Source organism: Pantoea rwandensis (assembly GCF_002095475.1).
Taxonomy (GTDB): Bacteria; Pseudomonadota; Gammaproteobacteria; order Enterobacterales; family Enterobacteriaceae; genus Pantoea; species Pantoea rwandensis.
In genome coordinates this window covers 114,086-161,408 of record NZ_MLFR01000008.1, presented here as the reverse complement: position 1 = coordinate 161,408, position 47,323 = coordinate 114,086, and the positions used below count along the sequence as shown (strand labels likewise).

The window sequence follows — 47,323 nt, the reverse complement described above, 5'->3', positions numbered from 1 at the left end:
CTCCCGCCACCATCTGAATTAACACCTCGCCTGAATCTTCAAGAGCTTTATATCCCTGGCGGGATTCCCGAGCGGCCAAAGGGAGCAGACTGTAAATCTGCCGTCATCGACTTCGAAGGTTCGAATCCTTCTCCCGCCACCATCCTCTATTTCTCTCAGTTTTCATCGATTTAACTCATTCCCTGTATTTCGCTTTCAGCTTTCCCTTTTGATTCAATCGCTCATTACACCGATTCAAACCATGACTTTTTCTATAAAACTCGTTACCATCCCGCCATACTTTTGCGGATATAAATGGCAGCGAAATGAAATTTGTCTCTTTCAACATCAATGGCTTACGCGCGCGTCCTCATCAACTCGAAGCGCTGGTTGAACAGCATCAGCCAGATGTCATCGGCTTGCAGGAAACCAAAGTTCATGACGACATGTTCCCGCTCGAAGACGTCAGTAAATTGGGCTATCACGTCTTTTATCATGGTCAGAAAGGCCATTACGGTGTCGCGCTGCTGACCAAAGCACAACCTGTTTCAGTACACCGCGGTTTTCCCGGTGATGATGAGGATTCTCAGCGTCGCTTGATCATGGCTGAAATCCCCAGCCCAATTGGCGATATCACCGTGATTAACGGCTATTTCCCACAAGGTGAAAGCCGCGACCATCCCACCAAGTTCCCAGCAAAAGAGAAGTTCTATCGTGATCTTCAGGATTATCTGGAGCAGCAATTAGCGGTGGATAAGCCCGTGTTAATCATGGGCGACATGAACATCAGCAGCACCGATCTCGATATTGGCATTGGTGAAGACAACCGTAAGCGTTGGTTGAGGACCGGTAAATGTTCATTCTTACCTGAAGAGCGTGAGTGGATGGACCGCTTGATGCACTGGGGCCTGGTTGATACCTGGCGTGCAAAGTACCCAGAGACAGCCGATCGCTTCTCCTGGTTTGACTATCGTTCTAAAGGTTTTGATGATAATCGCGGTCTGCGTATCGACTTGCTGCTCGCCAGCCAACCGCTGGCATCTCGCTGCATTGAGAGCGGTATCGATTATGACATCCGCAGTATGGAGAAACCGTCAGATCATGCGCCAGTCTGGTCGACGTTCTCGCTGGATAAGTAAGCGTTGATGCAGCGTATGGCGTCGAAACGCCATACGCTGTTACTTGATGATTTTCCAGATGAGTGGATTGGTTCCCATCACCTTCTCATCGCGTCCGCACTGCAGCAGCACGCCCTCCGCTTTGACTACCGCACCCTCTGAATAGCTGCGATTTTCGTAGGTACAGCACTGTAGGCAGTTATTTTGCTGATTATTCTGCCCTTGCGTCCACACCTCTCGCGGCATATCCACCACGACATCGGTATTACCCAAGTGGCTGGTTTCCGGCTGGCGATTAGCCTGTGCGCTGTTACTGCACACCAACACTATGCCAAGCGCGATTAGGACATAACGCATCACTCTGTCTCCTTGGTTTTACGCCGGGTCGATTTCGATTTCGGCTTCGCTTTACGTTGTGTAGCCGGTGCGGCGATACCTCTGAATGACTGTAATGAGGGCCGCTGGCGCGCTTCGCCAATCAACCCTATCAATGTGCTTACCAGTGGCTGCATAAACTCATCGTAGCGACAGGATTTTTCACTGATGCGCGTTAACGTTGATTCCCACTGCGCCGTCATATCAGGCCGTGCCGCCATTTCAGGAAGCGCGTGAATGAGCGCCCTTCCCGCATCTGTAGAATGAATATAGCGGCCTTTTTTCACCAGGAAGGTCCGGCGGAACAATAATTCGATAATGCCCGCACGCGTCGCTTCCGTTCCTAAACCATCGGTCGCACGCAGCACTTTCTTTAATTCTTTATCCTGAACAAAACGCGCAATACCCGTCATCGCAGAGAGTAATGTGGCATCCGTAAACGGTCGCGGCGGTTGGGTCTGCTTGGCTAACACTTCACCCCGCTCGCAAAACAGTTCATCACCTTTTTTCACCACCGGCAGTGGCGTACCATCATTTTCTTCATCGCGCTCTTTGCTACCGAGTAAGGCGCGCCACCCGGCTTCAGCCAGAAAACGCGCTTTGGCAATGAACTTGCCGCCACCGATCTCGAGATCGATCACACACTTACGGAACACCGCATCCGGACAAAACTGCATCAGATACTGACGCGCAACCAGGCCATAAATATTGGCCTCGTTTTCCGTCAGATTGACTTTGCTGGCACGTGCAGTGGGAATGATTGCATGGTGTGCATCGACTTTCTTGTCGTCCCAGCAGCGGTTTTTCTGATCGGGATTAAAGTCTACTGGCGGCGTCAGTTGGGGTTGATGTGCCTGAATCGCATTCAGCACCGCATGGCGCCCGGCAAAATGTTCATCCGGTAAATAGCGACTGTCAGAACGCGGATAAGTGATCAGCTTGTGGGTTTCATACAATCGCTGACAGCAATCCAGCACATTTTGCGCGCTCAGGCCAAAACGCTTCGCCGCTTCAATTTGCAAACTAGAGAGCGAAAATGGCAGCGGTGCAGTATCGGATTCACGCTTATCGTTGTAGCCGGTCACCAGAGCGGGTTTGCCGTTGATGCGCTCTAATACGTGGTCGGCCAACGGGCGATGCAGTAAACGCCCTTCGTCATCTTGCCAAGGCTCACAGGCATCACTGGGTACCCAAGAGGCAATAAAGCGCTCTTCCTGCGGCGTCACGATGTGCGCCTTCACTTCATAGTAATCTTTCGAAATGAAATTCTCGATCTCTTCATCCCGTCGCACCACCAGCCCCAGCACCGGGGTCTGCACACGCCCTACGGACAACACACCATCGTAACCGGCATTGCGCCCAAGCAGCGTCCAGGCACGTGTCATATTGATGCCGTAAAGCCAGTCAGCACGGGCACGCGCCAGAGCTGACACGCACAGCGGGATAAACTCGCGGTTTTCGCGCAAACGCCCGACAGCGCGTTCCACTGCGGCGGGGTTGAGATCGTTAATCAGACAGCGTTGAACCTTGTGCCGCTTCTCCGGCGCCAATTGTAGATAATCCAAGACTTCGTCGACCAGCAGCTGCCCTTCACGATCCGGGTCTCCAGCATGCACCACCTCGTGTGCCTGCTGCAGCAAGCCTTCAATCACCTTTAATTGTTTGGCGACCGAGGGCCTTGGCTGAAGGCGCCACTTTTCTGGAATGATCGGCAAGTCGGCAAGATTCCATCGCGCATAGCGGCTGTCATAACTATCAGGCTGAGCCTGTTCAAGCAGGTGCCCTACGCACCAGGTCACCATCTGGTCATTGCCACAGGCAATAAAGCCATCGCCGCGACGATGCGGCTTAGGTAAGACATCAGCAATGGCACGGGCCAGGCTGGGTTTTTCAGCAATAAACAAACGCATGTGTGGCGTCGTTCCTTTAACGTCAGTTCACGACAGTAATCAGCGGGCGTCCAGATTCGGCAACAAAGAGTTCGCCGATCGCTGTCGCCTGCACACCTGCCAACGCCGCACAGCGCTGAAACGCCTCTACAGCGCTGGGTTGCACAGCAACAAGCAGCCCGCCTGAAGTTTGTGGATCGCACAGCAATGCACGCGTTGCCTCATCCATTGCGGAGATGTTCGCGCCATAGCTGGCAAAGTTGCGCTGGGTTCCGCCCGGTACGGCACCCGCAGCGATATAGTCATCGACTCCCGGCAACCTAGGGACATCGGCTACCCTGATCTCTGCACGTAAGCCAGAACCCTGACAGATCTCACTTAAATGGCCCAGCAAACCAAAACCGGTTACATCCGTCATCGCACTGACACCATCCAGTTTGGCAAACTCCGCACCTGCTTTATTCAGCTGGCACATGATGTCAGCCGCCAATGATTGGTGTTCAGGGCGAAGCAAACCTTTCTTCTCGGCGGTAGTAAGGATGCCAATGCCAAGCGGTTTCGTCAGGAATAACTGACACCCTGCCTGTGCTGCGCTGTTCTTTTTCACGCGTGCAACATCGACGATACCGGTCACCGCGAGCCCGAAAATCGGTTCAGGTGCATCTATCGAGTGTCCACCCGCCAGCGCAATGCCCGCCGCCTGGCACGCCGCTCGGCCACCCTCAATCACCTGCTGTGCCACATCGGGGCTGAGTACGTTTACAGGCCAGCCAAGAATCGCGATCGCCATAATGGGTTTGCCGCCCATGGCATAAATATCACTAATGGCATTGGTGGCGGCGATACGGCCAAAGGTATGAGGGTCATCGACGATGGGCATAAAGAAGTCCGTGGTGCTGACCACCGCAGTGCCGTTGCCCAAATCGTATACCGCGGCATCATCGCGCGTTTCATTGCCCACCAGTAGCTTTGGATCGTGGAATGGCGTTAGTTCGCTGCGAAGAATGGTTTCCAGTACCTGTGGAGAAATTTTGCAGCCGCAGCCAGCTCCATGGCTGTATTGCGTCAGGCGAAGCGGTTCACTCATGGCGGGTTCCTTATGCGCTGTACAGAAGGCGATATGTTAGCCTGGCTGCCAGCCGCTGGTAAGTGTTGCGCGATCTAACCACGATCTTTCGCACACGTGGTGTGCAATATCTGCAACAGCGCTCACCTTGCCGCAGAAACCCGCCGCTGTCTGTCAGAAATAACTGACAAACTGTGCGGTATCCGGCGCCACCACGGTGGTGTTCGCTTTTAGCTGAGGCGTACCGAGATAGAGGAAGCCACAATTGCATCCTGGTCGCGGCAACCAAAGGCTTCACGCACTGCCGGATTATCGGTCCAGGGGCCGCTGCGCCAAATACCGTTGAAGCCCTGCGCCACTGCCGCCATTTGCATCGCCATCACGGCACAACCCGCTGAGACTAACTGCTCCCAATGCGGCACTTTGGCATTTTCTTCGCAGTGAGCAACGATCGTAATGATCATCGGTGCACGGAACGGTGCAGATGCGGCTTTCTCAATCGCCTTATCATCCTGATGACTGTCTCGCGCCGCTTGCTCTAACAATTTCGCGAAGCGCTCACGACCGTCATTTTCCACAATAATGAAGCGCCAAGGCTGCATCGTGCCATGATCCGGCGCGCGTAATCCCGCATGCAAAATGTTCTGCAATGCTCCCCCTGCTGGTGCTGGCTCTGCTAAACGTGATGCTGAACGGCGGTTAACTAATAAATCCAATGCATCCATCATTATTCTCCCGTGAATAAAAAGCGTCGGCTAATCCTGGCACAGCGAGATCTTTTGTAACAGTCTGGCGCGATTTCCTGCTGACATTTCGCACGCTGCTCATTAGGATGAACCCGACATCGGGGCAGACCGCGTGGCGACTGCCCTGTTACGTGAATATGGAGAGTTTATGCGCACATTGTGGCGAATTATTGCTGGCCTGTTCCGCTGGAGCTGGCGGGTATTAAATTTCATTCGAGAATTTATTCTTAATTTATTTCTCATCGTGCTGATTCTGGCGGGTGTTGGCATCTGGTTGCAGCTTTCCAGTGCCAGTAGCAGTGAACCGGTGCAGCAAGGTGCGCTGAAAGTGGATCTGAGCGGTGTCTTAGTTGATAAGCCATCTGTCAGTAACCGTCTGAGCCGCATCGGTCGGCAGCTTTTGGGTGCCAGCAACGACCGCTTGCAGGAAAACTCTCTGTTCGATGTCGTGGATGCCATTCGTCAGGCAAAAACTGATAAGAACATCACGGGTATCGTTTTGGATCTGCGCGACTTCGCCGGTGGCGATCAACCTTCGTTGCAATATGTCGGTAAAGCACTGCGTGAATTCCGCGATGCCGGCAAACCGATTTATGCGGTCGGTGATAGCTACAGCCAGGCGCAGTACTACATCGCCAGCTATGCGACCAAGATCTATTTGTCACCGCAAGGTACGGTAGACCTGCACGGTTTCGCGACCAATGGGCTTTACTACAAATCCCTGCTGGATAAGTTAAAAGTCAGCTCACATGTATTCCGTGTTGGCACCTACAAATCGGCGGTTGAACCTTTCCTGCGTGATGATATGTCGCCAGACGCGCGTGACGCCGATGGTCGCTGGATTGGTCAACTGTGGCAGAACTACCTCAACACCGTGTCCGCTAATCGTCAGATTACGCCGGATCAGCTGTTCCCTGGCGCAGCTGGCATCATTAGCGGCCTGCAAGCTGTAGACGGTGATACCGCGAAATATGCGCTGAATAACAAGCTGGTTGATGTTTTGGATAGCCGAGCAGCCGCAGACCAGGAGCTGGTAAAAACCTTCGGCTGGGATAAAGCGAATAACGATTATCGTAACGTCAGCATTTATGATTACAGCGTAAAACAGCCACCGCAGGGTGATGATGGCAATATTGCGGTGATCTTTGCCAGCGGTGCCATTATGGATGGAGAAGAGACAGCAGGAAATGTAGGTGGCGATACTACTGCCTCGCAGATTCGTGATGCCCGCCTTGATCCGAAAATCAAAGCCATTGTCCTGCGCGTTAACAGCCCTGGCGGCAGCGTCACTGCTTCAGAGGCGATCCGCGAAGAGTTAGCAGCAGCACACGACGCTGGCAAGCCTGTGGTGGTGTCGATGGGCGGTATGGCGGCATCCGGTGGTTATTGGATTTCAACACCGGCTGATTATATTGTCGCGGCGCCGAGTACGCTGACCGGCTCGATCGGTATTTTTGGCGTGATCAACACGGTTGAAAACAGCCTGAGCAGCATCGGCGTGCATACAGACGGTGTTGCCACTTCACCACTGGCAGACGTGGCGACCACCAAAGCGCTGCCAACAGAAGTTCAGCAGTTAATGCAGTTGACCATCGAGAATGGTTACCGCAACTTTGTTGGCCTGGTAGCGAAATCACGTCATAAAACGCCAGAGCAAATCAACGCCATTGCACAAGGCCATGTTTGGACCGGCAGCGATGCCAAAGCCAATGGCTTGGTGGACGCTCTGGGTGACTTCGACGACGCCGTGGCAAAAGCCGCTGAATTGGCGAAAGTGACCAAACCGCAATTGAGCTGGTATCAGGATGATCCGGGTATGCTTGACCTGTTGTTGAGTCAGATGAACGCATCAGCCCAAGCGATGCTGCCTGCAGCACTGAAAGTGTGGCTTCCCGCACCGATGCTGGATGTGATGAGTGCGGTGAAAAATCAGCCAGGCCTGATGAATAATCTTAACGATCCGCAAAATCGTTACGCATTCTGCCTTAACTGCGGCAACGTACGTTAATCTTTACAGCCCGGCCGCTGGTCGGGCTGCTTTTCGCTGTTAATCCCCTTATACTGCGCGTTTTACGGCAAGTCTGAGTTCTTCCATGCAAAAGAAAAATATCTATGTAGCCTACACGGGCGGTACCATCGGTATGCAGCGCTCTGCGCAGGGCTACATTCCGGTTTCCGGCCATCTACAGCAACAGCTGGCCAAGATGCCAGAATTCCATCGGCCAGAGATGCCAAGCTTTACCATCCACGAATATCAGCCGTTGATGGACTCATCAGACATGACGCCGCGTGACTGGCAATCGATTGCTGACGACATCAAGCAAAATTACGATCAGTACGATGGCTTTGTGATCCTGCACGGCACCGACACCATGGCGTTTACCGCTTCTGCGCTGTCATTCATGTTAGAGAACCTGGCTAAGCCGGTTATCGTTACCGGTTCGCAGATCCCACTGGCTGAGCTGCGCTCCGATGGTCAGCAAAATTTGTTGAACTCACTATATGTGGCAGCGAACTACCCTATTAGTGAAGTTGCCCTGTTCTTCAACAACACGCTGTTTCGCGGTAACCGCACCACCAAAGCTCACGCTGATGGTTTTAATGCCTTCGCTTCGCCTAACCTCGCGCCGCTGCTCGAAGCGGGTATACACATTCGTAAGCTAAATACGCCGCCTGCACCGCAGGGCAAAGGCGAGTTCATTGTGCATCCCATTACCCCGCAGCCGATCGGTGTGGTCACCATCTATCCTGGTATTTCTGCAGATGTGGTACGTAACTTCCTGCGTCAACCCGTGAAGGCACTGATTTTGCGCTCCTATGGCGTGGGAAATGCACCGCAAAATACCGAGTTCCTTGATGAGTTACATCAGGCCAGCGAACGCGGCATCGTGGTGGTCAATTTAACGCAGTGCATGTCTGGCAAAGTCAACATGGGCGGTTATGCCACGGGTAATGCTTTGGAACATGCCGGTGTGATCAGTGGCTTTGATCTCACTGTTGAGGCAACCTTAACAAAACTGCACTTTTTGTTGAGTCAAAACCTCACCACTGCGGAAATTCGTGCCAAAATGCAACAGAATTTACGCGGCGAACTGACAGACGACTGATACGGAGCGAGAAGTAATGAAGCGGGCATTGATAATCATCGATATTCAAAACGATTTTTGCCCCGGCGGCCCAATGGCGGTGAGAGAAGGTGACCAGATCGTACCTGTTGCTAACCGTTACGCACGCGAGTTCCGCGATCGGGGTGAATGTGTAGTGGCATTACAAGATTGGCACCCAGCCAACCACGGCAGTTTTGCTTCTGTTTCGGGTGAGCCGGTCTACACTCTGGGCGAATTGAACGGTCTGGCGCAGATCTGGTGGCCGGATCACGGTGTCGAGGACTCCGTCGGCGCAGATTTCCACCCAGGACTGGACCGCAGCTTAATTGACGCCGTTTTCCATAAAGGTGGCGACGCCGATGTGGACAGCTACAGCGCATTCTTCGACAACGGTCATCGCCGTAAGACGGAGTTGGACAGTTGGCTGCGCGAGCGTGGTATTAGTGATTTGGTGATGCTGGGTATCGCGACCGATTACTGTGTCAAATACAGTGTGCTGGATGCGCTTGAATTGGGCTATAACGTTGAAGTCGTCAAAGAGGGTTGCCGCGGGGTTAACCTGAATCCTGATGACAGCGAAATTGCCATCGCGCAGATGGAAGCGCAAGGTGCGGTAATAATCTGAAAATGAGGGCTGGTGAATACCAGCCCTTTTACCTGTTAATGCAGGTTAATGCGTGTCACTTCGGGCTCAATGCCAAACTCTTCTTTCAGCTGCTTTTTCGACTTCATCACCATTTCACCACCCTTCCCGATGGTCATATGTTGCGGGTCGTCGTTGTGGCGGGCCTGCCAGAGCATCACCAATTGCAGGCAGTTGTCGCGCTGTTCTTGCGTCAACGCCACGCCATCAGGCCATTTGCCGATTTCCACCGCGGTCGCCAGGCGCTCATACACTTCCGGCGTCATTGCCGCCAACATCGCTTCCAGTTCTTGTTTCATGCTCAGCCCTCTTGCTGATTACCCTGCTCATCGCTAAAGCTGAGCGATGCGGAGTTAACGCAGTAGCGTTCACCGCCGGGCTGTGGGCCGTCAGGGAAGACGTGGCCAAGGTGCGCATCACAGTTACCACAACGAATTTCAACGCGGTGCATACCGTGTGAATCATCTTCCAGATAACGGATAGCCTCATCACTGTATGGCTGGTAGAAGCTTGGCCAGCCGCAGCCTGAATCATATTTAGTGTCGGAGAGAAACAGGGGGGAGTTGCACACTAAGCAGTGATAAATGCCTTCTTGCTTGTTATGCAACAGCGCGCCACTGAAAGGAGGTTCCGTGCCGCGATGCTGTGTGACATAACGCTGCATCTCAGAGAGCTGCGCGATTTTTTCCTCGGGCGAGGTGTCTTTAGCCATTTTGAGTTCCGAAGTGTCATTCTGTAAAAATCGACTAGTATTCTAACAAACGAACAACATCTTCATGGTCTTTTTTCGTGCGAACCCGTTCGTCACGACTGCCACAGCGCAAAATTGTGACGTCGATCACCCTTTGCAAAAGTCATCCCTTTTCGGTCGGTATTCGGCGTAACATAGGCGCGCAGTAAGGGTGCTGCGTAAGCGATTGCGCAACCAATTATTCCTGGCGTTGGAATTGACCTGTCGCAACAATTGACACGATTCCGCTTGACGCCTGGTAAGGTTTTTGTAATTTTACAGCCAACCTTTTATTCACTAACAAATAGCTGGTGGAATATATGACTATCAAAGTAGGTATCAACGGTTTTGGCCGTATCGGTCGCATCGTTTTCCGTGCTGCACAGCAGCGTTCAGACATCGAAATCGTTGCAATCAACGACCTGCTCGACGCGGATTACATGGCTTATATGCTGAAGTATGACTCTACACACGGTCGTTTCGACGGCACTGTAGAAGTTAAAGACGGCGCGCTGATTGTTAACGGCAAAAAAATCCGTGTTACCGCTGAGAAAGACCCGGCTAACCTGAAATGGGATGAAGTGGGCGTTGACGTTGTTGCTGAAGCAACCGGTATCTTCCTGACCGACGAAACCGCGCGTAAACACATTCAGGCAGGTGCGAAGAAAGTTGTTCTGACCGGTCCATCTAAAGATGCCACCCCAATGTTTGTTCGTGGTGCAAACTTCGACAAATACGAAGGTCAGGATATCGTTTCTAACGCATCTTGCACCACCAACTGTCTGGCTCCACTGGCTAAAGTTATCAACGACAACTTCGGTATCGTTGAAGGCCTGATGACCACCGTTCACGCAACAACTGCAACCCAGAAAACCGTTGATGGCCCGTCTCACAAAGACTGGCGCGGCGGCCGTGGCGCAGCGCAGAACATCATTCCTTCTTCTACCGGTGCGGCAAAAGCAGTGGGCGTGGTTCTGCCAGAGCTGAACGGTAAACTGACTGGTATGGCGTTCCGCGTTCCTACCCCGAACGTTTCAGTTGTTGACCTGACTGTTCGTCTGGAAAAACCAGCAACTTACAAAGAAATTTGTGCTGTCATCAAAGCCGAATCTGAAGGCAAGATGAAAGGTGTTCTGGGTTACATCGAAGACGACGTAGTTTCTACCGACTTCAACGGCGAAACTCTGACTTCAGTATTCGATGCTAAAGCAGGTATCGCACTGAACGACAACTTCGTGAAACTGGTTTCATGGTACGACAACGAAACCGGTTACTCACACAAAGTTCTGGATCTGATTGCACTGGTTGCTTCTAAGTAAGTAACTGGCTAAACAGACAAGGGGTGACTTCGGTCGCCCCTTTTTTTCATTTGGAAGAAGAAGGTCTGACGATGCAAGATACGCTCTATAGTTTGCCGGTGATCAATCAGATCACCCCTTACCTTTCACAGCGCCAGATGGGCGATCTGCCAATTGTGGTGATCAGCCACCCTAAGGTGCGTGCGGCAATTGCTTTGCAAGGCGCGCATTTGCTGGCATGGCAACCTAGCGGCCAGCAGCCCGTGATATGGCTCAGTGAAAAGACGCCGTTTGCTGCCGGTAAAGCTATTCGTGGAGGCGTGCCCATTTGCTGGCCGTGGTTTGGTCCCGCCGGTGAGCCGGCTCATGGTTTTGCCCGCAATCAGCCATGGACACTCACCGCCCATGATGAAAACGAAGACGCTGTGATGCTCACCTTCACCCTTGAAAGCAATGCGCAGACAAAAAAACTGTGGCCACATGATTTCACCCTGCTCGCCCGTTTCCGCATTGCCGAACATTGTGAAATCGAGCTTGAAGCTTGGGGCGATTATGAGGCCACCGCGGCGTTACACACTTACTTCCACATTGCAGATATCGCACAGGTTGAAGTCAGCGGTTTAGGGAACAGCTTCATCGATAAGGTGAATGCGAATGCGACGGGCAGCTCATCTGATGGTAAGCAAACCTATCCTGACCGAGTGGACCGTATTCACACCGCAGCAGAAGATTGCAGTGTTATCCACGACAAAGGCGGCAAACGCCAGATTGAAGTTTATCATCACTATCAAAGTGACGTTGTCACTTGGAATCCCGGCCCGGAGCTGTCATGCAGCATGGCGGATATGCCGAATGAAGGCTATAAAACCATGGTTTGCGTAGAAACGGCACGTATCAATACACCGATGAAAAGCGCGGGTGAATCACCTGCCCGCTTGGGCACCACGTTGCGCGTACGCAATAAATAAGTTCATCGGCGCACCCGCGCCGCTGCAATAGTTTTCATATCGCCTCCAGTTGCGCCATGGCGGGGCGTAATAATGGTGCAATGTAAAAAAAAAAACGCCTCGTTGCGAGGCGTTTTTTCAAATCATTAGAAGCTATAGCTGACCCCGGTCCAGACAGTGAACTGGCCGCTTTTATCTACCATTGGGCTGTCTTTGATCTCAGTATCAAATCGAGTGTAGCGGCCTGACAGACTGGCGTTCCAGCTATCACTGATCTGATAGCTGGCATTCATTTCAACATAAGGAGACCAGCTGTCATCCGGCTGATACTGCGCGATGCCGGTTCTGGCACTCTCATGCGATGAAACACCGTAGTAATAGCGGTTCTGATTGGCGCTGTTCCACATCGCACCGATGCCCGGTGTCAGGCTGAATGCGCCAAAATCGAAACGATACAAATAGGTGAGATCCCAGATGATGCCGTTGCTGTTATTTAGCACATCCCCAAGTAGCGCGGTGCGGACAATGCCCCAATCTGCAACGTGACGATAGCTCGCACCTGCCATCAACGTCATACGTCGCTTATCCAGCGCCTTCATATCACCGAGATCGTTGTCCTTAGGATCGTACTGCTGCGGCGAACCCAGCACCGTCAACGACAGCTGATTTTGCGGATCTTTCCACAGATAGTAGCCGCCCTGCAGACTGCGGAACCAGAAATTCTCACCTTCATAGTTAATGACAGGAATCGGCAGATAGCGGTCCTGGCCACCGCGATACGGCGACTGGGCATAAATAACCGAAGCCCCAAGAGATAAGGGTTCTGCATGAGTGCTGAACGCCGCAAAATAACAAGGAACAATCAGAGCAACAGCTTTAAGTTTGAAATGGTTCACAATTTATTCAGTCCATAAATATAACAATCACACGCAGAGTCTAACTAAATTTTGCCTTTGCGTTAACGTTAAATCAGGGATGTTTATCAGCCCAACGGAATTGTCTCAGGTGTTTCCTCGCACAGCCAGCAATGGCGGATTGCCTTAGCGCTTATGAGACTTTGTTATTGATATATCGCTAAATAAGGAGAAATGTGGCTGCAGGTTTTCTGAATGCCTTCTACAGTTAAAAGTAAGACGAGACTTTTTGTACGAGCAGAGTAACCATAAGAATTGTGTATCCCGATAAAAAAACGTCAGGTTGGCATAAGGGTTGCTGTACTCAATAAAGAATATCTTCCGGGAGCTGCAAACGTATCTAATTTCGCTCCTTTACCTGTGCTAAAAACGAAAGGACGGGCATCGCTATGAATATATTCGATCACTATCGTCAGCGTTATGAAGCTGCCAAGGATGAAGAGTTCTCATTGCAGGAATTCCTCGCTATCTGTAAGCAGGATCGCAGTGCATACGCCAACGCTGCAGAGCGACTATTGATGGCTATCGGTGAGCCGGTGATGGTTGACACGGCGCAGGAGCCACGCCTTTCCAGAATCTTCTCGAATCGCGTCATGGGACGCTACCCCGCTTTCGAAGAGTTTTACGGTATGGAGGAAGCGATTGAACAGATCGTCTCTTACCTAAAACATGCTGCGCAAGGCTTGGAAGAGAAGAAACAAATTCTCTATTTATTGGGGCCGGTCGGTGGCGGTAAGTCTTCCCTTGCCGAACGTCTAAAAGCTCTGATGCAGCGCGTACCTATTTACGTGCTCAGTGCCGATGGCGAACGTAGCCCGGTGAACGACCATCCTCTTTGCCTGTTCAACCCACAGGAAGACGCCAATATTTTGGAAAAAGAGTATGGCGTACCGCGTCGTTACTTGGGCACCATCATGTCGCCGTGGGCCGCCAAACGCCTGCACGATTTTGGCGGCGATATTACTCGCTTCAAAGTGGTGAAGGTCTGGCCTTCCATCCTCGAACAGGTTGCAATTGCCAAGACTGAACCGGGTGATGAGAACAACCAGGATATCTCTGCGTTGGTGGGTAAAGTGGATATCCGTAAACTGGAAAACCATGCTCAGAACGATCCTGACGCTTACGGCTACTCTGGTGCACTGTGCCGCGCCAACCAAGGCATCATGGAATTCGTTGAGATGTTCAAAGCACCCATCAAGGTGCTGCATCCTCTGTTGACCGCTACGCAGGAAGGTAACTATAACGGGACTGAGGGGATTTCCGCCCTACCGTTTAACGGCATCATCCTTGCGCACTCGAATGAATCAGAGTGGGTGACATTCCGTAACAACAAGAACAACGAAGCCTTCCTTGACCGCGTTTACATTGTCAAAGTGCCTTACTGCTTGCGCGTGTCCGAGGAGATCAAGATTTACGACAAACTGTTGAATCACAGTGAGTTGACCACTGCACCATGCGCCCCAGGCACGCTGGAAACCTTGGCTCGCTTCTCGATCTTGTCACGTTTGAAAGATCCGGAAAACTCCAGCATTTACTCCAAAATGCGCGTGTATGACGGTGAAAGCCTGAAAGACACTGACCCTAAAGCCAAATCCTGGCAGGAGTATCACGATTACGCTGGGGTGGATGAGGGCATGAATGGCCTTTCAACCCGTTTTGCCTTTAAGATCCTGTCGCGCGTGTTCAACTTTGACCATGCCGAAGTGGCGGCCAACCCAGTGCACCTCTTCTACGTACTGGAGCAACAAATTGAACGCGAACAGTTCCCACAAGATCTGGCTGAAAAATATCTTGAGCATCTGAAGGGTTATCTGATTCCGAAGTATGCCGAGTTTATTGGCAAAGAGATTCAGACGGCTTATCTGGAATCCTACTCTGAATATGGTCAGAACATCTTTGACCGCTATGTGACCTATGCTGACTTCTGGATTCAGGATCAGGAGTATCGCGATCCCGACACCGGCCAGCTGTTTGACCGCGAATCACTGAACGCCGAGCTGGAAAAAATCGAGAAACCTGCCGGGATCAGTAACCCGAAAGATTTCCGTAACGAGATCGTCAACTTTGTGCTGCGTACCCGTGCACAGAATAGTGGGCGCAATCCGAACTGGACCAGCTACGAAAAACTGCGCACGGTTATCGAGAAGAAAATGTTCTCCAATACCGAAGAGTTGCTGCCGGTGATTTCGTTTAACACCAAGACCTCAACGGACGAACAGAAAAAACACGATGATTTTGTCGATCGCATGATGGAGAAAGGCTATACCCGCAAGCAGGTACGTCTGCTGTGCGAATGGTATTTGCGCGTGCGTAAATCGTCATAATCGTTACCTGTAAGCTACGCGGCGCTGCGGCGCCGCAACAGGAGGCCGGCATTTTCCGGCCTGGCTTGCACTGTAGTTTGGGGGAGTTTTATGGCCTATTTCATCGATCGGCGTCTGAACGGTAAAAACAAAAGTGCGGTCAACCGACAGCGCTTCTTGCGCCGTTACAAGTCGCAAATCAAGCAGTCGATCTCCGAGGCCATCAACAAGCGTTCGGTCACCGACGTGGAGAGCGGCGAATCGGTCTCGATTCCCATTGATGACATTAATGAACCGAGTTTCCATCAGGGACGCGGCGGCAGTCGACATCGTGTTCATCCTGGAAACGACCATTTTGTGCAGAACGATCGCATTGAACGCCCTCAAGGTGGCGGCGGCGGCGGTGGCAGCGGCCAAGGCAACGCTAGCCAGGATGGTGAGGGTCAGGACGAATTTTCATTCCAAATCTCGAAAGACGAATACCTTGATTTGTTGTTTGAAGATTTGGCATTGCCTAATTTGCGTAAAAATCAGCATCGGCAATTGAATGAATATAAAACGCACCGCGCGGGCTTCACCTCGAACGGGGTGCCGGCCAATATCAGTGTGGTGCGCTCGCTGCAAAACTCGCTGGCACGTCGTACTGCGATGACTGCAGGTAAGCGTCGTATGCTTCATGAGCTGGAAGCGACGCTGACTGAAGTCGAAAACAGCGAACCCGCGCAACTGCTGGAAGAGGAGCGCCTGCGTAAAGAGATCGCAGAATTGCGGGCACGTATTGAACGTGTGCCGTTTATCGATACTTTTGACCTGCGCTATAAAAACTTTGAGAAACGACCTGAGCCTTCTAGCCAGGCGGTCATGTTCTGCCTGATGGACGTATCCGGTTCAATGGACCAAGCCACCAAAGACATGGCTAAACGTTTTTATATTCTGCTCTATCTGTTCCTGAGCCGAACGTATAAAAATGTTGAGGTGGTTTACATTCGCCACCACACGCAAGCAAAAGAAGTTGATGAGCAGGAGTTCTTCTACTCGCAGGAAACCGGCGGCACCATTGTCTCCAGTGCCCTGAAGTTGATGGATGAGGTGGTAAAAGAGCGCTATGACCCGGCTCAATGGAATATTTACGCTGCACAAGCATCGGATGGCGACAACTGGGCTGACGATTCCCCACTGTGCCACGAGATCTTGGCGAAACATATTTTGCCGGTAGTACGTTACTACAGCTACATCGAAATCACGCGCCGGGCGCATCAGACGCTATGGCGTGAGTATGAGCATCTGCAGGCGATATTTGATAACTTCGCGATTCAGCACATCCGCGAGCCTGAAGACATCTACCCAGTATTTAGGGAACTTTTCCACAAACAGGTTGCTGATGCCTGACTATCAAGCCGGTCTATGACCGGCTTTTTCTTTTCCGCACCGCCTCTCATTTATCTAAATCACCCGCTGTTTTTTCACACTAATTTGGCCATCTATGGGATAGTGCTCCGTAGATTGAAAAAATGTGTAATTAACCGCTGACAAGCTATTGATAAGGCATTATCTTTTCATCTTGTCTGTGTGAATCCCCGCACTTCGTCAAATTCGTTCATTTCTGCAGGAGAACGCCGTTGAATGCCAGCATGATTTACAGTGTCTTTATAATTGGTTCCGTGCTGGTTGCAGCAAGTATTCTTTTGAGCTCCTTCTCGTCACGTCTGGGAATTCCTATCCTGGTCATCTTCCTGGCATTGGGCATGTTAGCGGGTGTTGATGGTATTGGTGGCATCGCCTTTGATAACTATCCCGTTGCCTATCTGGTTTCCAACCTTGCACTGGCCATCATTTTGCTGGATGGCGGGATGCGCACCAAAGCCAGCTCGTTCAAGGTTGCACTTGGGCCGGCTTTATCCTTAGCCACCGTAGGCGTAATGATCACGGCAGGTTTAACCGGTGTGGCCGCGGCTTGGCTGTTCAAGCTGGATTTAATGCAAGGTTTTCTGATTGGCGCGATCATTGGCTCTACCGATGCCGCAGCCGTGTTTTCACTCCTTGGCGATAAAGGCCTGAATGAACGTGTGAGCTCCACGCTGGAGATCGAATCCGGTAGCAACGACCCCATGGCAGTGTTTCTGACCATCACGTTGATCGACATGATTCAGCAGGGCCAGTCGGGCTTAAGCTGGATGTTTGTGGTGCACTTAGTTCAACAATTTGGCCTCGGCATCGTGTTAGGGCTGGGCGGCGGCTGGGCATTACAACAGCTGATTAACCGTATTAACCTGGCACAGGGTTTATATCCTCTGCTGGCGGTGAGCGGTGGCATCATTGTCTTTGCACTCACCACGGTGATGGAAGGCAGCGGTATTCTGGCGGTCTACCTGTGCGGCTTCTTGCTCGGCAACAGCCCGATTCGCAACCGTCACGGTATTTTGCAAACCTTCGACGGCATGGCATGGCTCAGCCAAATCGGCATGTTTATTGTGCTCGGCTTGCTGGTCACGCCTTCTGATTTGTGGCACATCGCGGTGCCTGCGATGATTTTGTCTCTGTGGCTGATTCTGGTGGCGCGGCCACTGTCTATTCTGGTCGGTCTGTTGCCGTTTAAAGGGTTTACCGGTCGCGAGCGCATTTTTATCAGCTGGGTAGGTTTACGCGGGGCGGTGCCGATTATCCTCGCCGTTTTCCCTATGATGGCCGGTCTGGAAAACTCCAAGCTCTATTTCAATATCGCGTTCTTCGTGGTGTTAGTCTCACTGATGTTGCAAGGCACGTCGCTGGGTTATGCCGCCAAACGTGCAAAAGTGGTGGTGCCACCCACCGCATCGCCGATCAGCCGCGTCGGCCTGGATATCCATCCGGAGAACCCATGGGAACAGTTCGTATATCAACTCGGTGCTGATAAATGGTGCGTGGGTGCTGCACTGCGAGACCTGCAAATGCCGCGCGAGACGCGTATCGCTGCCCTGTTCCGTGACAATGCGCTGATGCATCCGAATGGCAACACGCGGCTTAAAGAGGGCGATGTGCTGTGTGTGATTGGTCGCGAGCGTGATTTACCCGCACTTGGCAAAATGTTTAGCCAATCACCGCCCGTTGCACTCGACCAACGTTTCTTCGGCGACTTTATTCTTGATGCCGATGCGCGGTTGCGTGATGTCGCCCAAATTTACGGCCTGGAGCTGGATGAAGCGACTAACGATCAGCAGTCACTGGGCCAGCTGGTTATGGGTTTACTCGGCAGCACGCCAGTGGTGGGTGACCAGGTAGAGTGGAACCAACTGACCTGGACGGTAGCGGAAAAAGAAGACAACCAGATCGTCAAAATTGGGGTTCGTGTAATGGAAGACAAAGAGTAATCCGAGTCCTCAAACCACCAAAACTGCGTATCAACGACTATGATCACTATTACACCCAGCTCAAACGGGAGAGATGAATGGGACACGTAGTGAAGATTGGTCGTTACGAGATCATTGATGCAGAGTTGAATGCTGACAAACTCGAGACCGTCAGCATTCCCTGTAATACCAACCCCGGCCTGAGTTACCAACTCGACGGCTGGGATCATGAAACCAGTGTACCGGCGTGGATCGATGGAGAACCTGTGGATCTGCAAATCGGACATTATGATAAACAGCAAGACCGCTGGGTATTAAAAAAACCCGCCTGATATTTCCACACCGCCATCCGCTTCGTATGGCGGTAATTCCTAAAAGCAGGCTTAAAATGAAGCGCTATATCTCCTGATTTTTTACTTTTAACCTTAGAATTCAATTCGCTAGCTCATTATTTCTTTAAGCATTTATTTCCTTTTAGGACTATTTCCATATTAACTCCGTCAAATAACTCCTGCATACTCTTAAACGTTGCTGCAGCTTTTTGTGACGTTTATCACGTCTTAAACGGTCCTTCCCGTGCAGCGCTTATGGCAGCACTTATTTATATCTCACTGAATAATCATTTTTTTCTGCTTTTAGTGGATTACTCCTGAGCGCGTACTTGATTCTGGTCAGGCCATCTTTTACTTAAGAAAAGAGAGCAGGTTTTATGGCAAGTACATTGGTAATGAATGATGCAACCCGTTCATGGAGCGGATTGCGAAAAAATCTCATCGCAAAAGTCGCCCTTAGTTTCTCCGATCTCATTGCTCTTAATCTGGCGTTATTCTTATCTGCCGCAACCGTTCAGGGTATTTGGGGAGAACTGGACACTTTTATCCCGCCGCAGCAGATCGAATATCGTTTTATTGCGCAGCTTGGCCTTTCTGTACTTTGCACCGCTTGGTTTTGGGTGCGCATGCGTCATTACACTTACCGCAAGCCGTTTTGGTTTGAATTAAAAGAGATTGTTAAAACCTTGTTCGTGTTTTCCCTTTTGGATTTGGCGCTGATCGCGTTCTCCAAATGGGACTTCTCACGCATGGTCTGGGTATTTAGCTGGACTTACGCCCTGCTACTGCTGCCGCTGATGCGTGCCGTGGTGAAGCGTGCCATTAACCGTGCGGGTCAATGGCAGAAAGAGACCATTATCATTGGTTCTGGTAAGAACGCGATGGAAGCTTATGCTGCGCTCCAGAGTGAAGAAATTCTCGGATATAACGTGCAGGCGTTTATTTCACTGGATGACGAACATCAGCCGGAAAACGTGAATGGCGTCCCCGTGGTAACCTGGAAAGATATTAACTGGCAAACCATGGACCGCGACAATACGCAATTTATCGTGGCTACCGAATTTGAGCAGCAGGTTGTCCGTGACAAGTGGTTGAAGTTCCTGTCCAAGATGAAGTGTCGTTCGATTTCCGTGATCCCTACGCTGCGCGGTGTTCCCTTGTATGGCACAGATATGTCGTTCATCTTCAGCCATGAAGTGATGATTCTGCGGGTCAGTAACAATCTGGCAAAACGTTCTTCCCGCTTCCTCAAGCGTACCTTTGATATTGTTGTGGCATCCCTGCTGCTGCTGTTCCTTGCACCGGTGTTTGGCCTGCTGTGTGCCATGGTGAAACGCGACGGCGGCAATGCCATTTACGGCCACGAGCGCGTTGGACAGGATGGCGAGAAATTCAAGTGCCTGAAATTCCGCTCCATGGTAACTAACTCGCAGGAAGTGCTGCAAAAATTACTGGCTACCAGCGAAGAAGCTCGCGCCGAGTGGGACCGTGATTTCAAACTGAAGAACGATCCGCGCGTCACCAAAATTGGTAATTTCCTGCGTAAAACCAGCCTCGATGAACTACCTCAGTTATGGAACGTGATTCGCGGTGAGATGAGTCTGGTGGGACCACGACCGGTCATTGAAGCCGAGTTGGAGCGCTATGCGGGCGATGTGGATTATTACCTGATGGCGAAACCGGGTATGACCGGGCTGTGGCAAGTCAGCGGTCGTAATGATATCGACTACGATACGCGCGTTTACTTTGATTCCTGGTATGTGAAGAACTGGGCCTTATGGACCGACATCGCCATTCTGTTTAAGACCGCAGGTGTCGTTTTACGTCGCGACGGCGCTTACTAATACTCTCATGGCGATGCTGTGCTCGACCGGCAGACATCGCCTTTTTTATTCCTTTCCTTTTCCGCGCTAAGTCATTACCCTTCCCGCTTGTTTAACAGGACGTTTCTGGTTCGTAATGCAAAAATTTACCCTGCTGCTTTTAAGCTTGGTGCTGCTGGCACCTCTCGGCATCGATCTCTACCTCCCGACCCTCCCACAAATCGCTGAAGGCCTCAACAGCCCGGTGAGTGTGATCCAGACCACAATCCCACTGTTTTTACTGGTGATGGGCATCGGTCAACTGGTGACGGGTCCCTTGGTCGATAATTATGGTCGTAAGCCAATCGCGTTAATTGGCTTGGGGCTCTATATCATCGGCAGCGCCGTGGCGGCAACAGCCACCCTGTGGCCAGTGTTTTTCCTCGCACGCTTAATCCAAGGCTGCGCCGTATGTTGCACGGCGGTGGTTGCCTTCAGTGGCGTCCGCGACCGGCTTAGCGGTGACGAAGCTGCGCGTGCTTATGGCTTCCTGAACGGAGCCTTAAATATTGTGCCTGCATTAGCACCACTGCTTGGCGGTATTCTCGCTGAAGCCTACGGCTGGCGTGCCCCCTTCTGGTTCCTGTGTGGCTATGCCGCCGTGATTGGCGTCATTGTGGTGTTTTTCCTACCGGAAACACGCCCAGCGGACACGCTGCGTGTCAAAGGTTTACCTCTGGCACAGTATGCCGCCATCGCACGTGAACCTCGCTTTCTCGCCTTTGCATTCGCCAATGCGGGTGCACTGGGCATGGTATTGACCTACGTTTCACTCGCACCACATGTACTCATGACGGAAGGAGGCCTGACGCCGCTGCAGTTCTCCTTTGCCTTCGGGGCCAACGGATTCTGGATCATGTTGGTGAGTGCGTTTGTCAATAAGACCATCCGTAAAGCGGGGCGTCCTTTCTGTCTGTCGATGGGCTTTTTCGCGATGCTGATGGGAGCTCTGCTGCTAGTAGCGGGCATGTATCTGTTGCCTTCTGCGTGGCAAACTCATTGGGCGCTGTATATGTTCCCGGTTGCCATCTCCGTAGCAGGCCTGGCTTTTACCGTTGGTCCAGCCACCAGTTACGCGCTGGAGCCGTATCAACAGCAAGCCGGCGTTGCAGCGGCACTGCAGGGTTTTATTCAGATGGCGTGTGGCGCGGGCGGTAGCTTGGCGATTGTCGCGCTACCTGTAGCAGAAAAATCTGCGCTGGCATTAATGATGTTAGTGGGTGCAGCGCTGGCCCTGATCGCCTGGCGCTGCAGTAGGAAAATGCACGGCAGTGTGACCGCGCTTAAATAATCTCAACCGGCACGCGGGGCGCGAGCGCACACATCAGCTCGTAGCCCACCGTGCCGGCCGCTTTCGCGACCTCATCGATTTTCACCTGCTCCCCCCATAGCTCGACTTTCGAGCCAATACCGGCCTGCGGGCAGGGTTCAAGGTCAATCATCATCATATCCATCGAAATCGCGCCCAACGTTTGTGTACGGATGCCATCGACACTGACTGGCGTCCCCGTTGGAGCATGGCGCGGGTAACCATCGGCATAACCACAGGCAACGATGCCGATGCGTTGTGCCCCCGAGGCGTGATAGCGGTAGCCGTAGCCGACACCGTCGCCGTCATTGAGCTGTTGCACACCAATAATCTCACTGGTCAGTGTCATCACGGGTTGCAACCCGGTACTGGCAATATCCTGCCAGTCACCACTCGGCGATGCCCCATAAAGGATGATGCCGGGACGAACCCAGTCGAAATGGGCTTCTGGATGCCACAGCGTTGCCGCAGAATTTGAGAGCGAACGTGGGCAGTTAAGACCTTCCGCAGCCAGTTCCACGCGCTTCATGGGCTCGATCAGGCCTTCCGGGTTTTCCGCATCGGCAAAGTGCGCCATAAGTGTCATCTCGCCAACATTAGGCAGAGCACGCAATTTTTGCCAAGCAGCATGCGCCAACTCGGGACGAAAGCCCAGGCGGTTCATGCCGCTGTTGATCTTGAGATAGATATCAATCGGCGCAGACAGCGTGGCTTTGGCCAACGCCTGAATCTGCCAGTTGCTGTGTACGCTGGTTGTGAGACGGTAACGATCGATTAAGGCTAAATCTTCCGCATGAAAAAAACCTTCCAGCAGCAGAATAGGTTTCTTCCATCCTTGCTCACGTAACAGGATCGCCTCTTCCATATTCAACAGCGCAAAACCATCGGTCTGCGCCAGGCTTTGCCATACGCGAGCCACACCGTGCCCGTAAGCGTTGGCTTTTACCACAGACCACACACGTGACTGCGGTGCAGCCTGCCGCACGATCGCCAGATTATGTCGCAGCGCCTGTTGATTGATCGTGGCGCCAGTAGGACGTGACATGCTTGTGCTCTCCCTGAGGTCTCAACGTGCCGCGTTAGCATTCCGCAGCGGCGACGAATGGGGTTCGAAACCCGGCAGGTAGCGCAGCACCGATAAATCGTCTGCGGCAATCGCCGGTTTCTGACCGGAAATCAAATCGGCCAAAAGCTGACCGGAACCACAGGCCATGGTCCATCCCAGCGTGCCGTGACCGGTGTTGAGATAGAGATTGGAGAGCGGCGTGCGCCCGACAATCGGTGTACCGTCTGGCGTCATCGGACGCAATCCAGTCCAGAATGTGGCCTGTTCTACAAAACCACCTTCAGGATAAAGATCGCTGACGACCATCTCCAGCGTTTCACGTCGTGCGGGCGTCAGTTTGGTGTTAAAACCAACAATTTCCGCCATGCCGCCTACTCGAATGCGATCGTCAAAGCGCGTAACCGCAACTTTATAGGTTTCATCGAGGATAGTTGAAACCGGCGCAGCTTCAGGATTCTTAATAGGAATGGTGAGCGAGTAGCCTTTCAGGGGATAGACCGGGATAGATACGATATCTTTGAGCAAGGCCGTCGAATAGGAGCCAAAGGCGACTACGTATGCATCCGCTTTGATCACTTCGTCGCCACACTTCACGCCGTAAATGCGATTACCTTCACGCAGCAGCTGGTCAACCGAGGTGTTGTAGCGGAAAGTAACCCCTGCCGCAGCCGCCATCTCGGCCAGGCGTTGGGTGAAGAGTTGGCAGTCGCCCGTCTCATCATTAGGCAGACGCAAACCGCCCGTGAGTTTGTGTGCTGTGGTCGCCAGCGCGGGTTCCACACTGTGTAACTGATGCGCTTCCAGCAATTCATAAGGCACACCCGCTTCTTTCAGCACGGCAATATCTTTACTGGCACTTTCAAACTGCTGTTGAGTGCGAAACAATTGCAGCGTCCCCCCCTGCCGGCCTTCATAGGCGATACCGGTAGAAGCGCGCAGGGCTTTGAGGCAATCGCGGCTGTATTCTGCGATGCGCACCATACGGCCTTTATTTTCCTGATAATGACGCATGTCGCAGTTACGCAGCATATTCCACATCCATTCCAGCTGGAATTGACTGCCATCAAGACGAACGGCCAAAGGGGCATGGCGCTGGAACATCCATTTAACCGCCTTTAGCGGCACCCCCGGTGCTGCCCATGGCGCTGCATAGCCTGGTGAGATCTGTCCGGCGTTACCGGCACTGGTCTCCAGCGCAGCGGCAGGCTGGCGATCAATCACGGTAACCTCATGTCCAGCCTGCGCCAGATACCAGGCACTCGCCACCCCGACTACACCACTTCCAAGAATCACTACGCGCATAAGCCCCTCGTCGCGGCAAAAGCATAATCAACTATTAATAATGCCTGAGCTAGCATAACCAGACATTCGTTTTAATCTTACATTCAGCAGATACATTTCACATGTTTTTCACCTTTCTGCACACATAAATCATGAGGTAGCGCAAAGATCAGGATTTTTTATGCTAAAAAGCCATTAATCAGCAATTTATTATGCGCAACGCAGTGCTTTTATCTTTTTTCAGGAGAATGCGCCACAGTCATACAATGCGCTTATAAACAGAGTTTTATTCTGCAATGATCGCAATATCCCGCATTTGTCATGAGCAAACCCTTAAGCGAAGGTTTTTGAATGATTTTCTGCCAAAAGAATTCGTTTGAGTTCCGGTTTCGGATGGGCGACAGTGGACTATGATTGAAGTGTTCGCTCAGTTTTATTGGGCCGTCTTTCTCAGGATGAAGCCTTTAACGATCGTGACAGGTAGCAATCCGTTGCCTGCCGCTTGCAAAACAGAGGTGCGCTATGACGACAATCTTTGACGAGCCAACCCGGAGCAGTAAACGACTTAGTGATGGGCCGGACTGGACATTCGAATTACTCGATGTCTATCTGGCAGAAATTGACCGCGTGGCAAAAAGCTATGGGCTTGATACCTACCCGCATCAAATTGAAGTAATTACCTCCGAACAGATGATGGATGCCTACTCAAGCGTAGGTATGCCAATCAACTATGCGCACTGGTCATTCGGTAAAAAATTTATCGAGACTGAGCAACGCTACAAGCATGGCCAGCAAGGCCTGGCGTATGAAATCGTCATCAACTCCAACCCTTGTATCGCCTATTTAATGGAAGAGAACACCATGACCATGCAAGCGCTGGTGATGGCGCACGCCTGTTATGGCCACAACTCTTTCTTTAAAAATAACTACCTGTTCCGCAGTTGGACAGATGCCAGCTCAATCGTTGATTACCTGCTGTTTGCCCGCAACTATATCTCCGACTGTGAAGAGCGCTATGGTGTAGAGGAAGTGGAACGTCTACTCGACTCCTGCCATGCGCTGATGAACTATGGTGTGGACCGTTACAAACGACCACAAAAAATCTCGCTACAGGAAGAGAAAGCGCGGCAAAAGAGTCGGGAAGAGTATCTGCAAAGCCAGGTTAACACCCTGTGGCGTACCTTGCCGCGTAAAGAGAAGGAGTCGGTGCATGTGGAAGCATCGCGCTACCCTTCAGAGCCACAAGAGAACCTGCTCTACTTTATGGAAAAGAATGCCCCGCTGCTGGAATCCTGGCAGCGTGAGGTGCTACGCATCGTGCGTAAGGTCAGCCAGTATTTCTATCCGCAGAAACAGACCCAGGTGATGAATGAAGGTTGGGCAACTTTCTGGCATTACACCATCCTTAATCATCTGTATGACGAGGGAAAAGTGTCGGAACGCTTTATGATGGAGTTCCTGCACAGCCACACCAATGTGGTGTTCCAGCCGCCTTATAACAGCCAGTGGTATAACGGCATCAATCCTTATGCGTTGGGCTTTGCCATGTTCCAGGATATCAAGCGTATTTGTCAGTCACCGACTGAAGAAGATCGCTACTGGTTCCCGGACATTGCCGGTTCCGATTGGTTGAAAACACTGCACTTTGCTATGCGTGAGTTCAAGGATGAGAGTTTTATCAGCCAGTTCTTGTCACCGAAAGTGATGCGTGACTTCCGGTTATTCACGGTAATGGATGACGATCGTAATAACTTCCTGGAAATTGCCGCGATTCATGACGAAGCCGGATACCGGGCGATACGTCAGCAGCTTTCGGCGCAATATAACCTGAGTAATCTGGAGCCGAATATTCAGGTGTACAACGTTGACCTGCGTGGTGACCGTTCTTTAACCCTGCGCTATGTTCCGCAGCAACGGGCACCGCTCGATAAGAGCCGCCGCGAAGTGTTGAAGCACGTACATCGCTTATGGGGATTCGATGTCATTCTTGAGCAACAGAATGAGGATGGCAGTGTCGAGCTGCTTGACCGTTCGCCGTCGCGTGGCCCTGCGTTGTAGAGTGATAAAAAAACCGGACTGCTGAGGTCCGGTTTTCTTTTTATCGCTTGCTGGCTAAATCGTCCGGCATGCTCTTCTGCATACTGTGCCAAATCTCACCGCTACGACGTCCATATTCACGCACTGAATCTACGATCTGATCCTGCGTGGGTGTCGCACTACACAGATCCAATAACTGACGATAGAAACTGCGAGCCTGGTGACGTGCTTCTGGATTGGAGAAATAGTGGCGTCCCACCCGGGTATACAGACCTTTCAGGCCGTTCAGAATAAGACCATAAATCGGGTTACCGGACGCAAAGGCTAAGCCACGGAACACGCGGTAATCCAGTTCAGTGTAGGCATCAGCCTTGTCTTCTTCACTTAATGCGTTTTCCAGCACTTCACGCGCCTTATCGGGGTGATGGCGCAGCGCACGGCTGATAAAAATGGAGGCGATATTGGTACGCACAGAAAGCAGATTATCAATCAACTGCGGCACGCTATCGTGATCGAGACGGGCAAGTGTTTCGAGAATATTCAGCCCTGAGGTTTCCCAGAAATCGTTTACACGGGTGGGTTTACCATGCTGAATAGTCAGCCAGCCATCACGTGCCAGACGCTGTAAAACTTCACGCAACGTGGTGCGTGTCACGCCAATCAGTTCAGAAAGCTCACGTTCGGCAGGTAGAATCGACCCCGGCGGAAAGCGACTGTTCCAGATGCTTTCAATAATATACTCTTCAGCAAATCCTGCGGGGCTTTGCGCCTTAATCACCATAGCATTTATTTCTCATTGCTTTCTTTGTCGTAATGGCACTCATCATACCAGAGGGGCTATAGCGGAAATAGCCTGACAACGGATTAAAAGCGCGCGCTGGCGCAAAATTCAGCAGGGATTTTGTCAGAAAGTAATAGTAAAGCACTCGTTTGCGTTGCGGTTACCGCTCGGCTTCCTCCCGATACCGTAAAACTGCCCTTAACTTGGCCTGGATCAGGCTTAAGTTATTTTTATACATGATTTTTTCCCATTACCTGGCTGGCATGGGTGCGCTTTTGGTTTACACTGCCAAGCATTAACGGCTACAGGATAAGCAATATGTTGCGATATTTAAATCAATGCTCACGAGGTCGCGGAGCATGGTTATTGTTGGCTCTAACAGCACTGGCTTTTGAACTTGTTGCACTGTTCTTTCAACACGCCATGGGACTTAAACCCTGCGTCATGTGCATTTATGAACGTTGCGCGCTGTTTGGCGTAATGGGTGCCGGCATTGTGGGTGCGATTGCACCGAAATCCCTGCCGCTGCGTTGGGCAGCCATCGTCATTTGGTTGTACAGCGCTTACAAAGGTTTGGCGCTCTCCATCGAACACACGAACATTCAGCTGCATCCGAATCCGTTTGTCACCTGTGATTTTGCCGCCCGCTTCCCCACCTGGCTGCCTCTGGATAAGTGGTTGCCGTCAGTGTTTGTGGCAAGTGGAGATTGTGCCGAGCGTAGCTGGACATTCCTCACCTGGAGTATGCCGCAGTGGATGATCGTGATCTTTGCGGCTTACCTGCTGGTCGGTGTGCTGGTGCTGATTGCCCAACCTTTCAAGCCTAAACGTCGCGATCTGTTCGGCCGTTAAGTACAAATAAAACAGGCAGCCATCGCTGCCTGTTTTTGCTTCAACCGTTACGATCCGGTCGATCAATAATGTGATCTTCCCAGTCTCGCACTTCACTTTCCCGCACCGCAATGTATCGCACCGAAATACGCTGTGCATGCATCGCCTTTTTCGAGCCGGCCACCAATGGGTGCCATGCCGGTAACGTGCCCCCCTCGCCTAACAGTCGATACGCGCAGGTGCGCGGCAACCAGTTAAAGGTGGTGAGGTTTTCACGCGTGAGCTTGATGCAATCTTCTTCATACTCAAACCGGCGCTCATAGTTACGGCACTGGCAGGTTTTGATGTTGAGCTGATTACAGGCAACGTTAGTGAAGTAAATTTCGTCGGTGTCCGCATCCTGCAACTTGTTCAGGCAGCACTGACCACAGCCGTCGCACAGCGATTCCCACTCTGCATCGTCCATTTGGTCAAGGCGTTTAGTCTGCCAGAAAGGTTGTTCAGTCATGATGGCGGTCCGGGTTAAGCAACAAGACCGCACCTTATAAAGGTTCAGGTGCGGTGATGCAAGTTTTACAGCACGCGCGTGCTAATACCGTGACCGGCCAGTGAGATTTCAAGTTTGTCACCAGAACGCATCGGACCCACGCCTTCAGGCGTCCCGGTCAGGATGACATCCCCCGCGCGCAGAGTGAAATACTGGCTCATATAGGCGATCAGTGGCAGGATTTTATGGATCATGTCGGCAGTAGAGCCATGCTGGCGCACTTCACCATTCACGACCAACTTCAGCTCCGTATTTTGTGGATCACCACCGAACTCCGCAACCGGGATAAAACCCGACAATGGGCAAGAGTTATCAAATCCTTTGGATTTTTCCCAAGGCTGGCCGGCTTTTTTCAGTCCAGCCTGAACATCACGCAGTGTCAGATCCAGCGCAACGCCGTACCCGGCAATCGCCTTGGCAACATGCTCTTCGCTGGCTTGCTTCAATGTCGAACCGATCAAGACTGCCAGTTCGACTTCATGATGCACTTCACCAAAGGCGGAAGGAATAGAGAGCGGCTGGCGCAAATCACACACCGCCGTTTCGGGTTTGATGAACACCACTGGCTCTGTCGGCGTTGCGCTACCCATTTCCTTGATATGCTTCGCATAGTTGCTGCCTACGCAAACCACTTTGCTGACGGGATAATCCAACAAAGCGCCCTGCCAGTTACGATGCTGATACATGTGATTCCCCTGCTTGAGTTGTGTTTGACGCCAGGTATGCTGGCGGATGTGTCAGGCTCAGCGCCGGAACGCGACGATCTGAGGGGGATTATATTAGCGGGTTTATGGCTGCAGACGTGGCGGAAATTGTCAAAAGTCGTTAATCGTTCACAAGAAAGTGCAAAGCAGAGTTTGATTTAATGCCCGCAATAAAGCTTTTAAGCGGGCAATTAATTAATGCAAATAACACTGAGGATTTTTACAGGCTATATTTACAGATGAATCCGAATTAATCTTTTTTACCCTGCTCAAGGTGAATGTTGAGCAGACTTTCTACCGGTGGTGGGATCTGCAAATAATAGCCTTGATCGCTCAATCCTTGCTTAACTTTATTGATATCGGCATTAGCCAATTTGTCGCGTTTGTCCAGCGATATCACCATCGCCAGCTTAGGTTTACCAAAGCCGCGCAGCAGCTCTTCCGGTACGCGAGAGAAATCGTCTTTTTTTTCAACATAAAGATAAGTCTGGTCGCGTTGCGGGCTTCTGTAGATCACACAAAACATATTTTTTACTCGAATTAACCGATGGCGTCACTTGCCTGAATATAGCAGTAACTATAACATGCTTGCAGAACTTCGAATATTGACCGTTTGATGTTAATGATGATTTTATCGCTGTACATCTTAGGGTCGTAAAACAGGACTGAGTCAGGACAGATGTCGCAAACGCCAATCGAATTCAAGGGAAGCAGTTTTACCCTGTCAGTCGTTCATCTGCACCATTCGCAACCCGAGGTGATTCGTCAGGCACTGCAGGACAAAATCGACCAAGCGCCTGCGTTTTTGCAAAATGCCCCAGTGGTGCTCAATGTCTCGGCGCTCAACGGCGACATTAACTGGAAGCAGATGCAGCAAGCCGTCATCGCGACCGGTTTACGCATTGTTGGCGTTAGTGGTTGCAAAGATGAAGCTCTGAAAAAAATGATTGCCCGCGCCGGTTTGCCCGTGCTGTCAGAAGGCAAAGAGAATCGTAAACGCGTAGACGCTCCCGTGGTTGAAGCCCCGCTTCCTGTTGCCGCACCGGTGACTGAAACCGCCAGTAAAACTCGCATCATCAATACACCGGTGCGTTCAGGCCAGCAAATCTACGCGCGCAATGCCGATCTTATCGTCACCAACAGCGTCAGCGCCGGTGCCGAATTGGTGGCAGATGGCAACATTCATATTTACGGCATGATGCGCGGACGTGCACTGGCCGGCGTTGGCGGCCAGCGCGATAGTCAGATTTTTTGCACCAACCTCGCAGCCGAGTTGGTTTCTATTGCCGGTGAATATTGGATGATGGATCAAATCCCGGCGGAATTCTTTGGTAAAGCCGCGCGCCTGTGTCTCAAAGAAGGCGCGCTCACCATACAGACACTTAATTAGGCCCCTTTTCTTTCGTTAAGGAAATCAACATTTATGGCACGCATCATTGTAGTTACATCGGGTAAAGGGGGCGTTGGCAAGACCACGTCCAGCGCGGCCATCGCCACAGGGTTAGCGCAAAAGGGCAAAAAAACCGTCGTGATCGATTTTGATATCGGTCTGCGTAACCTCGACCTGATCATGGGCTGTGAACGCCGTGTGGTCTATGATTTCGTCAATGTGATTCAGGGTGATGCCACACTGAACCAGGCGCTGATTCGTGATAAGCGTACTGAGCAGCTCTATATTCTGCCCGCATCACAAACGCGCGATAAAGATGCACTGACCCGTGAAGGCGTGGAAAAAGTGCTGAACGATTTGGCCACCATGGAATTTGATTTCATCGTGTGTGATTCACCGGCAGGTATCGAAACCGGTGCCCTGATGGCGCTGTATTTCGCCGATGAAGCGATCATAACCACTAACCCGGAAGTCTCTTCTGTACGTGACTCCGACCGAATTCTTGGCATCATCTCGTCGAAATCACGCCGTGCGGAGAACAGCCAGGATCCAGTAAAAGAGCACCTGCTGCTGACGCGCTATAACCCGGGCCGTGTAACCCGTGGCGATATGCTCAGCATGGAAGACGTGCTGGAAATCCTGCGTATTCCATTAGTGGGTGTAATTCCAGAAGATCAGTCTGTGCTGCGCGCTTCTAACCAAGGTGAGCCAGTGATCCTCGACGCTAATTCTGACGCCGGTAAAGCTTACGCTGATACCGTAGATCGCCTGCTTGGCGAAGAACGCCCCTTCCGCTTTATTGAAGAAGAGAAGAAGGGTTTCCTGAAACGCCTGTTCGGGGGATAACCAATGGCATTACTTGATTTCTTTTTATCCCGTAAGAAGAACACAGCCAATATAGCCAAGGAAAGGCTGCAGATTATCGTGGCCGAACGCAGAAGGGGCGACAGTGAGCCCCACTATCTGCCGCAGTTAAAGCGCGATATTTTGGAAGTGATCTGTAAGTACGTGAAAATTGACCCGGATATGGTGACCGTTCAGCTGGATCAGAAAGGGGACGATATCTCCATCCTGGAACTTAACGTCACATTGCCGGAGACGGAGACGGAAGACGTTCCTAAATGATAGAAGCGGGTTCATGATTTTCCCCTGCGATGTTGCGCAGGGGAAAATGCCATGCTTACAGCGTTTGCACGATCTCATCGATGCGTGCCTGAAGTAACTCACCACGCCAGCCGGTTAACAGTTCCGGTGTCCTACAGCCGCTCTTTAGGCCCCAATAGACACTCAGCACTTGGTTGATCTGGCGACGCGAAGCCAGCAATTCCTGACTGAAGCCGGTCTCTTCACTGACCTGCAATACCAGTGCCTTAATTGCTTTAAACGCCTGCTTGTAGTGCGGGTGATCAATCAGGTTCGGCAGCGGTTGCGGCAGCGTTGCTTCATCCTGCGCCTGTGCTTCTGCCACCAGCGCCACCATCGCCTTACCATGGAAACGGATTTCGTGACCATTCAATCCCAAATGATCTAATTCGCCCAAGCTACCCGGCATAAAGCGCGCCACTTTCCACAGATTCTCTTCGCGCACCACAAAGTTCACGGCCATGTCTTTCTGACGGGCGAGGTTTAAACGCCAAGCTGCCAGACGCTGCAGTGCCGCCAATTGCCGTGGACGCAATTGCCATGCGTTGGTGATATCGCGCCACGCCTCATCAGGCTGCAACACATCAAGACGACGCTGGCACAGGTTATCGCATTCACTGAGCGCGGCCGCCATGTTGCCTGCCGCTTGGGTTTGTTCCACCAGCTGATGCGCGATGGGAAGCAAGTACGCCACATCTGCCGCGGCATAATCGCACTGACGTTCGGTCAGCGGGCGTGCTAACCAATCGGTGCGGGATTCACTCTTGTCCAGTTCGATCTGATTGAAGTGATTCACCATCGAGGCAAAGCCCCACGACAGCGGTTGCCCAGCAAAGGCTGCCAGAATCTGCGTATCGACCATCGGGTCAGGCAGGCATTTGAAACGATGCAGGAACACTTCCAGATCTTCGCCACCCGCGTGCAGGAATTTGGTGACTTTCTTGTCTTGTAACAGCGCCACAAACGGCGTCCAGTCGCTAATATTGAGCGGATCGATCAGAACCAGTTGTTTACCATCAAATAGCTGGATTAAGCCCAACTGCGGATAGTAAGTACGCGTGCGCACGAATTCTGTATCCAGTGCTACCGCATCATGCTGGCGTGCCAGTTCGCAAACGGCTGCCAGCTGACTATCTTGGTCGATCAAAGTGTAATTCACGTATTCATTCTCGCTGCGGCAAACTCCGCGCAGCGCTCCATGTTAAAAGCAATAAAAACGCCGGACTGAGCCGGCGTTAACCTGAGAGGAAGAGCGTGTTACTGCCCTTCTCGCTTCGCCTCATCGCGCAATTCGCGGCGCAAGATTTTGCCCACATTCGTCTTGGGCAGGTCGTCACGAAACTCGATAATCTTTGGCACTTTATAGCCCGTCAGCTGACGGCGGCAATGATCCAGCACTTCCTCTTTGGTGAGTGAAGCATCTTTCTTGACGATGCAAACTTTCACCGCCTCACCGGAGAGATCGCTTGGCACGCCGATCGCCGCAGCCTCACGCACCTTCGGATGCTGCATCAGCACATCTTCGATTTCGTTAGGATACACGTTAAAGCCCGACACCAGAATCATGTCTTTCTTACGATCGACGATGCGAATAAAGCCTTCACCATCAACGGTAACAACATCACCGGTGTGCAGCCAGCCATTTTTCAATACTTCTTCCGTCGCCTCCGGCCGTTGCCAGTAACCGACCATCACCTGCGGACCACGGATGCAGAGTTCACCTGGCTCGCCAGGCGGAACATCCTTATCTTCATCGTCCACAATGCGGACATCCGTTGAGGGTACAGGAAGACCGATGCTGCCGGTGTGACAAGTGATGTCATAGGGGTTAACCGAAACCAGCGGTGAACACTCCGTTAATCCATACCCTTCCAGCAGATAGTGGCCGGTCAATTTTTCCCAGCGCTCAGCCACCGCTTTCTGCACCGCCATACCACCGCCAGCGGATAAACGCAGCGTAGAGAAATCAAGCTTGTTGAAATTCGCATCATTCAGAAGCGCATTGAACAGGGTATTGACGCCAGTGATGGCCGTGAAGGGGAACTTGCTGAGCTCCTTCACGAAACCAGGAATATCGCGGGGGTTAGTGATCAACAGGTTGGTGCCGCCCAGATCAAGGAACAGCAGGCAGTTAACGGTCAGGGCAAAAATATGGTACAGCGGCAGTGCCGTAACAACTTGCTCTTTACCTGCACGCAGCAGTTTACCGTAAGTGGCTTTGGTCTGCTCCAGATTGGCTTGCATATTGCCGTGCGTCAGCATCGCGCCTTTGGCAACGCCCGTCGTTCCGCCGGTGTATTGCAAGAAAGCCAGGTCATCATTGGTGAGAGTTGGACGTTGATATGCCATTTGCGCGCCCTGCTGCAAGGCACTGCGGAAGGGCACGGCGCCCGGCAGATGATATTTCGGTACCAGCTTCTTGACGTACTTCACCACAAAGTTGACCAGCGTGGCCTTAATGGGCGCGAGTTGGTCTCCCATGCGCGTCAACATCACGTGTTTGATTGGCGTCTCTGCCACCACTTTTTCTAACGTATGAGCAAAGTTGGAGACGATCACAATGGCGCTGGCACCACTGTCGTTCAGCTGATGTTTCAGTTCTCGCGGGGTGTAGAGAGGGTTAACATTAACCACCACCATGCCAGCACGTAATACGCCAAAGAGCGCCACCGGATACTGGAGGAGGTTGGGCATCATCAGCGCCACGCGGTCGCCTTGTTTTAGCCCCAAGCCTTGCTGTAGCCAAGCGGCAAAATCCCGACTTTGCTTGTCCAGTTCACGATAGGTCATTGGCTGACCCATATTAACGAAGGCTGTTTGGTCGGCATATTGCAGCGCTGCGTGCTCGAAAAGCTCAACCAAAGAGGTATAGCGATCCGCATTAATCTCTGCTGGAACGTCTGCTGGATAGCGTTTAAGCCAAGCCTTGTTCAAAGAATCACCCCGATATTCTTGTTGTATAGCCATCGCTGCCTCTGCAATCAGTGCTGTTAACAATATTTTAACTGATTGTACCAGTTTGCTTATCTCAGCATTTTCAGGTTGCGAAGCACATCACTAAATTTCGCGCATCGGTTGCGCATCCAATAAAAAAGCCCGGTCGCGAGCGCCGCGGCCGGGCCGTAATAGAATAATAATGGGTTACTCAGTCAGGATAGTTTGTACCTGAGACGGACCGGTATTCATGTTCATCCCCCAATAAGGATTCGGTCCCCAATAACCGGGGTGACGGCGCGATGGACCGTACCAAATCCACGGGTCGATCGGTTGTGGCGGTGTCATTACCTGCTGCGTGAGATGCCAGCGTTGATAGCCACGCACATCCACTACCACGAAGTTGTAGCTGGCTTTACCAATTTCACCTTTTCGGTGCCTTTGATATTACCCAACACGGTGATGTATTGATTGTTCAGGTCGACTGGATCGACAAAACCACGAATGTCGGCGAATATGCGCCCCACTGATGCGGCACCCAAACGCGGCCGAGCGCTGTCATCTAATGGCTGAGTGGCAATCTCAAGGCGGGTTAACCCGTTGAGATTAGTCACCTTCACGACTTTACCGCCGAAACGCGACTCTTGGCCGACATACAGCTGCGGCGCATTCATCACGCGTAATAAATCTTGCTGTGGAAGTTGAGAGCTTCCTTTAATGGAATCTGGCACCGAAACGCAACCGCTGAGTAGCAACGCGCAGGCTAACAGAGCGCCAGACATCCCTTTACGACTTATTGGCATAGCACTTCTCCTGTTATTTCTCAGTTAGACTGGGCAGTTAGCGATTAGTTGCGTGGTGCTTAACGGCCAGGCAACTTTTTCCAGGCCACCTCATTTCGCAGGTAAACTGGCTCGGCATTTTCCACCGCAACGTATTCGCCGCGCTGCCAGGCACTCAGTGCCAGCGGCAACATATCTTCCGCTGCGGGAAGCGTCACGTTAGTAGTAATAAGCTTGGCGTTCGCGGAGCTGAGAAGATGGGGATACGCTTCCCAGCCCGTGCCCACCGTTGCCCATTCGCCGGCCAGTAGCGCAATTCGTGCCTCTGCCGCTTCCGGTTTCAACACGGCTTCGGTTTCCGCACCCTGCCATTCGCCGTTAGCATCGCGCTGATATTCAGCCCAGTAAACTTCACCCATGCGCGCATCAATCGCCGCCAGCACGCGAGTGGCACCGGTCAGACGCCAGGCACCTTGCGCCATGGTCGCCAGAGATGAAACGCCAATCATCGGCAGGTTCGCCCCGAGAGCCAGCCCTTGCGCGATACCAATGCCAATACGTACGCCTGTGAAACTTCCCGGACCACGCCCGAATGCCAGCGCATCCAGCGCGGTCAGTTCCAGCTGCTGCACCTGCAACAGATCCTGTACAAGTGGCAATATACGTTGGGTATGATCGCGTGGCGCAATTTCAAAGCGTGCATCGATCTGCTGCTGATTGAGCAGAGCGGCAGAACAGGCTTCTGTCGCCGTGTCCAAGGCTAAAATTCGGGCAGACATAACAACCTCTGAGAATCAAAATGGCGCGCATCTTAACACAGCCAGGCAAAATTAGTGATTCTCTACCTGGCGAACGAATGCAATCGCGCGGTTAAGGTCACGAGTACGTGGCGTGGGCGGTAAACTGTTGAGAAACAGCCCGCCATAGGGTCGTGACACCAAACGCTGGTCACAAATCACTAATACACCGCGGTCCTCTGTATCACGAATCAAGCGGCCAACACCCTGTTTCAGGGTAATCACCGCGTCAGGTAGTTGCACATCATTGAAGGGATCGCCACCACGTAAGCGGCAATCTTCCATGCGCGCTTTTAGCAGCGGATCTTCTGGCGAAGTGAATGGCAGCTTATCGATGATCACCAACGACAGCGCATCACCGCGTACATCGACACCTTCCCAGAAGCTACTGGTAGCAACCAACAACGCATTACCTGCATCGAGGAATTGCTTCAGCAGCTGTCCCTTACTGGTTTCGCCCTGCAACAACACGGGTAACGTCATGGAAGCACGGAATTCAGCCGCCAGCTCGCGCATCATCTTGTGTGAGGTACACAGGAAGAAACAGCGTCCTTTATTGGCATCAATCAGCGGTTTCATCATGCGCGCTAACTGACGTGCCCCGCCGGGTTGATTAGGTTCTGGCATATTGCGTGGCACACACAACAGCGCTTGCTGTGCATAATCGAACGGACTGTCGAGGATAAGCGTGGTGGCTTTATCAACACCGAGTCGACTGGAGAAGTGGCTCATCTGTTCATTGACGGCCAGCGTGGCGGAGGTAAATACCCAAGCCGCTTTACGGTTGTCCATCACTTCACGAAAACGTTCTGCGACAGACAGTGGCGTCAGCGCCAGCGTGAAATGGCGGCTGGTGCATTCATACCAATAGCTGAAGCCAGGCTCATCAATGGCACGCAGGCGTTTCAAGCGGGTGCGATACAGCGCTGCACGTTCAAATGCCGCATCTAACAGTGCCGAACGTCCGAGCGACAGCTTGATCACGTCATAACACAGCTCAAGCGCATCATCTAACAGCGTAAACATCCGCATGATGTTGTTATCACTCAGCAGGTCGCGCAGGTTGCCACGAAAACCCGGCTCGCCCAGTGTTAAACGGAAATCCTGCGCGCACTGAGCGAGACGGTCAGCGGATTTCTGCAACTGTTGAACGTCACGCACTTCGGTGCGATAGGCAATGATGATGTCTTTGGCGAGGTCTTGTAGTTGGCGACTTGAAAGCTGCTGACCAAAATATTGGCTGGCAATATCGGGTAACTGATGGGCTTCATCGAAGATCATTACATCCGCTTCCGGGATTAGCTCACCGAATCCGCCCTCTTTCACCACCAAATCGGCAAGAAACAGATGATGGTTGACCACCACCACATCCGCGTCCATCGCCTTTTTACGCGCTTTCACCACGAAACAATCTTTGTACAGTGGGCAATCACTGCCAAGGCAATTATCGTTGGTGCTGGTGACAAAAGGCCAAATCGGGCTGTCTTCAGCCACGCCGGAACAGCTACTGACGTCACCATCCACCGTTTGGGACGACCAACTACGCACATTGATTAAATCGCCCAACGCTTGCACGGTCAGATCGCCGCCGGTTTGGTTCTGCTGCTCAAGACGTTCGAGGCATAAATAGTTAGAACGTCCTTTAAGTAACGCGGTTTTGCCGCTGAATTTCAGCGCACGCGCAATGGTAGGTAGATCGCGGTTATAGAGCTGATCCTGCAACGCTTTAGAACCGGTGGAAACAATGACCTTCTTTTTTGCGCGCAAGGCTGGCGCCAAATAAGCATAGGTTTTTCCGGTGCCGGTTCCCGCTTCTACCACCAGCTCTCCGCCATTGTTGACCGCTTCCGTGACGGCTTGCGCCATCTCGCGCTGTGCTGCACGCGGTTTAAAACCTGGAATCGCCTGCGCCAACGCGCCTTCAGTTGCAAAATCGTCTGCCACACATCCTCACCGGTTGCTTAAATACACTGACATTATCTCAGGATTCCCATGAGGCGACCACAACAGATGACAGCCCCCCAGGGATATGGCAGGCTAGCGCAGCGAAATTAAAGGAGAACACCATGACCATTACACGTATCGATCCTGAACACCGTATGTCCGAAGCTGTTGTGCATGATCAAACCGTGTATTACACCAGCGTACCGGAAAATCTTGATGATGATGCGGAAGCGCAAACGGCTAACGCTCTAGCGGTAATTGACGCGATTCTAACCCGCGTCGGATCAGATAAAAGTAAGATCCTCGACGCCACTATTTTCCTGGTGGACAAAGCAGATTTCCCCGCGATGAACCGCGCATGGGACGCGTGGGTTTCACCCGGCAATGCGCCAGTGCGTTGCACCGTGCAAGCCGGATTGATGAATCCGAAGTACAAAGTCGAAATCAAAATCATCGCCGCGCTGTAAAACCGTTCGGGCGTTATTCGTCGGCGTCTTCTTCTTCATCGTCTTCGAACATCGCCCGAATAGCTTCGCCCTTGTAGGTTTGGCGGATTTCCTGCGCAACTTGCGCGATCGCCTGACCACTCGCCATGCCGCCTGCCATTAATTCCTGAATGCGCTCAACAGCCTGCTGCTGCTGCTCATGAGATAAAGCCGGAAGACCTGTAAACATTATTCGCTCCTGATGCTAAAGGGGGCGCATTATTCCACGCGGAACAAACAGGTGCCAGCGACAAAAAAATATGCCAGGCTACGCGCCTGCTTGCTGGATTAATAAGCCCGATGATCGTACAAACCCTTAACCTGAAGTATACGCCTGATACGTTACTGCAACGCTTTTCTGCTTTGGCACACCGTCCATGGGCGATGCTACTCACCTCTGGCGATGCCGATCATGCCGATAATCGCTTTGATATACTGACCGCCGACCCGCATGCCACCCTGACTACGCGCGGAGATATCACCGAGATCGACAGTGATGGTAAGGTGTTACTTTCTGCCGCAGACCCACTGACGCTGGTGCAACAGCAGTGCGACTTACTCGGCATAAAGCCGGCGTTTAATGCAGACTTACCTTTTCAGGGCGGCGCACTGGGCTTATTTGGTTACGACCTGGGTCGACGGTTTGAGACCGTGCCGCAACGTGCGCAGCAAGATCTCAAAACGCAGGATATGGCGGTGGGGATTTACGATTGGGCGCTGATTGCCGACCACCATCTGCAAAAACTTACGCTGATTTCACTCACTCATGCCGAACAACGCTGGCAATGGCTACAGGCACAAGCGGTACCGCAGCCTATAACTTTTGCGCTGACCAGCGATTGGCAATCTAATCTCAGCTTCGAGCAGTACGCCGAGCGTTTCCAGACAGTACAAAACTACATTCAGGCGGGCGACTGTTACCAGGTGAATCTGGCGCAGCGGTTTAAGGCCAGCTACCGCGGAGATGAATGGCAGGCGTTCTTGCGTTTGAATCGTGATAACCGTGCGCCGTTTAGTGCCTTTATTCGTTTGCCGGGAAGCGCAATACTGAGCCTGTCACCGGAACGTTTCCTTTCACTGCAACAGCACGAGATTGAAACCCGTCCAATCAAAGGCACCCTGCCGCGCCTCGCCGATGCTGAGGCCGACCGATTACAGGCGGAAAAGCTCGCCAACGCGGACAAAGATCGTGCTGAGAATCTGATGATCGTTGATTTGCTGCGCAATGACATTGGCCGCGTGGCAGAACCGGGCAGTGTTCACGTGCCAGAGCTTTTTGTTGTCGAGCCTTTCCCAGCTGTGCATCATTTGGTGAGCACCGTGCGCGCCCGTTTGCCACAACATCTGTCTGCGACTGACCTGCTACGCGCCTGCTTCCCTGGCGGGTCAATTACCGGGGCGCCTAAAATCCGTGCCATGGAAATCATTGAAGAGCTTGAGCCACAGCGCCGCAACGCATGGTGTGGCAGTATCGGCTACCTGAGTTTATGCGGCCGTATGGATACCAGCATCACCATCCGTACGCTGATTGCAGAAAACCAACAGCTTTATTGCGCCGCAGGTGGGGGGCTGGTTGCCGATAGCGAGCTTGAACTCGAATACCAAGAGACCTTTCATAAAGTTAATCGAATTTTGCCCAGCCTGAGCGGTGAGGTCTAAATGAGCCTGACACTGGATCAATTTCTCAGTCGTTTCATGATGCAGCCACCTGTGAGCACACCGAAAAGTGTCATCAGCGGGCGACGTGCGGCGGTGTTGGTACCCGTGATTGCCGTGGCAGAACCCGGTTTGCTGCTGACGCGTCGCGCTTCTCACCTGCGCAAACACGCCGGTCAGGTGGCCTTTCCCGGCGGCATGCAAGACACAACCGATGATTCCCTGGTGCACACCGCACTGCGTGAAGCAGAAGAGGAAGTGGGTATCCAGCCACAACAGGTTAACGTCGTTGGCGTGCTTCCGCCCGTCACCAGCAGTACCGGTTTCGCCGTGACCCCCGTGGTCGGTATCATTCCGGCTGGATTACCACTGAGTATCAACCTGACGAAGTGGAAAGCACCTTTGCGATGCCACTGGCAGAAGCGCTGCGCCTCAACCGTTACAGCGGTTTAACATTGCGTCGCGGTCACCGTCAGCATCAGGTGTGGCTCTCATGGTATGAGGATTACTTTATCTGGGGCATGACCGCAGGTATCATCCGCGCGCTGGGTCAACAAATCGCCCTCCCCTAAATTACCGCTCTGGTTTCCCATCCTCGATAAATTCGATCCACTTCACAACAGTGGAATGGGATAACTATTTCTGTGGTTTATAATTAGTTTATTTCATGCGAAAAGCTGCTCATTGCAGCGCGCGGGCGATTACTATTAGCCGCATAAACGGCTTCAGCCGTACAAAAAAAGAACTGTGAGGAGTGTCACCAGTGATTAGTGTTTTTGACATGTTCAAAGTGGGCATTGGCCCATCCAGCTCACATACCGTGGGTCCGATGAAAGCGGGCAAGCAGTTCGTTGATTTGCTGGTCGAACAGGGCAAACTGCAGGACGTCACTCGCGTCAGCGTGGATGTTTATGGCTCACTGTCGCTCACGGGTAAAGGTCACCATACTGACATTGCCATTATTATGGGCCTGGCGGGCTTCGAGCCGGCTACGGTGGATATCGATAGTATTCCTGCCTTTATTAAAGACGTTGAACAGCGTGAGCGGCTATTACTGGCTCAGGGTGCACGTGAAGTCGACTTCCCACGTGAGGGCGGCATGGTATTTCGCAGTGAGAATCTCTCATTGCATGAAAATGGCATGACGGTCTACGCCTTCGCGGGTGATTTGTTGATCCTGACAAAAACCTATTACTCAATTGGTGGCGGCTTCATTGTCGATGAAGAACACTTTGGCCAGTCGGTCTTAGATCAAGTGTCCGTCCCTTACCCGTTCAACTCTGCTAAAGAGTTGCTCAGCCACTGCCATGAAACCGGGCTGTCTCTGTCGGGTTTAGTGATGAAAAATGAACTGGCTCTGCACAGCCGCGAAGACATTCACCACTATTTTGGCAATGTCTGGCAGACCATGCAGGCCTGTATTGATCGCGGTCTTAACACGGAAGGCGTGTTACCGGGTCCACTGCGCGTTCCGCGTCGTGCCGCATCGCTGCGTCGTTTGCTGGTTTCGTCCACCAAGCACTCCAACGATCCTATGAATGTGATCGACTGGATCAACATGTTTGCCTTGGCGGTGAATGAAGAGAATGCTGCCGGGGGACGTGTTGTCACCGCTCCAACCAACGGGGCCTGCGGTATCGTACCGGCCGTACTGGCTTATTACGATCATTTCATCGAGACGGTGACGCCAGAGATCTTTATCCGCTACTTCCTCTCGTCGGGTGCGATTGGCGTGCTGTATAAAATGAATGCTTCGATTTCCGGTGCGGAAGTGGGTTGCCAGGGTGAGGTGGGTGTCGCCTGCTCAATGGCCGCTGCGGGTCTGGCCGAGCTGCTGGGTGCCAGTCCGGAGCAGGTTTGCGTTGCTGCTGAAATCGGTATGGAGCATAACCTTGGCCTCACCTGTGACCCCGTTGCCGGTCAGGTGCAAGTTCCCTGTATTGAACGTAATGCCATCGCCTCGGTGAAGGCCATCAATGCCGCGCGTATGGCATTGCGCCGTACCAGTGAACCTCGCGTATCGCTGGATAAAGTCATCGAGACCATGTACGAAACCGGCAAAGACATGAATGCCAAATACCGCGAGACTTCTCGTGGTGGGCTGGCAATAAAAGTTCAATGTGATTAATTTGTCACGCCTAAAAAATCACCATTTAAATTTATTTATGCATCCCGCTCTACCTCAGAGTAAGTAAACCAGATACATTAATTTGCGCGCGGCCCTTAGTGGCCGCGCTGTTTTTTAGTGCCGTTTTTTTTATTCCGGCACGCTAAACCTGGCCGCCTCTATGCCGATAACCTTCACGTTAATTTGGCTTCAATCTTTGTTTTGCAAGGTGGTTACTGATGCTCATTCCCCAGCAATTTGTCGGTCAATTTCGCCGTAAGCGCTTGCTTATTGCGTTGGTGATCGCTGCGCTGGTTCTGATTCTCACGCTAACTTTTCGCTATATCGAAGAGAAATCGCGTATTGAGCAACAGTCATTAAATTTTGCCAGTCGAGCCATTGAACGGTTCGACCGCATGTTCTCCCCGCTTGATGTTTCCGCCAATAACACTCTTGGCTTGGTCGGCGTGCCTTGCGCGCAAGTACGCTACCCGCTCATTGAGAAAATCGCTGCGTTGCAAACCGTTCGTACCGTGCTACTGGTACAGGATGACAGCATTTACTGTTCCAGTATTTATGGCCCACGCGATATCTCATTTAGTCAGACCTACCCTGAACTCGCGATCAATAACCAGCGCATGATGCTAACAACCGATGGTGATCTGTTGAAAGGATCGCCCGTACTGCTGCTGTGGACGCCGAAGTCACTGGATAACCGCGATGGATTATTACAGATCATTAACGTTGAGTTGATGACGAATTATTTGCTGGAACCTCAATTGCCATGGGTTGAGCGCGCCATTTTCAACGTGGGTGGTCAAAGTCTTGAATACGGCAATCCTCTGATTGAGCACACCGTACCATCGGAAGATGAAGTGGCTTACGATCAATCCTCGTTGCGATATCCGTTTAGCATTACTTTGTATGGACCTTCTCCAGCGCGTCTGGCGTTGAACACGCTACCTTCCCAGCTACCGCTTGCCGTGCTGTTGAGCCTACTGATGGGTTACATTGTCTGGCTGGCTACCGCGAACCGCATGAGCCTGAGCTGGCAAATCAGTTACGGCATTACGTCAAACGAATTCATGGTTTATTGCCAGCCGCTGATCAATGCGAAAAGCGGCGAATGTGATGGTATTGAACTGCTATTGCGTTGGCACAACCCTCGCCAAGGGTGGATAGCACCTGATGTATTTATTCCCTTGGCTGAGCGTCAAAACCTCATTGCTCCGCTGACCCGCTTTGTGCTCGCCAAAGTGGTAGATGAATTGCCTAACCTGCCGCAGTGCCCTTCTTTCCATATCGCCATTAATGTTGCGGCCAGCCATTTCCACGATCGGGCTATCGTAGAGGATTTGCAGGAAATCTGGTGGCCCGCTAATCCTTTGCCAAAACTGGTCGTCGAATTAACGGAGCGTGACGCGCTACCCGTGATTGATCAGTCTGTGGTGTCGCAGTTGCACGAGATTGGCGTCAGTTTGGCGATTGATGATTTTGGCACCGGCCACAGCTCTCTGGCCTACCTTAAAGATTTGAAGCCAGACGTGCTGAAAATCGACAAGATCTTCACCGCAGCCATCGGCACTGATGCCATTAACGCCACCGTGACCGATATGGTCATCTCTCTGGCGCAGCGTTTGAACATCGCACTGGTGGCTGAAGGGGTAGAGACTGCGGAACAAGCCAATTATCTGCGTGAACGGGGTGTCGATCATTTACAGGGCTATTATTATGCCCGTCCAATGCCGATTGAAGACTTCCCCGTGTGGCTGGAGCAGCACCAGTCGCATTTGAGTACCTGAGCGTTAAAATCAGACCTCTGATCGGCGCGTTTCAGCCAGTAAAGGGGGATGTTCCGTAAAGACGGCGTGAATACATCCCTGTAGCCTCGGCCGCCGCCTCCCTGCGGCGGACGCTTTACTCCTCATCCCCCTTTACCGGCTTTATGAAACATTGTGCGGTTGGCAAAATCCGGCCCGAGTTCGGTGCCCTGAAAAACAAAAAGGCCGTCTTTCGACGGCCTTTTGCGTAACGATATTTCTTAACGATTAAGCATCGTGCTCTTCGTCATCGTGTGGCTTGTCTTTGGTTATACGCACCAGGTCGATGCGGTAATCCGTTGCCTCGATGATTTGGAAATGCAGCGGTGGCAAATCAATCACATCGCCGGGCACTGGCAGTTGGCCCTTTTGCGCAATCAGCAAGCCAGCCAGAGACGCGTGGTCTTCTTCTCGATCAACCAATTCATGATGGTCCAGCAACTGCTGCAGTGAGTGAAGATCGGTCCCGCCTTTCACTAACCAGCCATCGCCATCGGCAATCACATCTGGCGTTTCATCTTCATCCGGGAATTCACCCGCGATCGCTTCCAGCACATCCAGTGGGGTAATCAAACCTTGCACCACACCGAATTCGTTAGTCACGATCACAAAACTGCCCTTCGCTCGACGTAATACGCCCAACAGGTTAATCGGATCCAACGTTTCCGGTACCACAATGGCTGGCGTATTAGCAGCAAACGTCGCGACATCCATACCGTGTTCCAGTGCCACCAGCAGTTCTTTTGCTCGCACCACACCGATAATTTCATCCAGCTCACCACGACACACCGGGAACAGGCTGTGCGGCGTATCCAGCAACTGAATACGAATTTCATCCACCGGACGTTCGGCATCCACCCATGAAATGTTTCCGCGTGGCGTCATGATGCTGCGGATTGAGCGCTGTGACAGCGTCAACACACCGTTAATCATATAACGCTCTTCGTCTTTAAACGCTTCCTGTGGCATCGCCTGCGTCAGTGCAGCGTCTTCTGTGGTCGCTGGCTGATGACGCTGGCGACCGCCCATCAGACGCAAGATCGCCTCGGCGGTACGTTCACGCATCGGGCGATGTTCCTGATGACGAATAAAGTTGCGGCGCGCTATCTGGTTGAACAGCTCAATGACAATCGAGAAGCCAATTGCGGCGTACAGATAGCCTTTAGGAATGTGGAAACCAAAGCCTTCCGCCACCAATGACAAACCGATCATCAGCAGGAAGCTTAAGCAAAGCACCACAACCGTCGGATGGGCGTTGACAAAATTGGTCAACGGCTTCGAAGCCAGCAACATCACACCCATGGCGATCACGACGGCCGTCATCATCACCGGCAGATGGTTCACCATCCCCACAGCGGTAATGACCGCATCAAGCGAGAACACCGCATCCAACACCACAATCTGGATCACTACCGCCCAGAAACTGGCATAGCCTTTATTGCCCTGCTGCTCCATGCCCCGACTTTCCAGACGCTCATGCAGTTCCATGGTTCCTTTGAATAACAGGAACAAACCACCGAACAACAGAATTAAATCTCGCCCGGAAAAACTGAAATCGCCTACGCTGAATAGGGGTCGCGTCAATGTCACGATCCAGGAAATCAGCGAAAGCAGGCCCAATCGCATGATCAATGCGAGTGACAAACCGATCAGACGCGCTTTATCACGCTGTTTCGGTGGCAACTTGTCCGCAAGGATGGCGATAAACACCAGGTTGTCGATGCCGAGAACGATCTCCAACACAATCAGCGTCAGTAAACCCGCCCAAATTGAGGGGTCGAAGAGAAATTCCATCAATGACTCCTTGCAATACAGAGGGGCGAACGAGATTGAGCCTGCGCCGTGAAGCGAGACGAAAGATCGTTAGCAAATGAGGTCACGCTGAAGAGCGTTGTAGTGTGCGCCAGAGAGCGCGGTGAACATGTTGAGCGACGTCGGTGACGGTCCATATAGGTGAGCTGAAGCCCGATACTCCTGAATATTAAACAGAACGCTAATGTATCAGTTACATCAACAACGTCAAAAAATTTTATTACATTTACAAACAACTGCACAAACGCAGGAATAACGAACATAAATGCAATTTTGCAGCGTTACGCTCGAAATAGCTGACAAACATCACATAAATTATTTTTTCGCGCACTAAAATAAATCGCGACCTTACTGCTGTGCAGCGGACAGTTTCGGAATATTTATTGATGCGACTCTTCATCTCAGACCCAAACGATCCACCTGAATCAACAACGGTAATTCTCAATGATTCCCCGGCAATGCCAGAGAATCTCTCATGCGAACGGAGGTAGCAAGTGACCATTGCTATTGTAATTGGTACACATGGCTGGGCGGCAGAACAGCTGCTCAAAACAGCAGAAATGTTGTTGGGTGAACAGGAAAATGTCGGATGGATTGATTTCGTACCCGGCGAAAATGCAGAAACGCTAATCGAAAAGTATCAGGCGCGACTGACAGAACTCGATACTTCAAAAGGCGTGTTGTTCTTAGTCGATACCTGGGGTGGCAGCCCATTCAATGCGGCCAGCCGCATTGTCGTGGATAAGCCGAATTATGATGTCATCGCCGGGGTGAATATTCCGATGCTGGTGGAAACCCTAATGGGGCGCGATGACAATCCATCTTTTGAGGAATTGATTCACATTGCCGTGGAAGCGGGCCGTGAAGGAGTTAAAGCCCTCAAGACCGAAACGCCAACGCCAGAAGCGGCCGCTCCGGTTGCGGCCAAGGCCCCAGCACAACCACAAAAACCGCTGGCACCCGGCGAGCACATGAAGATCGGGCTTGCCCGTATCGATGACCGCTTGATTCACGGCCAGGTGGCGACCCGCTGGACAAAAGAGACCAACGTGACGCGCATCATCGTGGTAAGTGATGAAGTAGCTAACGATCATGTACGTAAGACGCTGCTCACGCAGGTGGCACCACCGGGCGTAACTGCCCATGTGGTCGATGTCGCTAAGATGATCCGTGTGTGGAATAACCCGAAATATGGCCGCGATCGCGTGATGCTGCTCTTCACCAACCCAACCGATGTGGAACGTATTGTTGAGCAAGGCGTC

Annotated in this window: 40 protein-coding genes, 1 tRNA gene and 4 pseudogenes (1 of these 45 only partly in view); 25 read left to right on the top strand and 20 right to left on the bottom strand. The window is 52.0% G+C overall.

All coding sequences use genetic code 11. The features are described from left to right. Positions 1-57: 57 nt before the first annotated feature. Both HA51_RS10825 and xthA read left to right on the top strand, forming a co-directional pair. Positions 58-142 (top strand) — tRNA-Tyr (locus HA51_RS10825). Between the two features lie 163 nt (positions 143-305). Next, the gene (xthA, locus tag HA51_RS10820; protein WP_084934519.1) at positions 306-1,118 is read left to right on the top strand and encodes an exodeoxyribonuclease III; all 813 of its coding nucleotides are present in this window, start codon (positions 306-308) and stop codon (positions 1,116-1,118) included. Between the two features lie 39 nt (positions 1,119-1,157). Here xthA and HA51_RS10815 read toward each other — a convergent pair whose 3' ends face one another. From HA51_RS10815 to selD, 3 genes are read right to left on the bottom strand one after another with little or no spacing between them, the layout of a single operon-like run. Next, complete coding sequence (locus HA51_RS10815) at positions 1,158-1,454, bottom strand: DUF1496 domain-containing protein (RefSeq protein WP_084934518.1); 297 nt, start codon at positions 1,452-1,454, stop codon at positions 1,158-1,160. Further along, positions 1,454-3,382 (bottom strand): DNA topoisomerase III, encoded by a 1,929-nt coding sequence (locus tag HA51_RS10810; protein ID WP_084934517.1) that lies wholly within the window; start codon positions 3,380-3,382, stop codon positions 1,454-1,456. The genes HA51_RS10815 and HA51_RS10810 overlap by 1 nt, the downstream gene beginning before the upstream one ends. 22 nt (positions 3,383-3,404) lie before the next feature. After that, positions 3,405-4,448 carry a selenide, water dikinase SelD gene (selD, locus tag HA51_RS10805; RefSeq protein ID WP_084934516.1) on the bottom strand — a complete coding sequence of 348 codons (1,044 nt, stop codon included), beginning with the start codon at positions 4,446-4,448 and terminating at the stop codon, positions 3,405-3,407. 87 nt (positions 4,449-4,535) lie between these two features. Here selD and HA51_RS27800 point away from each other — a divergent pair. Next, positions 4,536-4,661, top strand: a pseudogene (locus tag HA51_RS27800) (hypothetical protein); the annotation flags it as partial. On the opposite strand, the pseudogene HA51_RS10800 reads toward HA51_RS27800, so the two are convergent. Next, a pseudogene (locus HA51_RS10800) lies at positions 4,602-5,152 on the bottom strand (NAD(P)H nitroreductase). The pseudogenes HA51_RS27800 and HA51_RS10800 sit on opposite strands and share 60 nt — an antisense overlap. A gap of 169 nt (positions 5,153-5,321) precedes the next feature. On the opposite strand from HA51_RS10800, the gene sppA reads away from it, so the two are divergent. The 3 genes from sppA to pncA all read left to right on the top strand — a co-directional run bounded on the left by sppA (position 5,322) and on the right by pncA (position 8,905). Further along, on the top strand, positions 5,322-7,181 hold the full coding sequence (gene sppA / locus HA51_RS10795) for a signal peptide peptidase SppA (RefSeq protein ID WP_084934515.1): 1,860 nt from the start codon (positions 5,322-5,324) through the stop codon (positions 7,179-7,181). Between the two features lie 85 nt (positions 7,182-7,266). Continuing rightward, on the top strand, positions 7,267-8,280 hold the full coding sequence (gene ansA / locus HA51_RS10790) for an asparaginase (RefSeq protein WP_084934514.1): 1,014 nt from the start codon (positions 7,267-7,269) through the stop codon (positions 8,278-8,280). Positions 8,281-8,296: 16 nt separating this feature from the next. After that, positions 8,297-8,905: a bifunctional nicotinamidase/pyrazinamidase gene (gene pncA / locus HA51_RS10785; RefSeq protein WP_084934513.1), complete on the top strand. Its 609-nt coding sequence runs from the start codon at positions 8,297-8,299 to the stop codon at positions 8,903-8,905. A gap of 35 nt (positions 8,906-8,940) precedes the next feature. Here pncA and HA51_RS10780 read toward each other — a convergent pair whose 3' ends face one another. Continuing rightward, a complete protein-coding gene (locus tag HA51_RS10780; protein WP_084934512.1) occupies positions 8,941-9,222 on the bottom strand; it encodes a YeaC family protein in 282 nt (93 codons plus the stop codon). 2 nt (positions 9,223-9,224) lie between these two features. Further along, on the bottom strand, positions 9,225-9,635 hold the full coding sequence (gene msrB / locus HA51_RS10775) for a peptide-methionine (R)-S-oxide reductase MsrB (protein ID WP_084934511.1): 411 nt from the start codon (positions 9,633-9,635) through the stop codon (positions 9,225-9,227). A 338-nt stretch (positions 9,636-9,973) separates the two neighbouring features. Here msrB and gapA point away from each other — a divergent pair, with 338 nt between their 5' ends. Both gapA and HA51_RS10765 read left to right on the top strand, forming a co-directional pair. Further along, a complete protein-coding gene (gapA, locus tag HA51_RS10770; RefSeq protein ID WP_084934510.1) occupies positions 9,974-10,972 on the top strand; it encodes a glyceraldehyde-3-phosphate dehydrogenase in 999 nt (332 codons plus the stop codon). A 71-nt stretch (positions 10,973-11,043) separates the two neighbouring features. Next, positions 11,044-11,919, top strand: a complete 876-nt coding sequence (locus HA51_RS10765; RefSeq protein WP_084934526.1) for a D-hexose-6-phosphate mutarotase — start codon at positions 11,044-11,046, stop codon at positions 11,917-11,919. 125 nt (positions 11,920-12,044) lie between these two features. On the opposite strand, the gene HA51_RS10760 is transcribed toward HA51_RS10765, so the two are convergent. Further along, positions 12,045-12,794: a MipA/OmpV family protein gene (locus HA51_RS10760; protein WP_084934509.1), complete on the bottom strand. Its 750-nt coding sequence runs from the start codon at positions 12,792-12,794 to the stop codon at positions 12,045-12,047. Between the two features lie 407 nt (positions 12,795-13,201). Between HA51_RS10760 and yeaG the strand changes: the two genes are divergently transcribed. The 6 genes from yeaG to HA51_RS10730 all read left to right on the top strand — a co-directional run bounded on the left by yeaG (position 13,202) and on the right by HA51_RS10730 (position 21,926). After that, the gene (gene yeaG / locus HA51_RS10755) at positions 13,202-15,136 is read left to right on the top strand and encodes a protein kinase YeaG (RefSeq protein ID WP_084934508.1); all 1,935 of its coding nucleotides are present in this window, start codon (positions 13,202-13,204) and stop codon (positions 15,134-15,136) included. Between the two features lie 90 nt (positions 15,137-15,226). Beyond that, a complete protein-coding gene (locus HA51_RS10750) occupies positions 15,227-16,504 on the top strand; it encodes a YeaH/YhbH family protein (protein ID WP_084934507.1) in 1,278 nt (425 codons plus the stop codon). 230 nt (positions 16,505-16,734) lie between these two features. Next, positions 16,735-18,462 carry a potassium/proton antiporter gene (locus HA51_RS10745; protein ID WP_084934506.1) on the top strand — a complete coding sequence of 576 codons (1,728 nt, stop codon included), beginning with the start codon at positions 16,735-16,737 and terminating at the stop codon, positions 18,460-18,462. Positions 18,463-18,539: 77 nt separating this feature from the next. Beyond that, on the top strand, positions 18,540-18,773 hold the full coding sequence (locus HA51_RS10740; RefSeq protein WP_084934505.1) for a DUF1480 family protein: 234 nt from the start codon (positions 18,540-18,542) through the stop codon (positions 18,771-18,773). A 377-nt stretch (positions 18,774-19,150) separates the two neighbouring features. After that, positions 19,151-20,617, top strand: a complete 1,467-nt coding sequence (gene wbaP / locus HA51_RS10735; protein WP_084934504.1) for an undecaprenyl-phosphate galactose phosphotransferase WbaP — start codon at positions 19,151-19,153, stop codon at positions 20,615-20,617. A 115-nt stretch (positions 20,618-20,732) separates the two neighbouring features. Next, entirely contained in the window at positions 20,733-21,926 is a 1,194-nt protein-coding gene (locus tag HA51_RS10730; protein WP_084934503.1) for a multidrug effflux MFS transporter, read from the top strand. Here HA51_RS10730 and dadX read toward each other — a convergent pair. Both dadX and HA51_RS10720 read right to left on the bottom strand, forming a co-directional pair. After that, positions 21,919-22,989 (bottom strand): catabolic alanine racemase DadX, encoded by a 1,071-nt coding sequence (gene dadX, locus HA51_RS10725; protein ID WP_084934502.1) that lies wholly within the window; start codon positions 22,987-22,989, stop codon positions 21,919-21,921. The two genes, HA51_RS10730 and dadX, sit on opposite strands and share 8 nt — an antisense overlap. Positions 22,990-23,010: 21 nt before the next feature. Then, entirely contained in the window at positions 23,011-24,312 is a 1,302-nt protein-coding gene (locus HA51_RS10720; protein ID WP_084934501.1) for a D-amino acid dehydrogenase, read from the bottom strand. A 501-nt stretch (positions 24,313-24,813) separates the two neighbouring features. Between HA51_RS10720 and HA51_RS10715 the strand changes: the two genes are divergently transcribed. Then, complete coding sequence (locus HA51_RS10715) at positions 24,814-26,349, top strand: SpoVR family protein (protein WP_084934500.1); 1,536 nt, start codon at positions 24,814-24,816, stop codon at positions 26,347-26,349. 40 nt (positions 26,350-26,389) lie between these two features. On the opposite strand, the gene fadR is transcribed toward HA51_RS10715, so the two are convergent. Then, positions 26,390-27,109 (bottom strand): fatty acid metabolism transcriptional regulator FadR, encoded by a 720-nt coding sequence (fadR, locus tag HA51_RS10710; protein WP_084934499.1) that lies wholly within the window; start codon positions 27,107-27,109, stop codon positions 26,390-26,392. A 318-nt stretch (positions 27,110-27,427) separates the two neighbouring features. Here fadR and dsbB point away from each other — a divergent pair, with 318 nt between their 5' ends. Further along, a complete protein-coding gene (gene dsbB / locus HA51_RS10705) occupies positions 27,428-27,961 on the top strand; it encodes a disulfide bond formation protein DsbB (RefSeq protein ID WP_084934498.1) in 534 nt (177 codons plus the stop codon). A 40-nt stretch (positions 27,962-28,001) separates the two neighbouring features. Here the strand turns inward: dsbB and HA51_RS10700 are convergent, their stop codons facing one another. The 3 genes from HA51_RS10700 to HA51_RS10685 form a co-directional block, all read right to left on the bottom strand. Then, positions 28,002-28,448, bottom strand: a complete 447-nt coding sequence (locus HA51_RS10700) for a YcgN family cysteine cluster protein (protein WP_034828749.1) — start codon at positions 28,446-28,448, stop codon at positions 28,002-28,004. A 65-nt stretch (positions 28,449-28,513) separates the two neighbouring features. After that, positions 28,514-29,173 carry a fumarylacetoacetate hydrolase family protein gene (locus HA51_RS10695; RefSeq protein WP_084934497.1) on the bottom strand — a complete coding sequence of 220 codons (660 nt, stop codon included), beginning with the start codon at positions 29,171-29,173 and terminating at the stop codon, positions 28,514-28,516. A gap of 268 nt (positions 29,174-29,441) precedes the next feature. Then, positions 29,442-29,717: a YcgL domain-containing protein gene (locus tag HA51_RS10685; RefSeq protein WP_084934495.1), complete on the bottom strand. Its 276-nt coding sequence runs from the start codon at positions 29,715-29,717 to the stop codon at positions 29,442-29,444. Between the two features lie 153 nt (positions 29,718-29,870). Here HA51_RS10685 and minC point away from each other — a divergent pair, with 153 nt between their 5' ends. The 3 genes from minC to minE are packed head-to-tail and all read left to right on the top strand — an operon-like array spanning position 29,871 to position 31,706. After that, positions 29,871-30,581 carry a septum site-determining protein MinC gene (minC, locus tag HA51_RS10680; RefSeq protein WP_084934494.1) on the top strand — a complete coding sequence of 237 codons (711 nt, stop codon included), beginning with the start codon at positions 29,871-29,873 and terminating at the stop codon, positions 30,579-30,581. 33 nt (positions 30,582-30,614) lie between these two features. Next, on the top strand, positions 30,615-31,427 hold the full coding sequence (gene minD, locus HA51_RS10675; RefSeq protein WP_084934493.1) for a septum site-determining protein MinD: 813 nt from the start codon (positions 30,615-30,617) through the stop codon (positions 31,425-31,427). Between the two features lie 3 nt (positions 31,428-31,430). Beyond that, the gene (gene minE, locus HA51_RS10670; RefSeq protein ID WP_034828741.1) at positions 31,431-31,706 is read left to right on the top strand and encodes a cell division topological specificity factor MinE; all 276 of its coding nucleotides are present in this window, start codon (positions 31,431-31,433) and stop codon (positions 31,704-31,706) included. Between the two features lie 55 nt (positions 31,707-31,761). On the opposite strand, the gene rnd is transcribed toward minE, so the two are convergent. The 5 genes and pseudogenes from rnd to yoaA form a co-directional block, all read right to left on the bottom strand. Next, positions 31,762-32,883 (bottom strand): ribonuclease D, encoded by a 1,122-nt coding sequence (rnd, locus tag HA51_RS10665; protein WP_084934492.1) that lies wholly within the window; start codon positions 32,881-32,883, stop codon positions 31,762-31,764. A 98-nt stretch (positions 32,884-32,981) separates the two neighbouring features. Next, on the bottom strand, positions 32,982-34,658 hold the full coding sequence (gene fadD, locus HA51_RS10660; protein ID WP_139810667.1) for a long-chain-fatty-acid--CoA ligase FadD: 1,677 nt from the start codon (positions 34,656-34,658) through the stop codon (positions 32,982-32,984). Positions 34,659-34,865: 207 nt separating this feature from the next. Beyond that, positions 34,866-35,461: pseudogene (locus HA51_RS10655) on the bottom strand (Slp family lipoprotein). A gap of 59 nt (positions 35,462-35,520) precedes the next feature. Beyond that, positions 35,521-36,219 (bottom strand): tRNA (adenosine(37)-N6)-threonylcarbamoyltransferase complex dimerization subunit type 1 TsaB, encoded by a 699-nt coding sequence (gene tsaB, locus HA51_RS10650; RefSeq protein WP_084934491.1) that lies wholly within the window; start codon positions 36,217-36,219, stop codon positions 35,521-35,523. Between the two features lie 51 nt (positions 36,220-36,270). Then, entirely contained in the window at positions 36,271-38,181 is a 1,911-nt protein-coding gene (gene yoaA, locus HA51_RS10645; RefSeq protein WP_084934490.1) for a DNA repair helicase YoaA, read from the bottom strand. A 122-nt stretch (positions 38,182-38,303) separates the two neighbouring features. Between yoaA and HA51_RS10640 the strand changes: the two genes are divergently transcribed. Beyond that, positions 38,304-38,648, top strand: coding sequence for a RidA family protein (locus tag HA51_RS10640; RefSeq protein ID WP_084934489.1), 345 nt, complete (start codon positions 38,304-38,306; stop codon positions 38,646-38,648). Positions 38,649-38,661: 13 nt separating this feature from the next. Here the strand turns inward: HA51_RS10640 and HA51_RS10635 are convergent, their stop codons facing one another. After that, on the bottom strand, positions 38,662-38,856 hold the full coding sequence (locus HA51_RS10635; protein WP_084934488.1) for a YoaH family protein: 195 nt from the start codon (positions 38,854-38,856) through the stop codon (positions 38,662-38,664). Between the two features lie 110 nt (positions 38,857-38,966). Here HA51_RS10635 and pabB point away from each other — a divergent pair, with 110 nt between their 5' ends. From pabB to HA51_RS10615, 4 genes and pseudogenes are all read left to right on the top strand, one after another. Further along, positions 38,967-40,325, top strand: coding sequence for an aminodeoxychorismate synthase component 1 (gene pabB / locus HA51_RS10630; protein WP_084934487.1), 1,359 nt, complete (start codon positions 38,967-38,969; stop codon positions 40,323-40,325). Beyond that, positions 40,326-40,894 (top strand): annotated as a pseudogene (locus HA51_RS10625) (CoA pyrophosphatase). A 191-nt stretch (positions 40,895-41,085) separates the two neighbouring features. After that, complete coding sequence (locus HA51_RS10620) at positions 41,086-42,450, top strand: L-serine ammonia-lyase (protein ID WP_084934486.1); 1,365 nt, start codon at positions 41,086-41,088, stop codon at positions 42,448-42,450. A 218-nt stretch (positions 42,451-42,668) separates the two neighbouring features. Then, positions 42,669-44,231, top strand: a complete 1,563-nt coding sequence (locus HA51_RS10615; RefSeq protein ID WP_084934485.1) for an EAL domain-containing protein — start codon at positions 42,669-42,671, stop codon at positions 44,229-44,231. Positions 44,232-44,477: 246 nt separating this feature from the next. Here HA51_RS10615 and HA51_RS10610 read toward each other — a convergent pair whose 3' ends face one another. Continuing rightward, positions 44,478-46,043, bottom strand: a complete 1,566-nt coding sequence (locus tag HA51_RS10610) for a TerC family protein (protein WP_084934484.1) — start codon at positions 46,041-46,043, stop codon at positions 44,478-44,480. A gap of 512 nt (positions 46,044-46,555) precedes the next feature. Between HA51_RS10610 and manX the strand changes: the two genes are divergently transcribed. Continuing rightward, positions 46,556-47,323, top strand: the 5' portion of a protein-coding gene (gene manX / locus HA51_RS10605) for a PTS mannose transporter subunit IIAB (protein ID WP_084934483.1). Its footprint extends 198 nt past the window's final position; only the first 768 of its 966 coding nucleotides appear in the window; it begins with the start codon at positions 46,556-46,558; its stop codon lies off the right edge, out of view.

Bases quoted from the DNA above. Each gene is read 5' to 3' on its own strand.
- xthA (WP_084934519.1), top strand. From the start codon at position 306: ATGAAATTTGTCTCTTTCAACATCAATGGCTTACGCGCGCGTCCTCAT.
- HA51_RS10815 (WP_084934518.1), bottom strand. From the start codon at position 1,454: ATGCGTTATGTCCTAATCGCGCTTGGCATAGTGTTGGTGTGCAGTAAC.
- HA51_RS10810 (WP_084934517.1), bottom strand. From the start codon at position 3,382: ATGCGTTTGTTTATTGCTGAAAAACCCAGCCTGGCCCGTGCCATTGCT.
- selD (WP_084934516.1), bottom strand. From the start codon at position 4,448: ATGAGTGAACCGCTTCGCCTGACGCAATACAGCCATGGAGCTGGCTGC.
- sppA (WP_084934515.1), top strand. From the start codon at position 5,322: ATGCGCACATTGTGGCGAATTATTGCTGGCCTGTTCCGCTGGAGCTGG.
- ansA (WP_084934514.1), top strand. From the start codon at position 7,267: ATGCAAAAGAAAAATATCTATGTAGCCTACACGGGCGGTACCATCGGT.
- pncA (WP_084934513.1), top strand. From the start codon at position 8,297: ATGAAGCGGGCATTGATAATCATCGATATTCAAAACGATTTTTGCCCC.
- HA51_RS10780 (WP_084934512.1), bottom strand. From the start codon at position 9,222: ATGAAACAAGAACTGGAAGCGATGTTGGCGGCAATGACGCCGGAAGTG.
- msrB (WP_084934511.1), bottom strand. From the start codon at position 9,635: ATGGCTAAAGACACCTCGCCCGAGGAAAAAATCGCGCAGCTCTCTGAG.
- gapA (WP_084934510.1), top strand. From the start codon at position 9,974: ATGACTATCAAAGTAGGTATCAACGGTTTTGGCCGTATCGGTCGCATC.
- HA51_RS10765 (WP_084934526.1), top strand. From the start codon at position 11,044: ATGCAAGATACGCTCTATAGTTTGCCGGTGATCAATCAGATCACCCCT.
- yeaG (WP_084934508.1), top strand. From the start codon at position 13,202: ATGAATATATTCGATCACTATCGTCAGCGTTATGAAGCTGCCAAGGAT.
- HA51_RS10750 (WP_084934507.1), top strand. From the start codon at position 15,227: ATGGCCTATTTCATCGATCGGCGTCTGAACGGTAAAAACAAAAGTGCG.
- HA51_RS10740 (WP_084934505.1), top strand. From the start codon at position 18,540: ATGGGACACGTAGTGAAGATTGGTCGTTACGAGATCATTGATGCAGAG.
- wbaP (WP_084934504.1), top strand. From the start codon at position 19,151: ATGGCAAGTACATTGGTAATGAATGATGCAACCCGTTCATGGAGCGGA.
- HA51_RS10730 (WP_084934503.1), top strand. From the start codon at position 20,733: ATGCAAAAATTTACCCTGCTGCTTTTAAGCTTGGTGCTGCTGGCACCT.
- dadX (WP_084934502.1), bottom strand. From the start codon at position 22,989: ATGTCACGTCCTACTGGCGCCACGATCAATCAACAGGCGCTGCGACAT.
- HA51_RS10720 (WP_084934501.1), bottom strand. From the start codon at position 24,312: ATGCGCGTAGTGATTCTTGGAAGTGGTGTAGTCGGGGTGGCGAGTGCC.
- HA51_RS10715 (WP_084934500.1), top strand. From the start codon at position 24,814: ATGACGACAATCTTTGACGAGCCAACCCGGAGCAGTAAACGACTTAGT.
- fadR (WP_084934499.1), bottom strand. From the start codon at position 27,109: ATGGTGATTAAGGCGCAAAGCCCCGCAGGATTTGCTGAAGAGTATATT.
- dsbB (WP_084934498.1), top strand. From the start codon at position 27,428: ATGTTGCGATATTTAAATCAATGCTCACGAGGTCGCGGAGCATGGTTA.
- HA51_RS10700 (WP_034828749.1), bottom strand. From the start codon at position 28,448: ATGACTGAACAACCTTTCTGGCAGACTAAACGCCTTGACCAAATGGAC.
- HA51_RS10695 (WP_084934497.1), bottom strand. From the start codon at position 29,173: ATGTATCAGCATCGTAACTGGCAGGGCGCTTTGTTGGATTATCCCGTC.
- HA51_RS10685 (WP_084934495.1), bottom strand. From the start codon at position 29,717: ATGTTTTGTGTGATCTACAGAAGCCCGCAACGCGACCAGACTTATCTT.
- minC (WP_084934494.1), top strand. From the start codon at position 29,871: ATGTCGCAAACGCCAATCGAATTCAAGGGAAGCAGTTTTACCCTGTCA.
- minD (WP_084934493.1), top strand. From the start codon at position 30,615: ATGGCACGCATCATTGTAGTTACATCGGGTAAAGGGGGCGTTGGCAAG.
- minE (WP_034828741.1), top strand. From the start codon at position 31,431: ATGGCATTACTTGATTTCTTTTTATCCCGTAAGAAGAACACAGCCAAT.
- tsaB (WP_084934491.1), bottom strand. From the start codon at position 36,219: ATGTCTGCCCGAATTTTAGCCTTGGACACGGCGACAGAAGCCTGTTCT.
- HA51_RS10640 (WP_084934489.1), top strand. From the start codon at position 38,304: ATGACCATTACACGTATCGATCCTGAACACCGTATGTCCGAAGCTGTT.
- HA51_RS10635 (WP_084934488.1), bottom strand. From the start codon at position 38,856: ATGTTTACAGGTCTTCCGGCTTTATCTCATGAGCAGCAGCAGCAGGCT.
- pabB (WP_084934487.1), top strand. From the start codon at position 38,967: ATGATCGTACAAACCCTTAACCTGAAGTATACGCCTGATACGTTACTG.
- HA51_RS10615 (WP_084934485.1), top strand. From the start codon at position 42,669: ATGCTCATTCCCCAGCAATTTGTCGGTCAATTTCGCCGTAAGCGCTTG.
- HA51_RS10610 (WP_084934484.1), bottom strand. From the start codon at position 46,043: ATGGAATTTCTCTTCGACCCCTCAATTTGGGCGGGTTTACTGACGCTG.